49 protein-coding genes, 7 tRNA genes, 1 pseudogene and 1 riboswitch (2 of these 58 only partly in view) are annotated in these 55910 nt (G+C 67.3%); of the genes and pseudogenes, 19 read left to right on the top strand and 38 right to left on the bottom strand.

From position 1 onward, the window contains the following. Nucleotides 1–111: the 5' end (the start) of a GNAT family N-acetyltransferase gene (locus ACSYDW_RS01815; RefSeq protein ID WP_438336992.1), read on the bottom strand. 1212 nt of this gene lie to the left of the window's left edge; only the first 111 of its 1323 coding nucleotides appear in the window; the start codon lies at nt 109–111; the stop codon falls past the left edge of the window. Further along, nucleotides 111–2741: a DNA polymerase I gene (gene polA, locus ACSYDW_RS01820; RefSeq protein ID WP_438337318.1), complete on the bottom strand. Its 2631-nt coding sequence runs from the start codon at nt 2739–2741 to the stop codon at nt 111–113. The genes ACSYDW_RS01815 and polA overlap by 1 nt, the downstream gene beginning before the upstream one ends. A gap of 85 nt (nt 2742–2826) precedes the next feature. Between polA and ACSYDW_RS01825 the strand changes: the two genes are divergently transcribed. Together ACSYDW_RS01825 and ACSYDW_RS01830 are read left to right on the top strand one after the other, a co-directional pair. Then, entirely contained in the window at nt 2827–3345 is a 519-nt protein-coding gene (locus ACSYDW_RS01825) for a hotdog fold thioesterase (protein ID WP_438336993.1), read from the top strand. A 7-nt stretch (nt 3346–3352) separates the two neighbouring features. Next, complete coding sequence (locus tag ACSYDW_RS01830; RefSeq protein WP_438336994.1) at nt 3353–3895, top strand: P-loop NTPase family protein; 543 nt, start codon at nt 3353–3355, stop codon at nt 3893–3895. A 9-nt stretch (nt 3896–3904) separates the two neighbouring features. On the opposite strand, the gene ACSYDW_RS01835 is transcribed toward ACSYDW_RS01830, so the two are convergent. From ACSYDW_RS01835 to ACSYDW_RS01855, 5 genes and pseudogenes are all read right to left on the bottom strand, one after another. Further along, nucleotides 3905–4468 (bottom strand): dihydrofolate reductase family protein, encoded by a 564-nt coding sequence (locus tag ACSYDW_RS01835; protein ID WP_438336995.1) that lies wholly within the window; start codon nt 4466–4468, stop codon nt 3905–3907. A 35-nt stretch (nt 4469–4503) separates the two neighbouring features. Next, a complete protein-coding gene (locus ACSYDW_RS01840) occupies nt 4504–4746 on the bottom strand; it encodes a hypothetical protein (RefSeq protein WP_438336996.1) in 243 nt (80 codons plus the stop codon). Further along, nucleotides 4743–5952, bottom strand: a pseudogene (locus ACSYDW_RS01845) (inorganic phosphate transporter). Before ACSYDW_RS01845 ends, ACSYDW_RS01840 begins: the two are co-directional and overlap by 4 nt. A 220-nt stretch (nt 5953–6172) precedes the next feature. Further along, the gene (locus ACSYDW_RS01850; protein WP_438336997.1) at nt 6173–7618 is read right to left on the bottom strand and encodes a pyridoxal phosphate-dependent decarboxylase family protein; all 1446 of its coding nucleotides are present in this window, start codon (nt 7616–7618) and stop codon (nt 6173–6175) included. Continuing rightward, a complete protein-coding gene (locus ACSYDW_RS01855) occupies nt 7618–8997 on the bottom strand; it encodes an MFS transporter (protein WP_438336998.1) in 1380 nt (459 codons plus the stop codon). The genes ACSYDW_RS01850 and ACSYDW_RS01855 overlap by 1 nt, the downstream gene beginning before the upstream one ends. 138 nt (nt 8998–9135) lie before the next feature. Here ACSYDW_RS01855 and ACSYDW_RS01860 point away from each other — a divergent pair, with 138 nt between their 5' ends. Further along, complete coding sequence (locus ACSYDW_RS01860) at nt 9136–9756, top strand: L-threonylcarbamoyladenylate synthase (RefSeq protein ID WP_438336999.1); 621 nt, start codon at nt 9136–9138, stop codon at nt 9754–9756. 10 nt (nt 9757–9766) lie between these two features. Here ACSYDW_RS01860 and ACSYDW_RS01865 read toward each other — a convergent pair whose 3' ends face one another. Next, on the bottom strand, nt 9767–10714 hold the full coding sequence (locus ACSYDW_RS01865) for an aldose 1-epimerase family protein (RefSeq protein WP_438337000.1): 948 nt from the start codon (nt 10712–10714) through the stop codon (nt 9767–9769). Between the two features lie 161 nt (nt 10715–10875). Beyond that, nucleotides 10876–11496 carry an ANTAR domain-containing response regulator gene (locus ACSYDW_RS01870; protein WP_438337001.1) on the bottom strand — a complete coding sequence of 207 codons (621 nt, stop codon included), beginning with the start codon at nt 11494–11496 and terminating at the stop codon, nt 10876–10878. Between the two features lie 156 nt (nt 11497–11652). Here ACSYDW_RS01870 and ACSYDW_RS01875 point away from each other — a divergent pair. Further along, nucleotides 11653–11733: transfer RNA gene (locus tag ACSYDW_RS01875), tRNA-Leu, on the top strand. A gap of 117 nt (nt 11734–11850) precedes the next feature. Here the strand turns inward: ACSYDW_RS01875 and ACSYDW_RS01880 are convergent. The 12 genes from ACSYDW_RS01880 to hisI form a co-directional block, all read right to left on the bottom strand. Then, nucleotides 11851–14979 (bottom strand): Ig-like domain-containing protein, encoded by a 3129-nt coding sequence (locus ACSYDW_RS01880; RefSeq protein ID WP_438337002.1) that lies wholly within the window; start codon nt 14977–14979, stop codon nt 11851–11853. An 844-nt stretch (nt 14980–15823) separates the two neighbouring features. Continuing rightward, nucleotides 15824–17341 (bottom strand): pyruvate kinase, encoded by a 1518-nt coding sequence (pyk, locus tag ACSYDW_RS01885; RefSeq protein ID WP_438337003.1) that lies wholly within the window; start codon nt 17339–17341, stop codon nt 15824–15826. 66 nt (nt 17342–17407) lie between these two features. Then, nucleotides 17408–18865, bottom strand: a complete 1458-nt coding sequence (locus ACSYDW_RS01890; RefSeq protein WP_438337004.1) for a glutamate synthase subunit beta — start codon at nt 18863–18865, stop codon at nt 17408–17410. Then, nucleotides 18858–23462 (bottom strand): glutamate synthase large subunit, encoded by a 4605-nt coding sequence (gltB, locus tag ACSYDW_RS01895; RefSeq protein ID WP_438337005.1) that lies wholly within the window; start codon nt 23460–23462, stop codon nt 18858–18860. The genes ACSYDW_RS01890 and gltB overlap by 8 nt, the downstream gene beginning before the upstream one ends. A gap of 429 nt (nt 23463–23891) precedes the next feature. Further along, nucleotides 23892–24953: a prolipoprotein diacylglyceryl transferase gene (gene lgt / locus ACSYDW_RS01900; protein ID WP_438337006.1), complete on the bottom strand. Its 1062-nt coding sequence runs from the start codon at nt 24951–24953 to the stop codon at nt 23892–23894. Beyond that, the gene (trpA, locus tag ACSYDW_RS01905; RefSeq protein ID WP_438337007.1) at nt 24950–25744 is read right to left on the bottom strand and encodes a tryptophan synthase subunit alpha; all 795 of its coding nucleotides are present in this window, start codon (nt 25742–25744) and stop codon (nt 24950–24952) included. The genes lgt and trpA overlap by 4 nt, the downstream gene beginning before the upstream one ends. Next, a complete protein-coding gene (gene trpB, locus ACSYDW_RS01910) occupies nt 25741–27033 on the bottom strand; it encodes a tryptophan synthase subunit beta (RefSeq protein WP_438337008.1) in 1293 nt (430 codons plus the stop codon). Before trpB ends, trpA begins: the two co-directional genes overlap by 4 nt. Before the next feature lie 39 nt (nt 27034–27072). Beyond that, a complete protein-coding gene (trpC, locus tag ACSYDW_RS01915) occupies nt 27073–27906 on the bottom strand; it encodes an indole-3-glycerol phosphate synthase TrpC (protein WP_438337009.1) in 834 nt (277 codons plus the stop codon). 2 nt (nt 27907–27908) lie between these two features. Further along, nucleotides 27909–28160 carry an HGxxPAAW family protein gene (locus tag ACSYDW_RS01920; protein ID WP_438337010.1) on the bottom strand — a complete coding sequence of 84 codons (252 nt, stop codon included), beginning with the start codon at nt 28158–28160 and terminating at the stop codon, nt 27909–27911. Between the two features lie 117 nt (nt 28161–28277). Further along, nucleotides 28278–28916: a Trp biosynthesis-associated membrane protein gene (locus ACSYDW_RS01925; protein ID WP_438337011.1), complete on the bottom strand. Its 639-nt coding sequence runs from the start codon at nt 28914–28916 to the stop codon at nt 28278–28280. Further along, nucleotides 28913–30472: an anthranilate synthase component I gene (locus ACSYDW_RS01930; protein ID WP_438337012.1), complete on the bottom strand. Its 1560-nt coding sequence runs from the start codon at nt 30470–30472 to the stop codon at nt 28913–28915. The genes ACSYDW_RS01925 and ACSYDW_RS01930 overlap by 4 nt, the downstream gene beginning before the upstream one ends. Nucleotides 30473–30510: 38 nt before the next feature. After that, entirely contained in the window at nt 30511–30912 is a 402-nt protein-coding gene (gene hisI / locus ACSYDW_RS01935; protein ID WP_438337013.1) for a phosphoribosyl-AMP cyclohydrolase, read from the bottom strand. A 145-nt stretch (nt 30913–31057) separates the two neighbouring features. Between hisI and ACSYDW_RS01940 the strand changes: the two genes are divergently transcribed. After that, nucleotides 31058–31690: a TIGR03085 family metal-binding protein gene (locus ACSYDW_RS01940; protein WP_438337014.1), complete on the top strand. Its 633-nt coding sequence runs from the start codon at nt 31058–31060 to the stop codon at nt 31688–31690. Here the strand turns inward: ACSYDW_RS01940 and ACSYDW_RS01945 are convergent, their stop codons facing one another. Then, nucleotides 31691–33703 (bottom strand): amidase, encoded by a 2013-nt coding sequence (locus ACSYDW_RS01945; protein WP_438337015.1) that lies wholly within the window; start codon nt 33701–33703, stop codon nt 31691–31693. It lies immediately after the preceding gene. A gap of 206 nt (nt 33704–33909) precedes the next feature. Here ACSYDW_RS01945 and ACSYDW_RS01950 point away from each other — a divergent pair, with 206 nt between their 5' ends. Continuing rightward, nucleotides 33910–34476 (top strand): TetR/AcrR family transcriptional regulator, encoded by a 567-nt coding sequence (locus ACSYDW_RS01950; protein WP_438337016.1) that lies wholly within the window; start codon nt 33910–33912, stop codon nt 34474–34476. Here the strand turns inward: ACSYDW_RS01950 and ACSYDW_RS01955 are convergent. The 14 genes from ACSYDW_RS01955 to ACSYDW_RS02020 all read right to left on the bottom strand — a co-directional run bounded on the left by ACSYDW_RS01955 (nt 34473) and on the right by ACSYDW_RS02020 (nt 46694). Then, nucleotides 34473–35192 (bottom strand): GNAT family N-acetyltransferase, encoded by a 720-nt coding sequence (locus tag ACSYDW_RS01955; RefSeq protein WP_438337017.1) that lies wholly within the window; start codon nt 35190–35192, stop codon nt 34473–34475. The genes ACSYDW_RS01950 and ACSYDW_RS01955 overlap by 4 nt on opposite strands. A 22-nt stretch (nt 35193–35214) precedes the next feature. Further along, nucleotides 35215–35985: an imidazole glycerol phosphate synthase subunit HisF gene (gene hisF / locus ACSYDW_RS01960; RefSeq protein ID WP_438337018.1), complete on the bottom strand. Its 771-nt coding sequence runs from the start codon at nt 35983–35985 to the stop codon at nt 35215–35217. 65 nt (nt 35986–36050) lie between these two features. Further along, on the bottom strand, nt 36051–36899 hold the full coding sequence (hisG, locus tag ACSYDW_RS01965) for an ATP phosphoribosyltransferase (RefSeq protein WP_438337019.1): 849 nt from the start codon (nt 36897–36899) through the stop codon (nt 36051–36053). A 113-nt stretch (nt 36900–37012) separates the two neighbouring features. After that, nucleotides 37013–37276 carry a phosphoribosyl-ATP diphosphatase gene (locus ACSYDW_RS01970; RefSeq protein WP_209997433.1) on the bottom strand — a complete coding sequence of 88 codons (264 nt, stop codon included), beginning with the start codon at nt 37274–37276 and terminating at the stop codon, nt 37013–37015. Between the two features lie 201 nt (nt 37277–37477). Continuing rightward, a complete protein-coding gene (gene ribH / locus ACSYDW_RS01975) occupies nt 37478–37960 on the bottom strand; it encodes a 6,7-dimethyl-8-ribityllumazine synthase (protein ID WP_438337020.1) in 483 nt (160 codons plus the stop codon). After that, nucleotides 37957–39240 (bottom strand): 3,4-dihydroxy-2-butanone-4-phosphate synthase, encoded by a 1284-nt coding sequence (ribB, locus tag ACSYDW_RS01980; RefSeq protein WP_438337021.1) that lies wholly within the window; start codon nt 39238–39240, stop codon nt 37957–37959. The genes ribH and ribB overlap by 4 nt, the downstream gene beginning before the upstream one ends. Beyond that, nucleotides 39237–39866, bottom strand: coding sequence for a riboflavin synthase (locus tag ACSYDW_RS01985; RefSeq protein ID WP_438337022.1), 630 nt, complete (start codon nt 39864–39866; stop codon nt 39237–39239). Before ACSYDW_RS01985 ends, ribB begins: the two co-directional genes overlap by 4 nt. 9 nt (nt 39867–39875) lie before the next feature. Beyond that, complete coding sequence (gene ribD, locus ACSYDW_RS01990; RefSeq protein ID WP_438337023.1) at nt 39876–40940, bottom strand: bifunctional diaminohydroxyphosphoribosylaminopyrimidine deaminase/5-amino-6-(5-phosphoribosylamino)uracil reductase RibD; 1065 nt, start codon at nt 40938–40940, stop codon at nt 39876–39878. Beyond that, nucleotides 40940–41641 carry a nicotinamide riboside transporter PnuC gene (gene pnuC / locus ACSYDW_RS01995; protein WP_438337024.1) on the bottom strand — a complete coding sequence of 234 codons (702 nt, stop codon included), beginning with the start codon at nt 41639–41641 and terminating at the stop codon, nt 40940–40942. Before pnuC ends, ribD begins: the two co-directional genes overlap by 1 nt. Nucleotides 41642–41792: 151 nt before the next feature. Beyond that, nucleotides 41793–41940: riboswitch (FMN riboswitch) on the bottom strand. Between the two features lie 21 nt (nt 41941–41961). Continuing rightward, nucleotides 41962–42633, bottom strand: a complete 672-nt coding sequence (gene rpe / locus ACSYDW_RS02000; protein WP_438337025.1) for a ribulose-phosphate 3-epimerase — start codon at nt 42631–42633, stop codon at nt 41962–41964. Nucleotides 42634–42672: 39 nt separating this feature from the next. Then, nucleotides 42673–44226 (bottom strand): RsmB/NOP family class I SAM-dependent RNA methyltransferase, encoded by a 1554-nt coding sequence (locus tag ACSYDW_RS02005; protein ID WP_438337026.1) that lies wholly within the window; start codon nt 44224–44226, stop codon nt 42673–42675. Further along, nucleotides 44223–45161 carry a methionyl-tRNA formyltransferase gene (fmt, locus tag ACSYDW_RS02010; protein WP_438337027.1) on the bottom strand — a complete coding sequence of 313 codons (939 nt, stop codon included), beginning with the start codon at nt 45159–45161 and terminating at the stop codon, nt 44223–44225. The genes ACSYDW_RS02005 and fmt overlap by 4 nt, the downstream gene beginning before the upstream one ends. Beyond that, a complete protein-coding gene (def, locus tag ACSYDW_RS02015) occupies nt 45158–45733 on the bottom strand; it encodes a peptide deformylase (protein ID WP_438337028.1) in 576 nt (191 codons plus the stop codon). The genes fmt and def overlap by 4 nt, the downstream gene beginning before the upstream one ends. 97 nt (nt 45734–45830) lie before the next feature. After that, the gene (locus tag ACSYDW_RS02020; RefSeq protein WP_438337029.1) at nt 45831–46694 is read right to left on the bottom strand and encodes a cytochrome; all 864 of its coding nucleotides are present in this window, start codon (nt 46692–46694) and stop codon (nt 45831–45833) included. Nucleotides 46695–46902: 208 nt separating this feature from the next. Here ACSYDW_RS02020 and ACSYDW_RS02025 point away from each other — a divergent pair. The 8 genes from ACSYDW_RS02025 to ACSYDW_RS02060 all read left to right on the top strand — a co-directional run bounded on the left by ACSYDW_RS02025 (nt 46903) and on the right by ACSYDW_RS02060 (nt 49402). Next, nucleotides 46903–46975 (top strand) — tRNA-Gly (locus tag ACSYDW_RS02025). 65 nt (nt 46976–47040) lie between these two features. Beyond that, a tRNA-Cys gene (locus ACSYDW_RS02030) sits at nt 47041–47111 on the top strand. 22 nt (nt 47112–47133) lie between these two features. After that, nucleotides 47134–47205: transfer RNA gene (locus tag ACSYDW_RS02035), tRNA-Val, on the top strand. 34 nt (nt 47206–47239) lie between these two features. Beyond that, nucleotides 47240–47315: transfer RNA gene (locus tag ACSYDW_RS02040), tRNA-Gly, on the top strand. Between the two features lie 145 nt (nt 47316–47460). After that, nucleotides 47461–47532, top strand: a tRNA-Val gene (locus ACSYDW_RS02045). Between the two features lie 32 nt (nt 47533–47564). After that, a tRNA-Gly gene (locus ACSYDW_RS02050) sits at nt 47565–47640 on the top strand. Between the two features lie 232 nt (nt 47641–47872). Then, on the top strand, nt 47873–48100 hold the full coding sequence (locus ACSYDW_RS02055; protein ID WP_438337030.1) for an antitoxin: 228 nt from the start codon (nt 47873–47875) through the stop codon (nt 48098–48100). Between the two features lie 162 nt (nt 48101–48262). After that, complete coding sequence (locus tag ACSYDW_RS02060; protein ID WP_438337319.1) at nt 48263–49402, top strand: benzoate/H(+) symporter BenE family transporter; 1140 nt, start codon at nt 48263–48265, stop codon at nt 49400–49402. Between the two features lie 94 nt (nt 49403–49496). Here ACSYDW_RS02060 and zapE read toward each other — a convergent pair whose 3' ends face one another. Then, a complete protein-coding gene (gene zapE, locus ACSYDW_RS02065; protein WP_438337031.1) occupies nt 49497–50534 on the bottom strand; it encodes a cell division protein ZapE in 1038 nt (345 codons plus the stop codon). A gap of 256 nt (nt 50535–50790) precedes the next feature. Between zapE and ACSYDW_RS02070 the strand changes: the two genes are divergently transcribed. The 3 genes from ACSYDW_RS02070 to ybaK all read left to right on the top strand — a co-directional run bounded on the left by ACSYDW_RS02070 (nt 50791) and on the right by ybaK (nt 52731). Next, nucleotides 50791–51699 (top strand): sulfurtransferase, encoded by a 909-nt coding sequence (locus ACSYDW_RS02070; protein ID WP_438337032.1) that lies wholly within the window; start codon nt 50791–50793, stop codon nt 51697–51699. 4 nt (nt 51700–51703) lie between these two features. Next, the gene (locus ACSYDW_RS02075; RefSeq protein WP_438337033.1) at nt 51704–52153 is read left to right on the top strand and encodes a SufE family protein; all 450 of its coding nucleotides are present in this window, start codon (nt 51704–51706) and stop codon (nt 52151–52153) included. Nucleotides 52154–52221: 68 nt separating this feature from the next. After that, complete coding sequence (gene ybaK / locus ACSYDW_RS02080; RefSeq protein WP_438337034.1) at nt 52222–52731, top strand: Cys-tRNA(Pro) deacylase; 510 nt, start codon at nt 52222–52224, stop codon at nt 52729–52731. Here the strand turns inward: ybaK and ACSYDW_RS02085 are convergent. Next, on the bottom strand, nt 52728–53981 hold the full coding sequence (locus ACSYDW_RS02085) for an alpha/beta hydrolase family protein (RefSeq protein ID WP_438337035.1): 1254 nt from the start codon (nt 53979–53981) through the stop codon (nt 52728–52730). The genes ybaK and ACSYDW_RS02085 overlap by 4 nt on opposite strands. A gap of 103 nt (nt 53982–54084) precedes the next feature. Between ACSYDW_RS02085 and msrB the strand changes: the two genes are divergently transcribed. After that, nucleotides 54085–54543: a peptide-methionine (R)-S-oxide reductase MsrB gene (gene msrB / locus ACSYDW_RS02090; RefSeq protein WP_438337036.1), complete on the top strand. Its 459-nt coding sequence runs from the start codon at nt 54085–54087 to the stop codon at nt 54541–54543. Nucleotides 54544–54761: 218 nt separating this feature from the next. Beyond that, a protein-coding gene (locus ACSYDW_RS02095; RefSeq protein WP_438337037.1) for a DUF6421 family protein crosses the window boundary here: on the top strand, nt 54762–55910 show its 5' portion. It continues 225 nt past the right edge of the window; 1149 of the gene's 1374 nt are visible here — the first part of the coding sequence; it begins with the start codon at nt 54762–54764; its stop codon lies beyond the right edge, outside the window.

Genomic DNA, 55910 nt, shown 5'->3' on the forward strand with positions numbered 1-55910 from the left:
GTAGAAGCCCTCCCAGGCGCTGTTCAGCCAGGCCTCGTAGCCGCGGCCGGCGGTGCCGTCCTCGCGCCGGGCCAGGGACACGTTCTCGATGCGCAGGTGCCCGTCAAGCATCAGTGACCCGCGTCCTGCCAGGACTTGCCGATGCCGACGTGGACATCCAGCGGCACCTTCAGCTCGGCTGCGGCTCCCATCCGCTCGCGCACCAGCGCCTCGACGGCCTCCAGTTCCCCGGGGGCGACCTCGAGCACGAGTTCGTCATGGACCTGCAGCAGCATGCGGGACTTCAGTCCGGCCTCCTGGAGGCCCTCCTGCACCCCGAGCATGGCGCGCTTGATGATGTCCGCGGCGGAGCCCTGGATCGGAGCGTTCAGCGCGGCGCGCTCGGCGATGTCGCGCAGCTGGCGGTTGTCGCTGGCCAGCTCCGGCAGGTAGCGCCGGCGGCCGAAGATGGTCTCCGTGTAGCCGTCCTTGCGGGCCTGGTCCACCACGGCGCGCAGATAGTCGCGCACCGCGCCGAAGCGGGAGAAGTAGTCCTTCATGAGGGTGCGGGCCTCGTCGACGGAGATCTTCAGCTGCTTGGAGAGCCCGAACGAGCTCAGCCCGTACGCCAGGCCGTAGCTCATGGCCTTGACCTTGGAGCGCATCTCGGAAGTGACCTCCTCCGGTTCCACGTCGAAGACGTGGGAGCCGACGAAGCGGTGCAGGTCCTCGCCCTCCTGGTAGGCCTGGATCAGGCCCTCGTCGCCGGAGAGGTGCGCCATGATGCGCATTTCGATCTGCGAGTAGTCGGCGGTCAGCAGGGTTTCGTAGCCCTCGCCGACGACGAACACCTCGCGGATGCGCCGGCCCTCCTCGGAGCGGACCGGGATGTTCTGCAGGTTCGGGTTCAGCGAGGACAGGCGTCCGGTGGCGGCGACGGTCTGCGCGTAGGTGGTGTGGATGCGCCCGTCGGAGGCCACGGCCTTGCGCAGGCCCTCGACGGTCTGGCGCAGCTTGGTGGCGTCGCGGTAGGCCATCAGTGCGACGAGGAACGGGTGCCCGGTCTTGACCAGCAGGTCCTGGAGCGACTCGGCGTCGGTGGTGTAGCCGGTCTTGATCTTCTTGGTCTTGGGCAGGTCGAGTTCCTCGAACAGGACCACCTGCAGCTGCTTGGGGCTTGAGAGGTTGACCTCGTGGCCGATCGCCGCGAAGGCCTCCGCGGTGGCCAGGTCGATGGTCATCGTGAAGTCGGAGTACAGCTCGTCGAGCTTTGCGGTGTCGATGGCGATGCCCGCCATTTCCATCTGCGCCAGCACGTGCGAGAGCGGCATCTCGAGTTCCTTCAGCAGGGCATCTCCCCCGCGCTCGACGAGCATCCCCGCCAGGTGCAGGGACAGCTCCCGCACCACGTGGGCGGCGCGCACCGCGGGGGTGGCAAGGTCCGGGCCCTCGAGGTCCAGGGCCAGCTGGCCGTCGGCGGGCGCCTCGGCGGCCTCCAGCGACATCTTCAGGTGCACCTGGGCGATGTCCGGCAGGTCGTGGCTGCGGCGGTCCGGCTGGATGAGGTACGCGGTGATCATGGTGTCGTCGACGACGCCGGCAAGCTCCAGCCCGCGGTTGCGCAACAGCTTGTAGGTGCCCTTGTAGTCGTGCACGGCCTTGGTGTAGTCGGCGGAGGCGAGCACCTTGGCCAGGGCCTGCTCGGTCTCCGCGTCGGTTTCCTCGAGCGAGGCGTAGGCATTGGCGTCGGGCGCGGCGAAGGCCAGCCCCACGACGTCGAGGCCGCCGGCGGCGGGCACCGTGGCGGCGTGCAGTCCCAGCAGCTGGGCGCCGTGCTTGGCGAACCAGTCGCGGATCTCCGCGGCCGAGGTGAGCATGCTGTGCTCGGCGATCTCCACGTGCTCGCGGTCGTCCTCCGGCTCCTCGCCGAAGAGGTCGTAGAGGCGCTTGCGCAGGGTGTTGAACTGCAGGGCGTCGAAGAGCTCCTCGACGGCCTCGCGGTTGGGGCGCTCGAGTTCCATGGCTTCGAGTTCAACCGGCAACTCCAGGTCGCGCAGCAGGTGGTTCAGGCGGCGGTTGCGGGTGACGTTCTCGACGTGTTCGCGCAGCGAGTCGCCGACCTTGCCCTTGATCGAGTCGATGTTCTCAAGGATTCCCTCGAGCCCGCCGTAGAGGTTGATCCACTTGGCGGCGGTCTTCGGGCCGACGCCCGGGACACCGGGAAGGTTGTCGGCGGTTTCGCCCACGAGCGCGGCAAGGTCGGAGTACCGCTCGGGGCGAACGAAGTACTTGGCCTCGACGGCGTCGCCGTCCATCGGCGGGATGTCGGAGATCCCCTTCTTGGGGTAGAGCACCAGGGTCTTCTCGGTGATCAGCTGGAAGGCGTCGCGATCGCCGGAGACCACGAGCACGTCCAGGCCCGCGGCCTCGCCACGGGCGGCGAGGGTCGCGATGATGTCGTCGGCCTCGTAGCCATCCATGGTGATGGTGGGGATGTTCATGGCTTCCATGACCTTCTGGATCAGGTCGATCTGCCCGTGGAACTCCTCGGGCGTCTTGTTGCGCCCGCCCTTGTACTCGGTGTATTCCAGCGAGCGGAACGTTGGGGTGTCCAGGTCGAAGGCCACTGCGACGTGCGTGGGCTTCTGCTGCCGGATCATGGTCAGGAGCATCGACACGAATCCGTGCACGGCGTTGGTGTGCTGTCCGGTGTCGATCGCGAAGTTCTCCGCCGGCAGTGCGTAGAAGGCGCGGAAGGCCATCGAGTGCCCGTCGATCACAAGAAGGCGCTGGGGTTCGGTTGCCACAAGTTTGGTTGATTCGCTCACACCTGCCAGCCTAGTTGGCATGAGCGATAATTTCACACACCACAACGCCGTCCAGCCCGAGATGTCCGGCACCTTTGCCGAGGTCGCGGCGGATACCGGACACCCCTTCGCCGGGCAGCTGGCGGCCCACGGGGTTCCCGAGGCTATGTGGCCGATGCTTGCCTCCCACGGCGTCGGCACCCTGGTGGAGAAGCTGGGCATCGTTTTCACCAAGCTCTCCCCCGAACTCGCCAGCGGGACCATGCCCGTCGAGGGAAACCAGCAGGTGGCCGGGATCCTGCACGGTGGCGCGTCGGTGGCGCTTGCCGAGACGCTCGGCTCCTTCGCTGCGGCCATCCACGGCGGCGGCAGGAAGCGCCCGGTGGGCGTGGACATTTCGGCAACCCACCACCGGGCCGGGGTCACGGGACTTGTCACCGGCGTCTGCACCCCGATCCACCTGGGCCGCACGTTGACGACCCACGAGATCGTGATCCTTGACGAGCAGGGGCGGCGCATCTGCACCTCGCGCATCACCAACATGCTGCTCGAGGAGTAGCCGGGCGATGGGCGGCGTTCCGCAGCGGATTCTCTGCATGGGGGCCACCGGCAGCGGGAAGTCGACACTTGCCCGCGAGCTCGGCCGGATCACGGGCATCCCGGTCCACTACGTCGACGAGGAATTCGGCTGGCTTCCCGGTTGGGTGAACCGCGGCGTCGCCGAGCAAAAACGCCTTGCCTTGGAGACGGCCGCCGCCGAACGGTGGATCTTCGACTCGGCCTACGGAAGCTACAGGGCCGAGGTGTCCGCGTGCGCCGAGTTGGTTCTCTGCCTTGACTACCCCCGGTGGGTCTCACTGCGCCGGTTGCTGTTTCGCTCCGTCCGCCGCGTTGCGACCCGGGAACAGGTCTGCAACGGGAACCTCGAAATCTGGGGGCGCTTGCTGGGCAGGGATTCCATCGTGCGCTGGCACTTCACAAGCTTTTCCGCCAAGCGCCGGCACATGCGTGAGCTGGAGAAGCGGTTGGGCCCCGAACGGGTCCTGCGGTTCTCCAGGCCCCGCCACGCAGAAAGGTGGCTTGCTTCCGTGGAAGCAAGCCACCTTTAGGGGAAAGTCTCAGTACTCGTGGTCCGTGCCGGGGGCCTTGATGAACGCATACTGCGTTTCCTTGATTCCGCCGGCAAACTCGCGGCTGGATGCCAAACGCAGCTTCGCGGTGCCGCGCATCGCAATGAGCGGACGCCCGCCACCGAGGACGACGGGCATCGTGTAGAGCAGCAGTTCATCGAGCAGGCCCGCGTCGGCGAATTGCCCGGCAACGGATCCGCCACCGACAACCCATACATCCTTGCCGTTGGCACTGCGGGCAATGTCCCCGACCCACTCGTTGACCTCACCGCGAACGAAGGTGATGTCAGCGCCCGGGAAGGCGGCCAGCTCACGGTGCGTGAACACCCACACCGGCAATCCCGCGTAAGGCCATTCGCCGTCGATCTCCCGGAGCATCCACGAGTACGTGTCGGCCCCCAGGACAATGGCGCCGATGTTCTCGAGGAATGCCTCGTAGGCCTCGAGTTGGCCTTCGAAGCCGTCGAACTCCATGAGCCAGTCAAGGCGCTCGTTCTCGTCGGCAATGTAACCGTCGACGGAGGCCGCCACGTAGTACCTGAAGTGCGTCATGCACCCCATCCTATCCACGAACGGCCGCATCGAGGCTAGTGAATGCCGAGTATGTTCTCGCTCAAAGCCGGAACAATCAGGATGATGCCGAAGATCACCACGGCGCCGCACACGGCGAAGCATGCGTAGGCGGTGCCCTTGGCGAGGCCGGTCGAGCTCTTTTCGTCCTCGGCAACGGCCAGCATGCGCACACCCAGCGAGTAGGCACCGACAATGAACAGTGCCGAGACCCAGGTGACGACGGCTACGATCAGGAATGCGTCCCACTGGATATTCATGGCTTGTTCTCCTGGTTTGCCTTGGCGCGCGCCATCTTGCGGCGTTCCTTCTTCGAGGGGATGTTCACTGCTGCACCCGATACGTCGACATCGCTGATCGCGTTGCCGTGTCCGACGATTTCACGGCGTGACAGGAACCAGATCAGCAGCAGCGCGCCGAGGCCAAGGACGGCCACGGCGACCAGGCCGACGGTTCCGAAGTGCACCAGCGCCGCGGCGGCCGCGCCCATGATGGCTGCTGCCGGAAGCGTGAAGAGCCAGCCAACGGCGATTCGCCCTGCGGTGCCCCAGCGGACCTCGGCGCCCTTGCGCCCCAGGCCGGAACCGATGACGGAGCCGGAGGCGACCTGCGTGGTGGACAGTGCGAAGCCCAGGTGCGAGGAGGCCAGGATGGCTGCGGCGGTGGAAGTCTCGGCGGCGAAGCCCTGTGCGGGCTTGACGTCGGTGAGGCCCGAGCCCATGGTGCGGATGATGCGCCAGCCGCCCATGTAGGTGCCCAATGCGATGGCCAGTGCACAGGAGGCGATGACCCAGAAGTGCGGGCCGGTGCCTGCGGTCTGCAGGCCCGAGGCGACGAGCGTCAGCGTGATGACGCCCATGGTCTTCTGCGCATCGTTGGTGCCGTGGGCCAGTGCCACGAGCGAGGAGGAGAAGATCTGGCCGTAGCGGAAACCGCCGCGCTTCGGGGAGGCAACGCCGGACTGGCGCTTGGTCACCGCGTAGGCAAGCTTCGTACACAGGTACGCCGAAGTGCCGGCGATCACCGGTGCCACAAGTGCGGGCAGCAGGACCTTGGACATCAGGACTCCGTAGTCGATGGCACCGAAACCGGCACCGACGATTGCCGCGCCGATCAGGCCGCCGAAGAGTGCGTGGGAGGAGCTGGAAGGCAGTCCGAGCAGCCAGGTAAGCATGTTCCAGATGACGGCGCCCATCAGGCCCGCGAAGATCATCGCGGCCGTGATTTGCACGCCGTTGTCCCCGCCCTCCTTGATGATGCCGCCAGAAATGGTCTTGGCGACCTCGGTCGAAAGGAATGCGCCGACGAGGTTCAATACTGCGGCGAGTGCCACTGCGGTTTTGGGCTTGATGGCTCCGGTGGCGATGGGGGGTAGCCATCGCATTCGCGGTGTCGTGGAAGCCATTGGTGAAGTCAAAGAACAAGGCAAGTGCTATGACCAGGACGACGATAAGCGTCAGATCCATGTAGAAACCAATCTTGGGTTACGGGCGAGGGCCGAGGCGCAAACGGTCACCTTGAATCGCCGCATTGTTAACCCAATGTTTCGGTTCCGGTCACCTAAGTCGCCAATTCATCATATGGCCTGTAGAAAACTAGTCAATTCCCGCGAAAGGACCACATAACGCCGCATTGGCGCGTGATTAGGCGGCGCAAGGGCGGGCCCCGCGCCGCGCGTGACCTACTTCACGACACCGGCGGCTCGACGAGCCTGGCCATCAACTCGATGAGCAGGCGTTCGGAAACCGCTTGTGGAAGGGCCTCGACAAGCGCCATCACCGGCGCCATCTGCTCCGGCAAGCCGGACCGGGCGTCGGAAATCCCGATCCGGGCCAGCAAGGAGCGGGATACCTCGGAGTCCAGTTCCGGAAGGGCCTCGGCGCCCAGGGCAGCGAGCGCCGCATGCGCCTCGACACCGGCCACTCCCCTGACCTCATCCGCGGCTTCGCACATGGCCCCGCCCAACCCGGCAAGCACCGCCTCGGTGGCCGGCGTGACGGTCAGGTGCGTGGTGCGCGGCAGGTGGCTGCCGTCAGACTGCCTGAAACCGGGCTGGAGTTGTGCGTGCCACCCGCGCGCCCGCAGGCTGTCGGCCCAGTGGTGCGGATCGACGCGGCGCCCCGCCGGCACGTCGTCGTCCTGCGCCACGGCAAAGAGTGGTCCCGTCGGTTCCCCGAACACCCTCAACCCCTCGATGGCGGCGACCTGCCCACGCAGCGAGTCGGTGGATCGCGCACAGGATCCGGCGAGCGCCGAGAACCCCTCCACGCCCAGTGCGTTGACGATGGCCCAGGCTGCAGCGAGCGGCGCCGCCGATTTCGATCCGAGCATCGTTGAATTGACGACCGGGTAGCCCGGCCAGTTGGTCGTGGCGAAGTACTGGGAGCGCTGGCGGTCCCGCCCCCTGGTCAGCAGGACGGAGACCCCCTTGGGCGCGTAGCCGTACTTGTGCAGGTCTGCGGCGATGCTGGTGACCCCCGGAACGCGCAGGTCCCAGGGTTCCACCCCGCCCCAGAACGGAAGCACCCAGCCTCCGATGCAGGCATCGACATGGCAGTTGATGCCTCGCGCCCGGGCAGCTTCCGCAACCTCGGCCACGGGGTCCAGTGCGGCATACGGATAGGACGGCGCCGAAACCACGACCAGGGCGACGTCGGCACCCATGCGCTCGATCATTGCCGAGGCCTCGACGTGGCCGTTGGGGCCCACGGGGACCAGCTCGATGCCAAGGCCGAGGTACTGCGCCGCCTTGTGGAATGCCGCGTGGACGGTGGAAGGGGCAAGGATCCTCGGCATGCCCGGACCCCGGAAGTTGGACCGGGCGGTTTTCACGGCGAGCAGGCAGCTCTCGGTGCCTCCGCTCGTCACGGTGCCCACCACGTGCCCGTCCCCGCCAAGGACCCCGCGGGCAAAGTCGACGACTTCGCGTTCCATGACGGCGACCGAGGTGAAGGCCGTGGGATCCAGCCCGTTGACCGGCTGCAGGAGTTCCATGGCTGCGGCCGCCAGCCTGTCGAGTTCGGGAAGCCCCGAATCGTAGACGTAGGAGAGCACCCGGCCGCCGTGCGTCGGGGCGTCCGCGGCGCGGAGCCCCTTCAGGCGTTCAAGGATCGCGTCGGTGTCTTTGAGCATTACGTCCCTTCCGGGGTACTGGTTGCCGGACGCCGCGCGGCTTCCGTGATGTCCGATTCACGCAGCGGGTAGCTGCGGAAGACGAGGAGGCTCAGCCCGATGATTGCCGCAGGGACCAGGCTGAAGCCGAGGATGATGCCGTTCACGGCCAGGGGCGGTTGCGCCACGGCCACCCCTGCAGTGGATTCGACGTAGCCACTGGCCCACAGCACGACGGTGAGGAGCGTCGCCCCGAGGGCCATCCCGGCGCTTTCGCCTGCCGTCCACAGCCCGCCGAACACCCCGGCCCGTCGCTCCCCTCGGGTGTGCGTGTCATGGGTGACGACATCGGGGAGCATCGACATGGGCAGCGCCTGCATTCCCGCATATCCGGCCCCGGCGAGCGCCACGGGCAGGTAGATCCATGGTCCGGGGGCGATGAGCATTCCGGTGAGCGCCAGCGCTGCGACGCAGAAGAGCAGGCTGGCTTGCCCGAAGGCCCGCTCCTTGCCCAGGCGCTTGGCCACGCGGCGCCACACGGGGACACCAAGCAGCGCCGGCCCGATCAATGCCACGAAGATCAAGGTCACCGCCTGTTCGTCGTGAAGCACCCACGTCGCCACATATTGGGCGCCGGCGAGCATGCCACCGGTGGCCAGCCCCTGGAGGGCGAACGTCAGCAGCAGCGACCTGAAAGGTTGGCTGCCGCTGAGTGCGTCCCACCCCTTGCGGTAGTCGCGGGAGACCGATCCTGCCTCCACGCCGCGCACGGGCTGGATGGGTGCCACACGCGCAGCGAGGACCATGCATCCGCCGATCAGCGCCCCTGCCACAAGCGCCATGAGGAAGTACCCCCACCAGGGGTTCCCGCCTCCCAGCGAACGCAGCGCCGGACCACCGGCACCGAAGAGCAGGATGGCCACGGAGAGCACGAGGACCCTGACGGAGAGCAGCCGCGTGCGTTGGTCGTAGCTGGTGGTCAGCTCCGCGGGCAGCGCAATATAGGGAACCTGGAACAGGCTGAATGCCGTGGCGGCAGCGCTAAAGGCGACGAACACCCAGATCCCGGACGGCAGGGGGCCGAGCGCGGGGGGCACGGCGAAGGTCGCGAGGAAGAAGACGGGTAGCAGCATGCCGCCGACCAGCATGAAACGACGACGGGAACCCGTGGCCGCCAGGTCGTTGTCGCTTCGGGCACCGATGACCGGGTCGATGAGCACGTCCCAGGCCTTGGCAAGGGCAACCAGGAGTCCAGCGACGATGGCCGCGATGCCCAGGGTGTCGGTCATGTAGTAGATGAGCACCAGCCCCGGGAGCGTGGCGAAGCCCCCAGTCCCCATGGAACCCAGCGCGTAGGTCATCACGGTTTTTCGCGAAAGCTGCCGCTCCGAAGTGGTCATGCTCTGGAGTGTACGCAACCTTTTACCGCAGGTCACCGAGGTTTATGGAATTTCGCGAAGATGACTTCACCCCCCTGCCGCGGAGTTTTTCGCCCCTGCCCGGTGCGCGATTCGCGCCATCGGCCGTAAGCTCGTTCAATGGCACGATTTTTTGATGTTCACCCCGATAACCCGCAGGCCCGTTCCATTGCGCAGGCCGTTGACCTGCTCCGCGATGGAGGATTGCTGGCCTACCCCACGGACTCCTGCTACGCACTCGGTGCCCAGATCGGCAACAAGGAGGCGATGGACCGCATCCGTGCGATCCGGCAGCTGGACGACAAGCACCACTTCACGCTGGTCTGCAGGGATTTCGCCCAGCTGGGCCAGTACGTCGAGGTCAACAACATGGTCTTCCGCAACATCAAGGCTGTCACCCCCGGCAGCTACACCTTCATCCTTCCCGCGACGAAGGAGGTCCCGCGCCGCCTGATGAATGCCAAGAAGAAGACCATTGGCGTGCGCATCCCGGACAACGCTGTGGTCCAGGCCCTGCTCGAGGAACTGGGCGAGCCCATCCTCTCGAGCACGTTGCTGCTGCCGGGCGAGGACGAGCCGATGACCCAGGGCTGGGAGATCAAGGAAGCCCTGGACCACGTGGTGGACGGCGTCATCGACTCGGGTGAATGCGGTATCGAACCGACGACCGTCATCGACTACTCAAGCGGCGAGGCCGTCATCGCTCGCGTCGGACTGGGTGACCCCTCCCGATTCGAATAGAACATACGTTCTAGTTGGCGTTCCGTGCCCCGGCTTCCGGGGCACGGCGGTGCCTGATCCCCCAACCGATTTCCCAGCTCTCCCCCGGCTCCAGCCAGCGCAGCCCCATCCCGTTGTTGAAGGCATCCGCCGGTGCCGTCATGGGCTCCAGGGCCACGGCTCCGGTGTTGCCGGCGCCGGACGGGAAACTGCCGGTGGTGAAGACCTGGATGTACCCGAAGGCCGCATCCATGTCCATCTCGACCCGGCTGCCGTCCGGGGCCTCGAGGTAGTGGACCGAAGCGCCGTCGGCGTCGCGCCGCACGTCGGTCCACACGTCATCGAGCGCCATCGAACCCAGGATGCGCCCCGCCCGGAAATCCCTCGAGGTGCCCTCCACGGGGGTTGTCCTCCCCGTGGGGATCAGCAACCCGTCGAGCTCCACGTGTGAATCGGCGTTGACCACGAGCTTGAGGGCCCCGGCGGGCACCTCGCCAAGGCGGAGGAACGGGTGCGTGCCCAGCGCGACGGGGGCCGTGTCGTGGCCGGTGTTCTCGATCCGGTGCGTGACGCGCAGTCCGTCACGGTGCAGTTCGTAGCGCACCGAGGTGGACAGCTCGAAAGGGTAGCCTTCCTGCGCGGGGAGGTCCGCGGCGAGGGTCAGGCTGGCGGCAGTGCGTTCGACACAGCGATAGGCGGAGTCCGACAGCAGCCCGTGGAGGGCGTGGCCCCGCCCGGGTTCGGTCACCGGGAGCCGGTGCGTGGCACCCTCGTGGGACCATGTTGCCCCGGCCACGCGGTTGGGCCAGGGAACGAGGATCCAGCCGGCACTGAACGGCGCCGCAGTATCCGCGGGGTAGTCCTGCACCAGCTCTATTCCGTCCACGGCGAGGGCCCGAAGCGTTCCGCCGGTTTCCGTGACCACCGCACGCTGGCTACGGCCATCGATCACGGAGTTAAGTTCAAAATTCTCCCCCATCGGGGCAACCTGCTGCGGCACTGCGGGCCTTTCGTGGATTCGGCGGGTGACCGGCGGGAATTCCGCATCGGGTCGGGAAGCGGACCGTGGATGCACGTCCGGGGCCGCGAAAACCGGGAAATCGGTTTCCGCGGCCCCGGAAGAGGTGGATCTGCGTGTTGCTACTTGACCTGGTCGATCACGGTCTCGGCGACCTCGCGCATGGACAGGCGACGGTCCATGGAGGTCTTCTGGATCCAGCGGAAGGCCTCGGGTTCGGTCAGGCCCATCTTCTCGGTCAGCAGGCTCTTGGCGCGCTCGACGAGCTTGCGCGTGGCGAACTGCTCGGTGAGGTCGCCGACCTCCTTCTCCAGGGCCTTGATTTCCTCATGGCGGGAAATAGCGATCTCGATGGCCGGAACCAGATCGGCCGGGGTGAACGGCTTGACCACGTAGGCCATGGCACCCGCCTCACGGGCGCGCTCAACCAGTTCCTTCTGACTGAAGGCGGTCAGCAGGACCACGGGGGCAATGCGTTCCTTGACGATGGTCTCTGCTGCGGTGATGCCGTCCATGACGGGCATCTTCACGTCCATGAGAACCAGGTCGGGCTGGTGCTCGCGGGCCAGTTCGATGGCCTTTTCGCCGTTGTCTGCCTCTCCGACCACGTCGTAGCCCTCGCCGCGCAGGATCTCGACGATGTCGAGGCGGATCAGGGTTTCATCTTCGGCAACAACGACGCGGCGTGGTGCGCCATTGCTGGGTTCGGCCTCGATACGGGTGACTTCGGGCAGATCGCTCATGGTGCTCCTTCATTCCCGGTGTGACCGGGTGAATCTTCAATACTCGGTTTCGTGGTTAAGCCTATCTGCATGTACAGTGGTTAACCGCAAGGACGCGGGGATTTCTCAACATAGTAGTTATCCATTATGCTAATTCTTGCTCCAAATGATGTGCCCGCCCGAGTGGCGGAATGGTAGACGCGCTGCACTCAAAATGCAGTATCGAAAGGTGTGTGGGTTCGAGTCCCACCTCGGGCACAGATAGGTCCCGATTCCTTGATTCACAAGGAATCGGGACCATTTTCTTTTGTGGCAAATGCAATTCCTAAAGGCAGCGGCTTTCGGTGCGGAAATGCGTGCCGGTTTCCGGAGCTGCTACTTGTACCGGGTGACCGTTCGCGTCTTGGAGTTCCAGACGAGGCGACCACCGCGGAAAATGGATTCCCTGCCGACGGAAACGGCATGCTCATCGGTGGTCGGGTAGCCAAGTGAACCCCTCTCCCAGCCCAAGGCAGCCCACTTCTTGCGGATGGTGCCCTGGACCGAGTGGGCTTTCGTCGTCGAGGACCAGTAAATTGAGGCCCCTCCCGAACCAGCGAAGTGGTTGTAGCGACCCTTCCCATCCCGGGTCTTCGATTCATCGGTGGTCGGATAGCCAAGCGGACCCTTCTCCCACCCCGAAGCGGCCCACTTTTTCCGGATGGCACCCTTGACCACGTGGGCCTTCGTCGTCGGCGACCAATAGATCGAAGAGGCTCCCGCGCCGAGGAAATGGGCGTATGCGCCCACTCCGTCGGGTGCTTTCTTTTCATCGGTGGTCGGGAATCCGAGGCTGCCGGCCGCCCCGCCCCATGCCTTGTATCGCGTGGCGATCGCACCTGTTACATAGTGGGCGCCGGTTGCCGCCGACCAGCAGATGATCCCACGGACGTAGTCCTGGCATTTTCCCGCCCCCGCCTTGTACTCCAGGGACACCGAGCGGCCAAGCACCTTCACGGGTGTCTTGTGCGCCTTCACAGCAATCGGGTCGTCTGTGCCCTTGCCGGTGAGCATCACCTTCTGCGCGCCCTGGCCGTCGTTTGCCGTGATCAGGTAGAAGGTGTCCGCGTTTCCGGCCTGCCCGAAGGCAGTCGGGGTGAACGTCACGCTCTGGAACGCGGAGCCTCCTGGCGGGATCGGCTGGCCCTCGGAGATCGGCGTGCTCGTTGAGAACACTCCCTGCGGGGCTTTCGCCTTGGTAAGGGTCATCGCGATGTTGCCGGTGTTCTCTATCTTGAAATCCCTGGTTACCGATATCCCCACCGGGACGTCGCCGAAATCGAGCGACGCCGGCATTGCCAGGTGCGCCGAACCGGAGATGGAGGTAGCGGTCACGGGCACGCTCACGGAACCGCGGTCGCTGGCAACGACCAGCCAGTCATTCATCGATTTCACGGTGGCGGGACTGAATGTCAGTGATACCGGAATCGAGGCGAGGGGTTGGATCTTCTGCCCCACGACCGGCTCGGTACCCTCGTCCACGGTGAGTTCGGCGTTCGTCGGCAGTGTCACATTGGTGATCGTCACGGCCGTTGTACCGGTATTGATGATGCTTACGGTCTGCCGGCTTTGGCTGTTCGTCGGAATGTCGATGAACCGCAAAGTGTCCGGTGTCGCGCCCAGTCCGTCCTTGGTGCCAATGCCGCGGACGCCGAGCAGGACGCGTTCACCGTCGGACGTCGTCACCGTCAGGGTACCGTCGGCCTGTCCGGCCACCGTGGGAGAGAACGTCACAGGTACAGCAAGGCTTGCCCCCTTGGCCAACGACGTGGGCAGCTTGATCGAGGGACCCAGCGTGAACGGAGCACCCGCGGTGATGGAGCTGATCGTTATCTGCCGGGAGGCGGTGACCGTCACGACGCCGCTCTTGGTGGCGCCAACCTCAGCCTGTCCCAAATCGGTATTGGCCGCCCCCACGGCCGCGGTTGTCGGGGCTCCGAAGCCGATCACATGTCCGTCCCGGGTCCCGACGTAGACGCGGCCGTTGTTGGTTGCCACGGAGGAGAATTTTGCGCCTGTCCCCAGCGGGGCACTGAACACCTGTTTGAGGTTCCCGGCACTGTCCGGAAGTGCGCGGTAGGCCCGCAGTTCGGCCTTGGCACCTGTCGGCCCCGAAACGTAGACCACCCAGACCAGGGCGGATGACCCATCCTTGCCCGTGGACGTCACCGTCGGCGCACCGGACGTGTACCCGAACGTGCCGGTGGATGTTCCGACGGAGGCAAGCTTGACGCCGCCGGCGCTGTTCGGGGCTATCTTCAGCGCACGCAGGAAGCCCCTGTTCTCGACGGTATAGAGGTAGCCGCCATTGCCGGTTCCCAGGAATGCCGGTCGCCCCCATACACCGTTGTATGGGCCCGCCGCGTCAAGAATGGCGTCGGTTCCTCCGGGGCCCTGACCCATGCCGCCCATGTTGTCCCGGTCCAGGAGGTAAACGTGCCCGTCTTTTCCGACCTGGACCAGCAAATGCGGGTGCAGCGTGGAGCCGTAGCCGTCCGGAATGGCGACCGGGGCTCCGGAACCAAGGTCGGCATCGTCTTGGTCCAACTTGGCGTTGGATGCGGGGCTAAAGAAGTCGGTGGCCTTGAGGTTGCCGTCGGTCCCGACCTTGAGCCGGATCACGGACTCCGCCAACGTGGCGGGCGGTGTTTTGCCCGGGCTGCGTTTCGGGGAAATTCCGTTCCCTGTCGTGACGATGATCTGGCCCGGTCCGTCGGATACCAATCCACCGCCGGACTGCCAGATCCCGCCCTCGGCGTTGCTGTTGCCCGATTGGGTGGCCCACATCGTTGTTTGCTTGCCCGCAGTCGAGACTCCGATGACGTAACCGACGAAGGGGACGTAGTCGCAGTGGCTGGCGAACCCCGCGTAGACGACTCCGCCCAAAAGCAGCAGTCCGGGCCGCTGCATCGCCGTCATGGCGTTAAAGGGACGGCTGCGGTCGTTTGTCGGAGCCCCTTGGATCATCACGGGGAAACCCGGCCGCTCCGCACCCGTGGCCACATCCAGGGAATGCATGTACCAGTGCGGAAGCTGCGGACTCGCGCCGTCGTTCGTTTTTGCCAACATAAAGACCGACTTGGTCCCGGGGTCGTAGACGGGAGTGGAGGTGATTCCGATATTAGGCGTGAGATCCCCGCAGCTCACTGTTGAGGCCGGCCAGGCCGGCCCAAGCTTGCGCGACCATTTCACCCCGCCCTTGGCACTGTCCAACCCGTAGACGGCGTTGTTTTCGGTCGCTGCAACAACGGTGGACCCGACAACCAGCGGCTGGGCGTACACCTGGCCGTCCACAGGCGTGGAGAACAATTTGCCGAAGTTCGAGGACGCGACGGCCGATGGTGAGAGCCCGGGTTCGTTGCTGTCCCATCCTGTCCGCATCGTGTTGTGGGCGATCGTCCCCACATCCGCAACGGCGGTGACTCCGGCGGACAGTCCGGTAATGACCAGCACTGCCGAAAGCAAAACCGCTCCAACGCGGCGTGGATAAGGTTTTGATTGAGCGCGCATGATCGTCCCCCAAGTTCTCAGCCTTACTGACCAGCTTCGTGCGTGGAGCCTATGCGGCGAGTAGGGACTAAACAAGAGACTTCACGGAAAGATCTGGGCCGGGCAGGCGTGATTTCTGCATCCGAGGCCAGCCCTTCAAGCCCGGTCGGCCATTCCGGGGATCGGGACGGCGCAGCAACGCCGCCCGGGACCCCATGGGGGCGACCGGGGTCACCTACGCCACCCACCACGGTGCCGGGTTATCCGTCCCGGTGCATCAATCGACAGGCCACACTTTCATATTTCGGTTGACCTGTGGGTACTCGATGGTTGCGCGCCCGAGTGGGGACAATCGACCTACGGACCCCAGCGCTGGACCGGTTGGGCAGCAAGTCCCCGAGAACGCACCTTGTCCCGGACATGCCCTGACGACGGTGACATGGCTGGATGCTACAGAACCGCTCCACCAATCCCCGGACGCAAACCAAGCGCTCGGCGTGGACCCGGGATGTGATGTTGTTTTCCATGCACGGATTCAAATTCCGCACCGACACGACCGACCGCGTCAGGGCGCAGATTCCGGTCGCGGGCTCTCTCCAACGGCAGCCACCGAACCCTCAGGGCCGGGGGCCTTCCGCAGACACTCCCATGTCAGGCGTCCGGCGTCCCACGCTTTTGAAGTCTTCCGGTACATGGTTGATGCCACCGACGACGGCGAGAGTCTTCTGCCACGGCGGCCACAACGGAAAAGCCGGGTCCGGATGGCACTCCCCCGAGGGGACGTTCCATCCGGACCCGGCTTCGGCCGCGTTCAGGCTACCTAGATGGCAGGGGCGCTTTGGCCCGACACGTTTTCGGTGTCCCAGGGGCCGACCTCTTCGCGGGCCGGCATCGGCTTGCCGTCAACCAGCTGGCCCGCGTCCGCGAGGTCGCCGACCTTGTGGATGCGCAGCGAGTTGGTCGAACCGGCCTGGCCCGGAGGGGAACCGGCGGCGATGCAAACGATGTCGTTGATCTCCGCAAGGCCTTCCTGCAGCAGCGCACGGTCGACCTGGGCGGTCATCTTGTCGGTGTGGTCGGCGTACTCGACCACGCGCGGCTGGATGCCCCACATCAGCGTCATGATGTTGTAGGTCTGCGGCAGCGGCGTGAACGCCAGCACCGGCTTCTTCGGGCGCAGGCGCGAGAGGCGTCGGGCCGAGTCGCCGGACTGGGTGAAGGCCACGATGAACTTGGCATCGAGCTGGTCGGCGATTTCCACCGCGGCGCGGGTGATGGCGCCGCCGCGCGTCTTGGGCTTGGAGCCCAGACGCGGGATGCGGTCAAGTCCGTGCTGTTCGGTGGAGGAGATGATCCGGGCCATGGTCTCGACCGTCTCGATCGGGTACTCGCCCACCGAGGTTTCGCCCGAGAGCATGACGGCGTCGGCACCGTCGAGCACGGCGTTGGCGCAGTCCGAGGCCTCGGCGCGGGTCGGGGTCGGCGATTCGATCATCGACTCCAGCACCTGGGTCGCGACGATGACCGGCTTGGCCCAGCGACGCGCGAGTTCGATGGCGCGCTTCTGGACCAGCGGAACCTCTTCGAGCGGAAGCTCGACGCCGAGGTCGCCGCGGGCCACCATGATGGCGTCGAACGCGTTGATGATTTCCTCCAACGCGTCGACGGCCTGCGGCTTCTCGATCTTGGCGATGACCGGAAGGCGGCGGCCTTCCTCGTCCATGATCTCGTGCACCCGTGAGATGTCTGCCGCGTTGCGCACGAAGGAAAGTGCAACCATGTCCACGCCGGCACGGATGGCCCAGCGCAGGTCCTCCTCGTCCTTCTCGCTCAAGGCGGGGACGTTGACGGCAACGCCGGGAAGGTTGATGCCCTTGTTGTTGGACACCTCGCCGCCCACGACCACCTCGGTGACGACCTTTTCGTCGTCGACCGCGGTGGCGCGCAGGGACACCTTGCCGTCGTTGATCAGCAGGATGTCGCCCACGTTGACGTCCTGCGGAAGGCCCTTGAACGTGGTGGAGCAGAAGGTTTCATCACCCAGCACATCGGCGATGACGATGGTGAAAGTGGCGCCCACCTTCAGGATGTGCTTGGCGTCGTCGATGAAACGACCCAGCCGGATCTTGGGTCCCTGAAGGTCGGCGAAGATGCCAACCGGCCGGCCCAGTTCCAATGCCGCTGCGCGGACGTTTCCGAGGTTCTCGGCGTGCATCGAGTGGTCGCCGTGGCTCATGTTCAAGCGGGCTACGTCGACACCCGCCTTGAGCACTGCCAGCGTCTTGTCGTAGGTACCGATCGCAGGGCCCCAGGTGGCCACAATTTTTGCGCGTCTCATACGGTCAGCCTAACTGCCTTTCCATTTCTCAGGTCGGAAAATCACCGCATTAGTGGTGCATCCGTCTCACATCATGCTGATGGCCTGGTCCGTCGGTGCAACGGGGGCCGGAAGGCGGGTTTCGCCCATCAGGTATTTGTCCACCGCCGCGGCACAGGATCGTCCCTCGGCGATGGCCCACACAATCAGGGATTGTCCGCGTCCGGCGTCGCCGGCCACGAACACCCCTGGGGTGTTGGTCATGTAGTAACCATCGCGGGCGACGCTGCCCCGGTCATCAAACTCGGTGTTGGCCTGTTCCGTGAGGCCGGCTTCCTCGGGTCCGGTGAACCCGAGGGCCAGGAAGACGAGATCCGCGGGGAGGACCCGCTCGGTGCCTGGTTTCGGAAGGCGCTGACCGCCAATAAATTCGGTCTCTGCTACCGTAACACCCATCACGCTTCCGCGCTCGCCCGTGAAGTTGACCGTTGCCGCCAGGTAGGTCCGTTCCCCGCCCTCTTCGTGGGCTGATTGGACCTCGAAAAGCCGCGGGACCATCGGCCACGGCTGGTTGGCCGGGCGCTCCATCGGGGGCTGGGCCCCGATGGCCAGGGTCGTGACGCTTGCCGCACCCTGCCGCAGCGCGGTGCCCAGGCAGTCGGCCCCGGTGTCGCCGCCGCCGAGGATCACCACGTGCTTCCCTGCGGCGTCGATGCGCAGTTCATCGCGTTCCCCGGCCACCACCTGGTTGGATTCCACGAGGTATTCCATGGCGAAATGCACGCCGTCGAGCTCGCGCCCGGGGATCGGCATGTCGCGCGGAACCGTGGCTCCTGTGGCGAGGATCACCGCGTCATACCGGCGATGCAGGGCATCCCAGGTGATGTCCGTACCCACGGCAACCCCGGTGCGGAAGCGGGTTCCCTCGGCCTCCATCTGAGCCAGCCGGCGATCCAGCACGTCCTTTTCCATCTTGAAGTCCGGGATGCCGTAGCGCAGCAGGCCGCCGACCTTTTCGTCCCGCTCGTACACCGCCACGGTGTGCCCGGCGCGGGTCAGCTGCTGGGCCGCGGCCAGGCCCGCTGGGCCCGAACCCACGACGGCGATGCGCTTGTCCGTGTGCCGCATGGCGAGCACCGGTTCCAGGTCCCCGGCCGCCAACAGGGTGTCGGCGATCTCGACCTCGATTTGCTTGATTGTTACGGCAGGCTGGTTGATTCCCAGCACGCAGGAGGACTCGCACGGGGCCGGGCAAAGCCGCCCGGTGAACTCCGGGAAGTTGTTCGTCGCGTGCAGGCGGTCCGCCGCCTCGGCCATGCGGCCCTGGTGGACCAGCGCATTCCACTCCGGAATCAGGTTGCCCAGCGGGCAGCCGCTGTGGCAGAACGCAATGCCACAATCCATGCAGCGGCCGGCCTGCGACTTCAGGGTTCCGTCGGCCTGGCGCTCGGTGACTTCGCGGAAGTCCATCAGGCGGATCGGGACGGGGCGCTTGGGCTGGGTTACGCGTTCACGGACTTCCAAGAATCCACGTGGATTAGCCACGGGTCACCTCCAGAATCCGGTTCCAGGTGGTTGCTGAATCCGGGTCGAAACCTTCATGGGCGGCAGCGTTGCGTGCCTGGGATACCGCGGCGAAGTCCCGCGGCAGGACCTTGGTGAAGCGTGCGGCGGCCACCGGCCAGTCGGCCAGCAGGCTCGCCGCGAGCTCCGAACCGGTGTGCAGCCGGTGCTGTGAGAGCAGGTCCTTGATCAGCTCGCAGTCGGCCTCGCCCGGACCCTCAAGGATCAGGTCGTCGTTGGCTACGGCCAGCGGGTTCAGCTTGCGGGTGTCGAGGTCCAGCACGTAGGCCACGCCCCCGGACATGCCGGCCGCGAAGTTGCGCCCTGTGGATCCGAGGACCAGGGCCGTGCCGCCGGTCATGTACTCGCAGCCGTGGTCGCCGATCCCCTCGACCACCGCGGTGGCCCCGGAGTTGCGCACGGCGAAGCGTTCCCCGACCATGCCGCTGATGAACAGCTCGCCGCTGGTTGCGCCGTAGCCGATCACGTTGCCGGCGATGACCTGGGTTGCCGGGTCGAAGCCGCTGCCGGCGTCGGGCCGCAGGATGATGCGCCCGCCGGAGAGGCCCTTGCCGACGTAGTCGTTGGAGTCGCCGACCAGGCGCAGCACGATGCCGGCCGGGAGGAAGGCCCCGAGCGACTGCCCCGCGTGCCCGCGCAGCGTGACGTCGATCGTCCCCGGCGCCAGTTCCTCCACGCCGAAGGTGCGGGTGACGTGGTGCCCCAGCATGGTGCCCACGGCCCGGTCGGTGTTGCGCACCTCCAGGTCGATCGACACGTTTTCCCGGTGGGCCAGGGCCGGGGCGGCCGCGGTGATCAGCAGGTTGTCGAAGTGCTCGTTCAGGTGGTGGTCCTGGACCGTGGTCCGCCGGCGCGGGGCGCCGGGCTTTGAGCCCACTGTCTCGAAGATCCGGCCCAGCTGCAGTCCCTCGGTCTTCCAGTGGCCGACCGCGGCGCGGGTGTCGAGCCGCTCGGCCTGGCCGATGGCTTCCTCCAGGCTGCGGTAGCCGAGCTGCGCAAGCAGTTCGCGCACCTCCTGGGCCAGGAACTCGAAGAAGTTCACCACGTGGTCGGCCTGGCCCGTGAAGCGCTTGCGCAACTCCGGGTTCTGCGTCGCCACTCCCACCGGGCAGGTGTCAAGGTGGCAGACGCGCATCATGATGCAGCCCGTGACGACCAGCGGCGCGGTGGCGAAGCCGAACTCCTCGGCGCCCAGCAGCGCGGCGATCACGACGTCGCGGCCGGTCTTGAGCTGGCCGTCGACCTGCACCGTGACGCGTTCGCGCAGTCCGTTGAGCATGAGCGTCTGCTGGGTCTCGGCCAGGCCGAGTTCCCAGGGCACTCCCGCATGTTTGAGCGAGTTCAGCGGCGAGGCGCCGGTGCCGCCGTCGTGGCCGGAGACAAGCACCACGTCGGCCTTGGCCTTGGTGACACCCGCTGCGACGGTGCCGATGCCCACCTCGGAAACCAGCTTCACGTGGATGCGGGCGGCGGGGTTGGAGCACTTGGCATCGTGGATCAGCTGGGCCAGGTCCTCGATCGAGTAGATGTCGTGGTGCGGCGGGGGCGAAATGAGCCCGACGCCCGGGGTGGAGTGCCGGGTGCGCGCGATCCACGGGTAGACCTTCTGCGCGGCGAGCTGGCCGCCCTCCCCCGGCTTGGCACCCTGCGCCATCTTGATCTGCAGGTCGTCCGCGTTGGAGAGGTACAGGCTGGTGACGCCGAAACGGCCGGAAGCGATCTGCTTGACGGCGGAGCGGCGCGCCGGATCGAGCAGGCGTTCGACATCCTCGCCACCCTCGCCGGTGTTGGACTTGCCGCCCAGCCGGTTCATGGCTATCGCGAGGGTCTCGTGCGCCTCTGCGGAGATCGAGCCGTAGCTCATGGCGCCGGTGGCGAACCGCTTGACGATTTCGCTGACCGGCTCGACCTCGTCGATGTCGATGGCCGTGGCGGGGTCGGTCTTGAAGTCCAGCAGGCCGCGCAGCGTCATCAGGCCCTTGGCCTGGTCGTCGACGCCGCGGGTGTAGGCCTTGAAGATGTCGTAGCGGCGTTCGCGGGTCGCGTGCTGCAGGCGGAACACCGTTTCGGGGTTGAACAGGTGCGGCGGGCCCTCGCGGCGCCACTGGTACTCTCCGCCGGTTTCCAGGGTGCGGTGCGGTTCCGGTGCCAGGTCCGCCGGGTAGGCGTAGGCGTGGCGCATCGCGGTTTCGGTGGCGAGCACGTCCAGCCCGACGCCGTCGAGCTGCGACTGGGTGCCGGTGAAGAACTGGTCGACCACGCGCTGGGACAGGCCCAGGGCCTCGAAGGTCTGCGCGCCGCAGTAGGAGGCGACGGTGGAGATGCCCATCTTGGACATGATCTTCAGCACGCCCTTGCCCAGCGCCTTGATCAGGTTGGCCTGTGCCTTGGCGGGTGTGACGGAGCCGAGCTCGCCGTTGCGGGCCATTTCCTCGACGCTTTCCAGCGCCAGGTAGGGGTTGATGGCGGAGGCGCCGTAGCCGATGAGGACCGCCACGTGGTGGACCTCGCGCACGTCGCCGGCCTCGATGACCAGCGAGGTCTTGGTGCGGTTGGCGCTCTTGAGCAGGTGGTGGTGCACCGCGGAGGTGAGCAGCAGCGACGGGATCGGCGCCCACTGGGCATTGGAGTCGCGGTCCGAGAGCACGATGAACTTGATGCCCCGGTTGATCGCCGCCGAGACCTTCTCGCAGATCTCCTGGATGCGCGCGCGCAGTTCGGATTCCCCGCCCTCGGGGCGGTAGAGGCCGCGGACCTTGAGGGAGACCTTCAGGCCCTCCTCGTCTCGGATGTTCGCGATCTTGGCCAGGTCGTCGTTGGTGATCACCGGGTAGGCCAGGGACACCTGCTGGGCGCTGACCTGGCCCAGGGCCAGCAGGTTGCCGGTCGGGCCCAGGCTGGTGCCCATGGAGGTGACGAGTTCCTCGCGGATGGAATCCAGCGGCGGGTTCGTCACCTGGGCGAAGGACTGCGTGAAGTAGTCGAAGAGCAGGCGCGAGCGTGCCGAGAGCACGGCGACGGGGGTGTCGGTGCCCATGGCACCGAGCGGCTCGGCACCGGTGGAGGCCATCGGGGCCAGCAGGATGCGCAGCTCTTCCGTGGTGTAGCCAAAGGTGCGCTGGCGCAGCTGCACCGAGGCGGAGTTGTGGCTGACGTGCTCGAGGTCGGGCAGGTCGGAGAGGCGGATCTTGTTCTCCGCGACCCACTTCGTCCACGGCTTGGCCGCGGCGATCTGCGCCTTGATCTCGTCGTCCTCGATGATGCGGCCTTCGACGGTGTCAACGAGGAACATCTTGCCCGGGGCCACACGGCCCTTGGCGACGATCCGTTCCGGGGCCAGGTCGATGACGCCGACCTCGCTGGCCAGCACCACCAGGCCGTCGTCGGTCACCCAGAAGCGTGCCGGGCGCAGGCCGTTGCGGTCCAGGACCGCGCCCACCTGCTTGCCGTCGGTGAAGGACACCGCGGCGGGTCCGTCCCACGGTTCCATGAGCATCGAGTGGTACTCGTAGAAGGCGCGGCGGTCCGCGTCCATGGTGGCGTGGTTTTCCCAGGCCTCGGGGATCATCATCATGATCGCCTGGGTAATGGGGCGCCCGGAAAGCATCAGCAGTTCCGCGACCTCGTCGAAGGAGGCCGAGTCGGAGGCGCCGGGGCTGCAGATCGGGAAGAGTTCCTCGGGGACCTCGCCCAGCAGTGCCGAGGCCAACTGGGATTGGCGGGCACGCATCCAGTTCCGGTTGCCCTTGACCGTGTTGATTTCACCGTTGTGGGCGATGGTGCGGAAAGGCTGGGCCAGCGGCCAGGACGGGAAGGTGTTGGTGGAGAAACGCGAGTGCACGATGCCGAAGGTGCTCGCGAAGCGCTCGTCGGTCAGGTCCGGGTAGAACGCGGAAAGCTGCGCGGTGGAGAGCATGCCCTTGTAGACCATGCTGGCGCTGGAGAGCGAGGGGAAGTAGACGCCGAACTTGTTCTGGGCGCGCTTGCGTACGCGGAAGACGCGGGCATCGAGCTCGGCGACGTCCTCGCCGGGGATGCCGAGGAAGATCTGGGCGAAGTGCGGCATGCAGCCGCGGGCAGTGGGTCCGATGTGTTCGGCGTTGACGGGGAGTTCACGCCAGCCAAGCACGGTGAGGCCTTCGTCGAAGGCCAGTTCCTCGAGGGCTGCGATTGCCTGGGTCCGCTCTGCCGGTTCCTGGGGCAGGAATGCCGTGCCGGCGGCGTAGTGGCCGGGGGCCGGAAGGGTGAATCCCGTGACGGCGCGGAAGAAGGCGTCGGGGATCTGGGTGAGGATGCCGGCACCGTCTCCGGTGCCGTCGTCGGCGCCCACGGCGCCGCGGTGTTCGAGCCGGCGCAGGGCTTCGAGTGCCTGGTTCACGATCGAGTGGGAGGGCACCTTGGTGAGGGTGGCGATGACCGCCAGGCCGCACGCGTCCTTTTCGTTTTCGGGGTTGTAGAGGCCTTGTGCTTCGGGGGCGTCTGCGAACCGTGTGAAGGGCGAAGATGCTTCCCCGCCACAACCCGGTGAAGCGTTCAGCTGGACTCCGGTCATGCTCATGAGCATACCTTTCTCGGTGTTTTTCTTGGATACAAGGACGCCATTGTCCGAGAGGTTTCTGGGTCGCCAATGACCGGTGGCTGAGATGGTGTTTCCCACCGGCAAGAGTGCGGGTTTTCCCCCGGCCTGCGGGCCGGGCCACGTCTTTGTGGTTGGTGCAAGGCGGCGGGATGTCCGCCGGGGCCTTGCTGCGTCGCGGGGTCCGTGTTCGATTTCGTGCATCGAAGCCTACGCCCGGCGAGTGAAAAAAGCGTAGCACCGCCATGTTTCGGTTTTAGGCGCGGTTATGTTTCCAACAGTTTTCCGGCGTCTATCTAACTTGACCCTGACTAGTACATTTACGGATGGGCCAATTGTTAACCGGAAATAACAAGGCCCCTCGTCATGTACCGCGGAGCGCGGTTAACGAGGGGCCTTGAAATGGTTTATTCAGTTGTCGTTTTTGGCCGATCCTTCTTCGGAATCCGTTTTTGTTTCAGGATCCGCAGATTGTTTCATCTGCACCGAACCGTTTTTCCCTTCGGGATCAGTGGCGGATTCCTGAGTCAAACCGGCCGCCGGGGTCTCGGCGGGGTCCTTCGCCTCGGAAGCCGGTTCGCGACCCTCGAGGTAGACCCCGGGATCCGGCTGGGGGCGCAGCTTCACCAGCACGTAGATGAGCCCGACGGTGCCCAGGATGACCATCCCGATGGCCAGCCACATGTGCACACGCAACCCGATGCCGAGGATGACGATGGTGTCCGCGGCGTCGATGCGCATGGTTTCCATGATGATCCGTCCCGTGCCGTACCAGATCAGGTAGGACCAGAACATCGACCCGCGGCGCAGCTTGAACTTGCGGTCGAGGGCCAGCAGCAGCAGGACGCCCGCCACGTTCCACAGGGACTCGTAAAGGAAGGTCGGCTGGAACAGTGTTCCGGGCGGGAGCCCCGGGGGGAAGTTGTAGCTGTCCGCATCGATCTCCAGGCCCCAGGGAAGCGTTGTCGGTGCGCCGAAGAGCTCCTGGTTGAACCAGTTGCCCCAGCGGCCGAAGGCCTGGGCGAGCAGCACGCCGGGCGCCACTGCGTCCAGGAAGGCCGGGAGCCTGACGCCTGCCCGGCGGCAGGCGATCCATGCGCCGAGCGAGCCGAGGCTGATTGCGCCCATGATGCCGAGTCCGCCGGCCCAGATCTGCGGGATCTCGCTCCAGTGCTCGCTTTGGCCGTTGAGCCCGAAGTAGTAGTCCGGGTCCGTGATCAGCACGTGGTAGAGCCTGCCGCCGACGATGCCGAACGGGATGGCCCAGATGCAGATGTCCCAGATCACGTCCTCCGGGCCGCCCTTGGCGATCCAGCGCTTGTTGGTCATCCACATGGCCACGACGATGCCGACCAGGATGCACAGGGCGTAGGCGTGGATGGTCAGCGGGCCGAGGGAGAACTTGGAGAACTCCGGCGGCGGGCTGGGGATCGAGGCGAGGACGGCGGTGCCGACGCCCATCAGCGCGCTCATACGGCCACTGGCCTGCCGCTGAGTTCAGCGGTCAGCTTGGCGACGGCTTCCACTCCCCCGTCGCGCAACGCCGCGACAAGCGCGGTGCCGACGATGACGCCGTCGGAGTAGGCGCCGATCTCCTCGACGTGCTTGCGCTGCGAGACGCCCAGGCCGACGCAGGCGTTCTCGGCGCCTGCCGCGTGGGCCGCGGCGACCACCGAGGCGGCGGCATCGGAAACCTCGGCACGGGCACCGGTGACACCCATGACCGACACGCAGTAGACGAAGCCGCGGCTGGCCGCGACGGTGGCCTTCATGCGGGCCTCGGTGGAGGAGGGCGCCACCAGGAAGACACGGTCGAGGCCGTACTTCTCGGAGGCTTCCATCCATTCGGCGGCCTCGTCCGGGATCAGGTCCGGGGTGATCAGGCCCGCGCCGCCGGCCTCGGCCAGGCGGCGGGAGAATTCGTCCACGCCCATGCGCAGCACGGGGTTCCAGTAGGTCATGACCATCACCGTGGCCGAGCTGCGCTCGGTGATGCCCTTGACGATGTCGAAGACCTGGGCGACCTTGAAGCCCTGGGCCAGCGACTGGACGGTGGCGGCCTGGATGACCGAGCCGTCCATCACCGGGTCCGAGTACGGGATGCCGACCTCGATGATGTCGGCGCCGTTCTCCGCCATGGCCACGGCCGCGTCGATGGTGCCCTGCACGTCGGGGAAGCCCGCGGGCAGGTAGCAGATCAGGGCCGGGCGGCCCTCGGCGCGGGCCGCCGCGATGGCTGCCGCACTCTTGGAAACGTGGCTCACTTGGCGTCCTTGTCTTCGGTGTCGATGAGGTTGAACCATTCGGCGGCGGTTCCAACGTCCTTGTCGCCACGGCCCGAAAGGTTGGCGATGATGATGGTCTCCTCCGGCACGGCGCCGGCGGCGATCTTGCGCTCGGCGATCTTCAGCACGCCGGCCAGGGCGTGCGAGGACTCGATGGCCGGGATGATGCCCTCGGTGCGGCAGAGCAGCGAGAAGGCTTCCATGGCCTCGGTGTCGGTGATCGGCTCGTAGTGCACGCGCCCGATGTCCGCCAGGTAGGCGTGCTCCGGGCCGACGCCCGGGTAGTCCAGGCCCGCGGAGATCGAGTGCGACTCGATGGTCTGGCCGTCGTCGTCCTGCATCAGGTAGCTCTTGGCGCCGTGCAGCACGCCGGGCTTGCCCAGCGTGATGGTGGCCGCGTGGCGCGGGGTGTCCACGCCGTCGCCGCCGGCCTCGAAGCCGTAGAGCTCGACGTCGGCATCGTCAAGGAAGCCGTGGAAGATGCCGATGGCGTTGGAGCCGCCGCCGATGCAGGCCGCAACGGCGTCGGGCAGGCGGCCGGCCTGGGCGATGATCTGCTCACGGGCCTCCTCGCCGATGACCTCGTGGAAGTAGCGCACCATGGCCGGGAACGGGTGCCCGCCGGCGGCCGTGCCCAGCAGGTAGTGGGTGTTTTCCACGTTGGCGACCCAGTCGCGCAGCGCCTCGTTGATGGCGTCCTTCAGCGTCTGCGAGCCGGCGGTCACCGGGATGACGGTGGCGCCGAGCAGCTGCATGCGCGCCACATTCAGTGCCTGCCGGCGGGTATCCTCGGCGCCCATGTAGACCACGCATTCCAGGCCCATGAGTGCCGCGGCGGTGGCGGAGGCGACGCCGTGCTGGCCGGCCCCGGTCTCCGCGATGATGCGGGTCTTGCCCATGCGCTTGGCCAGCAGCGCCTGGCCCAGCACGTTGTTGATCTTGTGGCTGCCGGTGTGGTTCAGGTCCTCGCGCTTGAGGAAGACGCGCACGCCGCCGGCGGCCTCGGAGAAGCGCTTGGCCTCGGTGAGCATGGAGGGGCGGCCGGAGTAGTTCTTGTTCAGGTCCTTGACCTGCGCCACGAATTCCGGGTCGTTCTTGGCTGCCTCGAAGGTCTCGGCCAGTTCGTCCATGGCCGCGATCAGGGACTCGGGCATCCAGCGTCCGCCGTAGTCCCCGAAGTAGGGGCCGGGGGCGTGCCGCAGGGAATCCCCCGGCGCCGCAGCTGGCTTGCGCGAACCGTCTGCCGGTCCACCTGTCGTCGGGTTCATCTGGGGGCGTCCTTATCTGCCGGGGGAAACGTGGAGGATTTAGGCGCCGGGGCGTGCCGGCTTCGCGGCGGTTCCGGCGCTCATGAACTGCTTGATGGCCGCGCTCGGGTCGTTGTCCTTGACCAGCGCCTCGCCGACCAGGATGGCGTCGGCGCCGTGGCCGGCGTAGTCCCGCACCTCGGCGACCGAGCTGACGCCGGATTCGGCGATGATGACTGCCTCGGGCGGAATCAGCCCCGCGAGCTTCGCGAAGTTCGCTGGATCCACCTCCAGGGTCTTGAGGTTGCGCACGTTCACGCCGATGATCTTCGCCCCGAGCGCGACGGCGCGGGCGATTTCCTCCTCGGTGTGCGTTTCGACAAGCGCGTTCATGCCCAGCGCGTGGGTGAGGTCGAGGAACTCGCGCAGCTGGGCGTCGTCAAGGGCGGCGACGATCAGCAGGATGAGGTCGGCGCCGTGGGCGCGGGCCTCGTAGATCTGGTACGCGTCGACGGTGAAGTCCTTGCGCAGCAGCGGGATGTCGACGGCGGCGCGCACGGCGTCGAAGTCCGCCAGGGAGCCGCCGAAGCGGCGTTCCTCGGTGAGCACGGAGATGACCGAGGCGCCGCCCGCGACGTAGGCCGCGGCAAGCTCGGCGGGCTCGGGGATCTCGGCCAGCGCGCCCTTGGACGGGGACTTGCGCTTGACCTCGGAGACCACGCGCAGCACGGAGTCGCGCCCGGTGCCGTCGGCGGTGCCGCCGAGGGCCGCGAAGGCGTCGAGCGCCGGGGCCGCCGCGGCGGCCTCGGCCTCGATCCGTTCCTGGCTGCACATGGAACGGCGGGCGTCCAGATCGATCCGAACGCCCGCAATGATATCCGTCAGTACGCTCACGGCTAGTGCGAGGAACCCGACCGGGCGCCGCCCACGCCGAAACCGGCCTTCTTCATGACCCAGCCGGCGATCAGGCCGACGACAACGATGCCGAGGCCCGCGTAGACCATGGTGGAGTTGTGTCCGGCGAAGGAGACGCCGGCGACGATGACGCCGATCATCGAGATGCCCACAAGGGTCCATGCTGCGATGGAGTTGCCGTGTCCGATTTCCTCGGAGTGCATCGGGTCGATCTGGGTGTTGCTGTTAGCCATGGTGGGATACTCCTCGTCACCTCGTGCCGGTCGGGAGAATTCCCGACGATTAACTTCTGTCTATTCTGCCATTCTTTAACGCGGTGGCGTGCCATGTTGCGGGCCCGCGGGCGTTGCTCAGGTGGGATCGTCCCCGCGGGAGAGCGAGTCCCAGCCGTCGATCTCGTCGATCGGGCCCGAGCCCTCCCCCGAATCCCCCCGCGCGGCGGCGGCCGCGTTGTCGCGGGCGTACTTCCGGCTGCCGGCCCAGGTGTGCCCTGCTGCGGCCAGGACCAGCGCGTTGAGCACCAGCACCACGCCGGCCGTGATTGCCACCCAGGGCCAGAGCGAGAGGTTGTAGTCCCCGCCCGCCGTGTTCAGCCCGGTGGCCTCCCCCACCTTGGTGGCGGCGGCGGTGACGGGGTCGCCGAGCACCGAGAGTGCGGCGGCCACGATGCCGCCGCCGGCCAGCAGCAGGATGCCGGCGATGATGTAGCGGGCTACCCTGCCGGCGATCAGCGCGGCCAGCGAGCCGGCCAGAGCCACCACGGCCAGGGCCGCGACGGCCGCCGAGGCGTCGGAGCCGGCGACCTCGATCAGCGGGATCTTCACGGACCCGACCTCGGGCTGGACGGTGATCCAGATCCGCGTGCTGGTGGCCAGCGCCAGCACGCCGCCGAGCAGGCCCAGGGCCATCACGATGCGCTTGGTGCCCCAGCGCGGGGTCCGCGACGGGGCCTTGGCGGCCGGCGCCGTGCTGCCGTTGGTGCTTGTCATGATCCGTCGGCTTCCCGCTCAGCGGGCGCCATGGTGCCGGCGGCCCAGACGGCGCGCAACGGGGCGGCCGACTTGTTGATGGTTTCCAGGGCCTCGGCGTCGAGGTCCGAGTCGTTGACGATGCCGCCGCCGGCCTGCACGTAGGCGCGGCCGCCCTTGAGCAGGGCCGAGCGGATGGCGATGGCCATGTCCATGTCCCCGGTGAAGTCCAGGTAGCCGACGACGCCGCCGTAGATGCCGCGGCGGTAGGGCTCCAGCTCGTCCAGCAGGCGCAGCGCGCGCGGCTTCGGCGCGCCGGAGAGCGTGCCGGCCGGGAACGTCGCGGCCAGCACGTCGTAGCCGTCGGTGCCCGGGGTGAGCTTGCCGACGACGTTCGAGACCAGGTGCATGATGTGGCTGAAGCGCTCGACCTCCATGAACTGGGTGACCTCCACCGAGCCCGGCACGCAGACCTTGGAGAGGTCGTTGCGCGAGAGGTCCACGAGCATCAGGTGCTCCGCGCGTTCCTTCTCGTCGGCCAGCAGGTTCTTCTCGTGCTGCTGGTCGTCCTCGTAGGTGGCCCCGCGCGGGCGCGAGCCGGCGATCGGGTGCGTGACGACGTGGGAATCGTTGACCGTCACGAGCGCCTCCGGGGAGGATCCGACGATCGAGTAGGCCTTGCCGTGCGAGTCCTCGAGGCTGAAGAGGTACATGTACGGGCTGGGGTTGGTGGCGCGCAGGATCCGGTAGACATCCAGCGGGTCCGCCTCGGACTCGAGTTCGAAGCGGCGCGAGATGACCACCTGGAACACCTCGCCGTCGACAATGGCTTCCTTGCCGCGCAGCACCGCCTGGCGGTAGGAGTCCTCGTCCCAGGAGTGCGTGACCGCGTCCATCAGCTCGTCGGCCGGGACGTCGGTGCCCGAGAGCACGGAGACCGGGGTCTCCGCGGCCTCGCCGAGGGACGCGAGCATGGAGCGCACGCGGGCCACCGCGTGGTCGTAGGCGCCGTCGACGCCGTCGTGCGTGCCGTTGAAGTTGATGGCGTTGGCGATCAGGGTCAGTGTGCCGTCGGTGTTATCGTGCACGGCCATGTCGCCGACAAGGTTCATGGCCAGCTCGGGCAGGTGAAGGTCGTCGGCCGGCGGGTGGGGCAGCCTCTCCCAGTGGCGCACCGCCTCCCAGCCGATGAAGCCGACCATGCCGCTGGTCAGCGGCGGCAGGCCGTGCAGCGGTTCGGTGCGCAGCGCGCGCACGGTGTCGCGCAGCACCTCGACCGGATTGCCCTCGGTGGGCATGCCGGCGGGCGGGGTGCCCAGCCAGTGGGCCTTGCCCTCGCGGGTGGTCAGCGTTGCCGGCGAGTTGGTGCCGATGAACGAGTAGCGGCTCCAGACCCCGCCGGCCGCGGCGGATTCCATCAGGAAGGTTCCGGGGCGCCCGCCGGCGAGCCGGCGGTAGATGGAGATGGGGGTCAGCGAGTCGGCCAGCACCCGCATTGTCACGGGAACGACGCGTCGGTCGGCCGCGAGGGCGCGGAACTGCTCGCGGGTGGGTGAGAGCACACCGAGGGCTTGCATGAGTGGCTTGTGGTCCTTGCGTGGAAGGGTGGGGCGGGTCAGGAAACGCGGCGGCCGACGACGGCCGGGATCTCGCGCCCGTCGAAGCAGGTGTGGGTGCCGGTGTGGCAGGCCGCACCGATCTGGTCGACCACCACCAGGAGTGCATCGCCGTCGCAGTCCAGGGCGACCGAGCGCACGAGCTGGGAGTGCCCGGAGGTATCGCCCTTGCGCCAGTATTCCTTGCGCGAACGCGACCAGAAGGTCACCCTTCCGGTGGTGAGGGTGCGGCGGAGGGCTTCCTCGTCCATCCAGCCGAGCATCAGCACCTCGTGGGTGCCCTGCTGCTGGATGATTGCCGCGACAAGTCCGGACTCGTCCTTCTTGAGGGCGGCGGAGATCTCGGCGGACAGTTTGCCGTCGACGGAGACGGGCGTTGCGAAGGCTGGGTTCTGCGACATCACTCCCAGTCTAGTGCCACCGAAGCGCAATTGGCCGAACGCCGGACGCCCGCGTCCGCGCGGGCACCGGGTCCGCCCTAAACCCGCCGATCGCATGGCGCTTCATACGGCCCCAAGCGGCCCCGGACGTGTTAGTTTCGTAGTGATGCAATTCGTACCAGCCTCCCGTGAAGTACTGGCCGAAGTCCTGCTGGCAGCAGGGCCGACGGCCCCCACCCTGTGTGCCGGGTGGCAGACCCGCCACCTCGCGGCGCACCTGGTGCTGCGCGAGCACTCGATGCTTTCCGCCGGGCTGCTCCTCAAGCCGCTGACCCCCGTCATGGAACGCGAGCTGCAGGCGAAGGCCGACGAGGCCCTGTCCCCGGACGCCTACACCGAGCTGGTCCACCAATTCGTCGCCGGAGTGCCGAAGTACTCGCCGTTCTCGCTGACGGCATTCGACCGTTCTGCGAACCTGAGCGAGTTCTTCATCCACACCGAGGACGTCCGCCGCGCCACCGACCGCTGGGCTCCGCGCGTGCTCGACGAGAAGTACGCCGAATTACTCTGGAAGGACCTGGTCCGCCGCGCGTCCCTGTACTACCGGGGCAGCGAGGTCGGCATCATCCTGGTGCGTCCCGACGGGCGGCGCCACGTGGCGCGCAAGGCCAAGACGTCGGTGGCCATCCTGGGCCGCCCCGAGGAACTGCTGCTGCATGCCTCGGGACGGCGCGAGGAGGCGCTCGTGACGTTCGAGGGCGCCGACGAGGCCATCGACCTGTTCAACGCCCGCCGCTAGCTACACCTCGGCGAAGGCGCCAGCCGCGGCGCCCGACGGCGCCACCACGTGGATCACCACGAGTGCGTCGCTGGCCACGGGGTTCGAACCCACTGGCCCCGGCTCCACAGCCGCACCCAGCACGTGTGCCGCGCTCCAAGCGTTCCCGTCGCGAACCACAACCGCCGCCTCCCCGTTGACGGTGAGCTTGAGCCGGGAATCGGCCGGCGCCGCAACGGTTCCCGCGATGCGCAGCAGGCGGGCACCCTCATGCTGGGCCTCGGGGTCGAATTCCGCCGCCACCGTGATCCGGGGCGCATCCTGCGTGCCGGTCCTCGGGGCGCGCACCTCGGGGCAGCCCCGATCGCCGGGCAGCGGCGGCGCAAGCCGCGGGGAGACGCGCAGCGTGCCGGCGGCCTCGAAAGCGTAGCCGCAGGCCAGCAGGTCGTTGTCCGCATAGGCGGGGCCGGCGATGGTCAGTCCCACCGGCATGCCGATGTCCTCCATGATGCCCATGGCCACGGTGATGCTCGGGATGCCGAAGTGGCGCAGCGCGTAGTTCCCGTTGGAGAAGAACACCCCGTTGTCCCAGGCGCGGTCCGCGGATTCCTTGCTGATGTCGGCGTCCTGCGCCGCGACGTCGGCGTTGGCCGGGAACACCATGGCATCCAGGCCGCGCTCGGCCAGCCAGTCCTCGAAAAGCTCCTTGCGCAGGGTTTCCAGCGAACGCAGGCCCTCGGCGAAGCCCGGAAGGGTGTGCACCGGGGGAAGGCCGGCCGCGGCCATGGCCACCACGTCGCGGTAGCGGTTCTCGTAGTCCTCCACCTCGTCGTAGCGGTCGGGCTGGGATCCGGCGGGGGCCGGGAAGATCAGGGTGTGGTCGACGTCCGCCAGGCGGTTGAGCGCCGGGTCGTTGTTGGCGCGCAGGAAGGTGTCCCAGCCGTGGGTGAGGATCTGGTTGAACTCCGTCTCCATCCACCCCTCGGGCAGGACGCCGAGCTCCGCGAGCTGCTCCCCACCCGGGGTGTTGCCCTCGTACTTCTCGATCAGCGGCAGGTCGACCTCGACGACCGTGGCGCCCAGGGCCTCGAGCCGGGCACGCGCAGCCTCCCAGAGATCCAGGATGGAGGGACGGACCTCGATCGGGAAGTCCGGGTCCTTGCCGAGGTACATGCGCGGCACTCCGAGCTGCTTGCCCCGCAGGGCTTCCGGGTCGGCCAGGTCCGCGTAGTTTGCAGGGCGCACCTCGGCGACGGAAGGCAGCGCGACGGTGTCCTGGGCCCGCCAGAAGTCGCCGGTGGTGTTCGCGTCCTCGGCGACGATGACGTCCAGCAGCCGGAACATGTCGTCCATGCTGCGGGTGTGCGGGACCACGACGTCGCGCATGGGGAAGAGCGGCCAGTTGCCGCGGATGGAGATGACCCCGCGCGAGGGGGTGTAGGCGCACAGGCCGTTGTTCGAGGCCGGGCTGCGGCCCGAGGAGACGGTCTCCTCCCCCATGCCGAACACACCCATGCTGGCGGCCGTGGCAACGGCCGAGCCGTTGGAGGAGCCCGAGGCGTAGGCGGCGGCCAGGTAATTGGTGTTGTACGGGCTTTCCGCACGGCCGTAGACCCCGCGCTGCATGCCGCCGTCGGCCATCGGCGGCATGTTGGTCTTGCCCAGCAGCACACCCCCGGCCTCGCGGATCCGCGCCACGGTGAATGCGTCGTGCTGGGCGACGAGGTCCTTGAAGGCCGGCGACCCGGAGGCCACGGTCAGTCCGGCGACCATGTAGCTGTCCTTGACGGTGTACGGGACGCCTTCCAAGGAGCCGGCCCGGCCTTCGCGGCGGCGTTCGTCGGAGGCAGCGGCCTCGGCAAAGGCCTCGGGATTCAGCACCGGGATGGCGTTGAGCCTCACCGAGGACCTGTCGAAGCGGCCCACGCGGGCCAGGTGGGCGGCAACCAGCTCGACGGCGGTGACGGCACCGGCCTCGAGCGCTTGCACGACGTCGTCGATGGAAGCTTCATGGATGCTGAACGGCTGGTCCATTGGCGGTTTCCCCTCACGGATATCGTCCCCTCGCCGAGGGATCCCGGGCAGGTGGCACACGGGAAGCGTCGATGACGGGGAGCTGGTAGAAATTGACTGGATGTTCAGTTAAGGATAGCGTGTGATCCACGGTACACGGAAGTGCACACTGTCGCCAAACGGGGAATCGATGGTGCTTCCGGCAAGTGAAAGGCACGGTTCCGGGCATGGCCAACGACACCCGACAGCGGATCCTCGAGGCATGCAGCACCTGCATCGCCCGCGACGGGGTGCGCGGCATGCGCGTGCAGGATGTCTGCAAGCAGGCCGGCATCTCCACGGGACTCGTCTACTACCACTTCACCGACCGCGACGGCCTGCTTGCCGCAACGCTTGAATACGTCAACGCGGACTCTGTCGCGCAGCGCGGTGAACCTGCGGCCGGGACCAGCTCCCCCTACGAACAGCTACGCGAGCTGGTCCTGGGCGAGGTCCGGGATGAAGGGTCGGTTCGCGCCAAGTCGATCGTCTGGAACGAGATCCGGGCGATAGCCGTCTTCGAACCTCCGTTGGCCGGGCACCTGGCGGCCTCGACCACCGCCTGGCAGTCGCACGTCGCCGAGCTGGTTGCCGGGCACACCGGAGCGGACATCGATGCGTGCCAGGAAACGGCCCTGCTGCTGACATCCCTTGTCGAAGGCATCTCCAGCCGCTGGCTATCCCGCCAGATGGACACCGCCGCGGCGCGCGCGGCCCTGGAGCGCGGGCTGTCAACGCTCCTTCCGGCGGCCTAGGGAACCAGCAACCGGTAGTGGTAGCGCGAGACCGTTTCGAAGCCCATCGATTCATAAAGCCTGCAGGCAATGTCGTTCGACTCGAGAACCTGCAGCCAGGCCCCGTCGAGATTCCTGCGTGAGGCTTCGGCGAGCAACCCGCTGACAACGGCACGGCCATGCCCGCGGGAGCGTGCATCCGCCCGGGTGGCAACGGCGTAGATCCCGCCCAGGTTCCCGACCAGCGCAAGGCGGGCAACGGCCTCGACCCGGCCGCCGTGGACCAGGGAAGCGTAGACCGACGGGGTTTCGGCCAGGATCCGGCGGCTCAGTTCCCGCGCTGCGGGCTCACGCGGACCTTCGACGTCCCACAGGGTTTCGAGCCAGGCCTCGCTCGGTGCATCGGAAAATTCGATGCGGGGATCCATGTCCCCGTGGCAGCCCTGCGAGTCGCCGGCAAGGGCACGGTACTGGACGAGCGTCGGCGACTCCTGCCGGTATCCGCGATCGGCAAGTCGCCGGTCCAGGTCCACGGGCAGCGAATCTGGGCTGACCTGGAAAACCACCGGCAAGCCATGGTCCGCGTAGCGGCCCTCGGCAGCGGCGAGGGCCGCAGCGAAGTCGGAGGGCTCCCCCAGCGGCAACACCGAGTTGGCGCGCTTGGTGACTCCCCCGGAGAAACGGCAGACCCAGCCGTCAACGACTTCTTCAGCCAGGGCCGGCCAGCCCCTGGACATGGTTTCATCCAGGGACGCGGGCCTAGCGGACCGGGAATCCCGCTTCACGGATGGCGTCCTTGACCCGCTTGATCATGTCGTCCGGGCCGAAGTGGAAGATGGAGGCGGCCAGCACCGCATCGGCACCCGCCGCAATGGCCGGCGGGAAGTGCTCCGGCCCCCCGGCACCGCCGGAGGCGATCAGCGGGACCGTCACTTCCGCGCGGACGGCGCGGATCATTTCCAGGTCGAAGCCGTCCTTGGTGCCGTCGGCGTCGATGGAGTTCAGCAGGATCTCGCCCACTCCGCGTTCGGCAGCCTCCTTGGCCCACGCCACGGCGCAGCGTCCGGTGCCGGTGCGCCCGCCGTGCGTGGTGACCTCGAACCCCGAGGCAACCGCGGGGTTGTCGGTGCGACGGGCATCGAGCGAGAGCACCAGCACCTGGGATCCGAAGCGCTGGGTGATCTCGTTGATGACCTCGGGGCGGTCGACGGCCGCGGTGTTGATCGAGGCCTTGTCGGCTCCGGCACGCAGCAGGCGGTCGACGTCCTCGACGGCACGCACGCCGCCGCCGACGGTGAGCGGGATGAAGATCTCCTCGGCCGTCTTGGCGACGACGTCGTAGGTGGTTTCGCGGTTGCCGGAGGACGCCGTCACGTCAAGGAACGTGATTTCGTCGGCACCGGCGGCGTTGTAGCGCTTGGCCAGCTCGACGGGGTCGCCGGCGTCGCGCAGCCCCTCGAAGTTCACTCCCTTGACGACTCTGCCGTTATCCACGTCGAGGCAGGGGATCACGCGGATCGCAACGCTCATGAAGGGTCAACTCCTAGGAAGGTGAGGAAAGTGGTGTTCTTCGAGGGGTGGCGCACACGCCGGAACTAGATCCGGCAGGCGTGGATCTGGCTGACAAGGATCGCGCGGGCGCCCAGGTCGTAGAGCTCGTCCATGATGTTGTTGGTCTGGTTCTTCTTGACCATGGCACGCACGGCGACCCAGTCCGAGTCCTGCAACGGGGAAACCGTCGGGGATTCGAGCCCCGGGGTCAGCCGGCAGGCCTCGTCCGCCTGGTCGCGGCGCACGTCGTAGTCCAGCATGACGTAGCGGCGGGCCACCAGCACGCCGGTCAGGCGGCGCTTGAGGACTTCCAGCCCGGCGGGCGCACGGCCGGTGCGGCCGATCAGGACGGCCTCGGACTTCAGGATGGGGTCGCCGAAGATCTCCATGCCCGCCGCCTTGAGGGTGTTCCCGGTTTCCACGACGTCGGCAATCGCGTCAGCGACGCCCAGTCGCACCGAGGATTCCACGGCGCCGTCGAGGCGGACCACCGAGGCGTCGATGCCGCTCTCGGCCAGGTAGCTGCGCAGCAAGGTGTCGTAGCTCGTGGCAATGCGCTTGCCCGAAAGCTCGTCCTGCGAGGCGAAGGTGCCCTTGGGTCCGGCGAAGCGGAAGGTGGAGGCACCGATGCCCAGGGGCAGGACCTCGTCGACGTGGTCGTTGACGTCGGCGTCGAGGTACAGGTCGCGACCGGTGATTCCGACGTCAAGGATTCCGCCGCCGACGTAGACGGCAATGTCGCGGGGACGGAGGTAGAAGAACTCGACCTCGTTCTCCGGGTCGACCATGACAAGTTCGCGGTTGTCGCGGCGCTGGACGTAGCCGGCCTCCAGCAACATTGTCGAAGCGATTTCTGAAAGGGCTCCCTTATTGGGAAGTGCTACACGCAACATGAGGTGTTTCTCGATTCTGACTTTGGGTTTTTACGGCATCAGGACAACAAATTTGGGCTTGTTGGCCACCGCGGCTCGGGGGGTCTTACGCAGATCTGCCCCGAAAGCGGCGGCTAGAGATGCTTGTAAACGTCCTGCAAGGTCAGACCCTTGGCCAGCATCATCACCTGGAGGTGGTAGAGCAGCTGGGAGATTTCTTCGGCGGCGGCCTCGTTGCTTTCGTATTCGGCAGCCATCCACACTTCGGCGGCTTCCTCAACGACCTTCTTCCCGATGCCATGGACGCCCGAGTCCAGTTCGGCGATGGTACGCGAACCTTCGGGGCGGGCCTTGGCTTTCTCGGAAAGCTCGGCGAAGAGGGTGTCAAAAGTTTTCACCTCACCAGCGTAGCCCGGTGGGCCCGACCCGCTCACAACCACTGCCCCAATGTGACGAAGGACTCGCGCCGTGGTGCGAACATGACGCGGGGATGACTTTCGGGTCGCATGGCACGGCCATCGGGAACAAGGAAAGGCCCGCCGCCTTTCTTCCCGAACACCGGTCAGGGGAGAAAAGCGGCGGGCCTTTCGGAGCGGCCGCTAGCGGCGCAGCAGCGCCACGGCGGTCTGCAGGCCAGCGCTCATGGCCTCGTAGCCCTTGTCCTCGACCGAGCCCTCGAGACCCGCACGGGCAATCGCCTGTTCTTCGGTGTCACAGGTCAGCACGCCGAACCCGACGGGGACACCGGTGCGCACCGATACGTCGGTGAGTCCCAGCGTGGCGCCCTGGCACACGTAGTCGAAATGCGGGGTCCCGCCGCGGATGACGACACCCAGCGCAATCACCGTGTCGTAGTCCGAAGCAAGCCGGGCAGCCGCCACGGGAAGCTCGAACGTGCCGGGGACACGCACGAGGTCCGGCACCTGGATGCCCGCATCGGAGGCCGCACGCTGGGCACCGTCGATGAGCCCGTCCATGATCTGGGTGTGCCAGCTGGCTGCGACGATGACCGCGCGGATGCCCGCCTTGCCTGCCGCGACAAGCTCGTCGGCTCCGATGGCTGGTGCTCCGTGTCCGCTCATGATTCGACTCCTGGGTTGGTGATGGGTGTGGTGGGAAGCTGCAGCGAATGGTTCAGCAGCTCCTGCTTGGTACGTAGGTATTCGAGGTTCTCCGGCCGGGCCGCCACGCGCGTGGGAACCCGCTCGATCACCTCGATGCCCGTCTCCGCCAACCACTGCTCCTTGAGCGGGTTGTTGGTGACGAGGCGGATGCGGCGGATTTCCAGCGCATCGAGGATGGCCGCGGCTGCATCGTAGTTGCGTGCGTCGACAGGAAGCCCCAGCTGCTCGTTGGCCGCAACCGTGTTCGCTCCCCCGTCCTGCAGGGCGTAGGCGCGGATCTTGTTGGCCAGCCCGATCCCGCGGCCCTCGTGGCCGCGCAGGTAGATGAGCACCCCGCCGAACTCGTTGATGGCCTGCAGCCCGGCTTCGAGTTGCTCGCCGCAGTCGCAGCGGTAGGAGCCGAAGACATCGCCCGTGAGGCATTCGGAGTGCACGCGCACCAGCGGCTCGGCGGGCATGGTGCCGTCCGGTCCCGGGGCGCTGAGGGTCAGGTGCTCGACGCCGGTGGCGCGCTCGAGCCAGGCCCGCACCGCGAACTCCCCGTGCGGCGTGGGAACCTTGACCTCTGGGCCCGACTGCACGGCCGCGGCCCTGGTGCCGATCACGGGCTCGGCATCGGCGCTGGCGCGCCACGCGGCCAGGTCTTCGATGCTCACCAGCGGGATGTTCCACAGGTCCGCGAACTCGCGCAGCGCGGGAAGGCGCATCATGGATCCGTCGTCGTGGACCAGTTCGGCGATGACGCCTACCGGTTCCAGTCCGGCGGCCACGCACAGGTCGACGCTGGCCTCGGTGTGGCCTCGGCGTACCAGGACGCCGCCGTCCACCGCGCGCAACGGGAAGCTGTGGCCCGGACGGGTGATGAGGTCGGGCCCGGAGGCCGGGTCGGCCAGGATGCGGGAGGTCAGGGCGCGGTCGGCGGCGCTGATGCCGGTGCTGACGCCGTGGGCGGCGTCGCAGGAAACCGTGTACGCGGTGCCCTTGGCGTCCTGGTTGTCCTCCACCATGGGCGGCAGGCCCAGGGCGTCGGCCCGCTCCCCGGTCATCGGCGTGCAGACGACCCCTGAGGAATGCCGGATGGTCCAGCCCATGAGCTCGGGTGTTGCGAACTCCGCGGCGAAGATGATGTCGCCCTCGTTCTCCCGGTCGGCGTCGTCGACGACCACCACTGCCTTGCCGGCGGCCATGGCGCTGATGGCCGAGGAGATGGAATCCAGGCGGATGGCGTCCTCGCTCATCGGGATCCCCCTTCCACGACGAAGGAGGCCAGGCGCTCGGCGTACTTGGCCATGACGTCCACCTCCAGGTTGACGTTGTCCCCCGGGTGGCGCCGGCCCAGGGTGGTTTCGCGCAGCGTGGTGGGGATGATGCCTACCTCGAACCACTGGTCCGCCTCGCTGGCGTCGGCGACCTCGGTGACGGTCAGCGAGATGCCGTCGATGGCGATCGAGCCCTTCTTGGCCACGTACCGGGCCAGCTGGTAGGGCACGGAGAAGCGGAACCTGTCCCAGGCGCCCAGGGACTCGTGCTCCAGGAGAGTTCCCACTCCGTCGACGTGCCCCTGCACCACGTGCCCGTCGAGCCGGCCGCCGGCCTGCACGCAGCGCTCGAGGTTGATGGTCTCGCCGGGCTGCAACCCGCCGATGGTGGTGTGCCGCAGGGTTTCGCCCATGACATCGAGCGAGAGCGAGTCGCCGGCGATGCTTGTGGCGGTGAGGCAGACGCCGTTGATGGCGATCGATCCGCCCAGGCCCAGGTTCTCGGTCTGGTTCGGTGCGCTGATCCGCAGCACCACGGAGTCGGTTGCCGGGTCGGCGTCCACCGCTTCGACGCGGCCCATGCCGCTGATGATTCCTGTAAACATGTGTTGTCCTTACGCTGCGGCGCTGCCGGAGGGCAGCCTGGCCGGAACGGGTTCTAGGTGGGTGAGGGTGTCGGCACCGAGGATCCGGAGCGGTTCGCCGTCGATGGGATCCAGGCGGAAGGCTCGGGCGTCGCCCAGCGTTCGGACCCCGAGGTCACCGATGCCGTGGCGTCCGGCGCCCAGGAAGAGGGGCGCCTGGTAGAGGTGGATCTCGTCGACGAGGTCCGCGGCGAGGAACGCCGTGGCGATCGACGAACCGCCCTCGATGAGCACGTGGGAGGTCCCGTCACGGTGCAGCCGGGCGAGCACCTGCCGCGGGTCGTGCGTACGGATCTGTTCCCAGTTTCCGTCGGCGGCGATCGCAGCCCCCTCCGGGATCCCGCGCTTGCCCATCACGATGCGGCGGGGCTGGCGCTCAAAGGGGTTGCCCTCCTCGTCGCGGGCGTTGAGCCGCGGGTCGTCGGCCTCGACGGTCCCGGTGCCCACCACGATGGCGTCGACGCGTTCGCGGATGCGGTGCGCGTGCCGGAGGGATTCCGGGGAGGTGATCCACTGGCTTGTCCCGTCGGCCGCGGCGATCCGGCCGTCGAGCGTCTGGGCCAGGTGCAGGGTGGTGAAGGGCCGGGCCTCGGCGCGGGCCTGGAACCAGCGGTGGTTCAGCTCGAGCGCCTCGGCTTCAAACAGGCCCTGTTCGACGTTGACCCCGGCGGCGCGCAGCCGCTCGGCCCCGCCCGCCGCCGCCGAACCTTCGTCCTTAGCCGCATGGACGACGTTGCCGATGCCGGCATCGATGATCGCCTGCGCGCAGGGGCCGGTGCGTCCGGTGTGGTTGCAGGGTTCGAGGGTCACCAGCATGGTGGCCTCGCGGGCGGCCTTCGCCGGGAGGGGTCCGAGCCGGGCGAGGGCGTCGGCCTCGGCGTGGGCCGTTCCCGCACCGCGGTGGTAGCCGGTGGCCAGGATGTTCCCGGAGGCGTCCACGACGACCGCGCCGACCAGCGGGTTGGCCCCGCGCACCCCGCGCTTGGCCAGCTCCAGGGCGACCCGCATGCCGGCGGTCCGGCGGTCGGCGGGCATCAGTTGCCCGCCTTCACCGTGGGATCGGGCATGGAGGTTTCAATGGTCGGCTTCGAGCCGTTCTGGGCACGCCACCAAATGAAGAACCCGACGAGGGTGAAGCACCCGTAGAAGAGGTACATGAACGCGCTGGCGTAGTATCCGGCGCTGAACAGCAGCGGGACGCCGACCACATCGACAAGCACCCAGATGAGCCAGAACTCGACAAGGCCCTTGGCCATGCCGTAGGTGGCCAGCAGCGACCCGACGAAGGTCCAGGCATCGGCCCACACCGGCTCGTAGGAGCCCAGGGCCCCGAAGACCGGCGTGAGGGCTACGGTGCCGATGACCAGCACCAGGGCCAGGGAGATGCGCTCCTTGCCGCTGGCCCAGCGCGGGGTGACGGCGCTGCCGCCGGCGTCGCGGCTGGACTTCCAGCGGTACCAGCCGTAGATCGACACGGCAATGAACATGACCTGTCGTCCGGCCTGTCCCAGCAGGTTTGCCGTCGAGTCGTTGCCGAAGAGGCTACCGAGGAACACTGTCAGCAGCAGGGCGTTGCCGATGATGCCGACCGGCCAGGCCCAGACCTTGCGGCGGATGCCGCCCAGGGCCGAGGCCAGGCCAAAGATGTTGCCGACGACCTCGCGCACCAGCAGTGCGCTGCCACCGATCGTGATGTAAGAGTTGAAAGCTTCAATGAGCCACCGCAGAAAATCCATCGTCCTCCTGTCAAGCCGCGGCGGCTCCGGGGGTTTCGATACGACGGTTCACTGCCATCCTGCACAAGGGTTCCCGAACGCGGCATGCCGGGAGCCTGGGGCTCCCGCCGTCGATTCTTGGCACCGCCCGTGAGGGTTTAGGTGTTGCGTGTACGTGCTTCTCCCATCCAGACTTTAACTGTCGGTACCGGAATTTCACCAGTTCAGCCACGCCTTTCGACATCCCTGGCGGGACGTCCCTGGCGCGGGTCGCGGACTATAACCGCCGGTTCGGACTTACACCGACCCCGGAGCACGTTGTGTAGTTGTAGCTCTTAGTATTACACGGATACCGGGGTTTGTGCGGCGAGGTTGCGCAATGTGTCAACCGCCACGGCCGGGTCCTCGGTGCCGTAGACGGAGGAGCCGGCGACGAACACGTCGGCCCCGGCCTCGGCGGCACGCAGGATGGTCTCGCGCGTCACCCCGCCGTCGACCTGCAGTGCGATGGGCAACCCGGTCCCGTCGATGGCCTTGCGGGTGCGGCGGATCTTGGGCAGCACCACGTCGAGGAAGGCCTGTCCCCCGAACCCGGGTTCCACGGTCATCAGCAGCACCATGTCCAGCTCAGGAAGCATGTCCAGGTACGGCTCGATGGGCGTTGCGGGGCGCAGTGCCATGGAGGCACGCGCACCCGCGGCGCGCAGGTCGCGGGCCAGCTTCACCGGCGCCGCCGAGGCCTCGGCGTGGAAGGTCACCGAGGCCGCGCCGGCCTCCGCGTAGCCCGGGCCCCACCGATCGACGTCGGTGATCATCAGGTGCACATCCAGGGGCAGGTCGCTGACTTCGTTGAGCCGCTGGACCACGGGAAGCCCGATGGTCAGGTTCGGCACGAAGTGGTTGTCCATCACGTCCACATGCACCGCATCCGCGGTGTGGATCCGGTGCAGTTCACGCTCGAGGTTCGTGAAATCCGCCGAGAGGATGGACGGGTTGATCTGGCAAGTGCGCATGGAAGCTCCTGGTGAAGGGTGGCCCGGGCGTGCGGCCGGCTAGGCGGTACGGGTCAACAATGCCATGAACATGGCATCGGTGCGGTGGATGTGCGGCCACAGCTGCACGGTGCTGCCGTCGCCGACCGGGCGGGAGGCCGAGGCCATGCCCGGAAGCGCCGCGGCCTCGAGCGCCGCGCCCGTGTCAAGCAGCTTCACGTTCGCGTGGCGCGCGAGCGCGTCGTCGACCACCGCGACGGTTTCGGCGGGGTGCGGCGAGCAGGTCACGTAGGCGACGACTCCGCCGACCCGCACGGCACTGAGTGCGGCGTCGAGCAGCTCCCCCTGCAGGATCGTCAATTCGGCGACGTCCTTCGGGCTCTTGCGCCAGCGGGATTCCGGGCGGCGGCGCAGCGCGCCGAGGCCCGAGCACGGCGCGTCGACCATGATGCGGTCGTAGCCGCCGGCGTAGTCGGCATCGCCGTAGGAGCGGCCGTCGCGCACGGTGATCATCCAGGTCTCCGGGTCCACGGCCACCAGGGCCTTGGACACCAGTTCCGCGCGGTGTTCGGCAGGCTCGTTCGCGGTCAGCCGGGCCCCGTGCTCGGCGGCCAGGGCCGCAAGCAGTGCGGCCTTGCCGCCGGGACCGGCGCACAAGTCCAGCCAGTAGGCGTCCTCCCCGGCGTCGGGCAGCGGCACCTGGGCCAATGCGCGGGCCACCAGCTGGGAGCCGGCGTCCTGCACGCGGGTGCTGCCTTCGCGCACCGAGGACAGCCGGGCGATGTCCCCGCCCTGGTAGTAGGCGGAGTCCGCGACGAGCGTGCCCGTCTCGGCGCCGTTGGCCAGCGCCTCGTCCAGGGAGCCGATGCCCGGAAGGGCCACAAGGTTCACGACCGGGGCCAGGTTGTCGGCGGCGAGCAGCTCGTTGATCTCGGCGGCATCGCGCCCGTGGGCGACGAGGGCCTGGCGCAGGGCGCGGACGATCCATTCGGGGTGCGAGTAGACAAGTGCCGCGGCGGCACTTTCGTCGGTGATTCCCTCCACGAGTTCCGCGTTCCAGGTCTCCAGGTCCTTCAGCGAGACCTTGCGCAGCACGGCGTTGATGAGGCCCGAGGCGCCGGCGCCGATGACCATGCGGGCCAGCGAGACGGTTTCGTCGAGGGCCGCGTGGTTGGGGACCCGCATGGCCAGCAGCTGGTGGGCACCCAGGCGCAGCGCGTCGAGAACCGCCGGGTCCAGCTGATCCAGCGGTCGGTCGACGCAGCGGGAGAGGATGGCGTCGTAGAGCCCCTGTCCGCGCAGGGCGCCGTAGGTCAGTTCGGTGGCGAAGCCCGCGTCGCGGCGATCCAACCGGTGCTCTCGGATGCGGGCCGGCAACACCAGGTTCGCGTACGCGTCGTGCTCGGCCACGGCACGCAGCACCTCGAAGGCCGTCAGGCGCGCCGGATCGGCGCGGCGCCCGCGGGCAGAGGGTGCCGAGGCACTGAACTTGCGCTGTCCCCCGCCCCCTCGGTTGCGGGTGCGGCCGGCGTCGTCGCGGCGCACCTGGCCACCATCGCGGTTGCCGTCGTTGCGTCGCGGACGCTCGGAACGTCCCTGTCCGAATTCGCTCATGCGAATTTCACCCCATCCACGGTTCCGGACGCGAGGATCCCCCGCGCCCAATCTGCTGCGTTCATCATTTTCTTGCCCGGTGGCTGCACCAGGCCCAGTTCCACCGCGTGCGACCCGGTTCCCACCAGGACCCGCGGCTGCTTGCCGGCTTCGATCCGGACCTCTCCCGGGGCCAGGTCGGTGACCCCTGCCTGCGGCACCAGGGTCCCGAGCTTGAAGCGCTGGCCCTCCAGCTCCGTCCAGGCCCCCGGGTCCGGGGTGGTTCCGTTGATGCGCCGGCGGATCACCAGCGCCGGAAGCGTCCAGTCGACCTTTCCGTCGACAAGGGTGAGCTTGTGCGCGTAGGAGGTTTCCTCCGCCTGCTCGACACCCACGAGCTTCCCGGCCTCGAGTCCGGACAGGGTCTGCGAGAGCAGCACCGCGCCGGAAACCGCCAGCCGGCCCAACAGCTCGCCCGAGGTGTCGGCAGGGTCAATGGTCTCGGTGAGGGTGCCGAAGATCGGACCGGTGTCCAGTCCCTTTTCGAGCTGGAAGGTGACGGCACCGGTGATGTCGTCACCGGCCATGATCGAGTGCTGGACCGGGGCCGCGCCGCGCCATGCGGGCAGCAGCGAAAAGTGCAGGTTGATCCAGCCGAGGCGCGGGATCGACAGCGCCTTCTCGGGGACGAGTCCCCCGAAGGCAACGATGGCCGCGATGTCCAGGTCGAGTGCTTCCAGCCGCTCCTGGGTCGGTTCGTCGATGCGGTTGGCGTGGATGACCTCGATGCCGAGCTCGGCCGCGCGCGCTGCCACGGGCGAGGGGGTCAGCACGCGCTTGCGTCCCACCGGGGCGTCCTCGCGGGTGAGTACCGCCACCACGTCGAACCCGTCGGCGACCAGCCGGTTCAGGGATTCGACGGCCACCTGCGGGGTTCCGGCAAAGAGGACCCTCATGCCTGTCCCCCGAAGCTGGCGCCGGCGCCGAAGCTCGAGCCCAGCGCCCCCGCGCGCTGGTTGACGGTGGTTGCTGCAACGCTGTTGTAGTTGCTGTTGCGCAGCTTGCGGAAGGCTTCCTTCTTCAGGTCGCCGGTGAGCCTGTCGATGTACAGGATGCCGTCGAGGTGGTCGTTCTCGTGCTGCAGGCAGCGTGCCAGGAATCCCTCGCCCTCGACGACGACGGGGTTGTTGTCGACGTCGACGCCCGTGGCACGCGTCCAGCGGCGGCGGGTCACCGGGTAGCCAAGTCCGGGGATGGACAGGCAGCCCTCGGAGATGTCCTCCTGGTCGTCGTCGCTGAGCTCGAGGACCGGGTTGATGATGTGGCCGCGTTGGCCGGCGATCTGGTAGGTGAAGACCCTCAGCGACACACCGACCTGGGGTGCGGCGAGGCCCGCGCCTTCGACGTTTTCCATGGTTTCATCCATGTCTGCGACGAGCTTGCGCAATACGGGTCCGAAGTCGGTGACCTCGTCCGCCCGCGTGCGCAGGATCGGGTCGCCGACAATGCGAATACCTAAGACGGTCATGGGATTCCGTCTCCCTTCCGCCGGCTGGGGCCCGGCAATGTGCTGTGGATGCAGTGGGCGCACCGCTCCCAGTTTGCGGCCGCGCCTTCGACCAAGTCTACCGAGGTGACCCGGGCGCCTGCGCTGCGGGCGGGCCCACGACCTGCAGTGCCGATCCTGCATCTCGCACCCGCTGGCTGGCGCCCCAGACCTGCCGAAGCGACCAGAACTTCGACCAATAGGCGGGTAGGACCTCGGGGTTTGCCATGACGGTCTGCACTTCCGTGGCCCCGATCGCCACCCCCAGGAGCATGGGGTCCTGTGAGTATTTCCACGGTTCCCAGGTCCCCGCGGCCGCGTCAAGGACCGCTTCCTCGGCCTTCGCGCCGGCCGCCAGTTGCATGATCACCTTGGGATCCAGCGGTTTCACCCGGCCTTCGCGGTCGGTTCCCCGGGTCTTGTAGTCGATCAGGCACAGACGGCCGCCAATGGTTGCCACGAGGTCCAGGGTCCCGGCGTAGCCGACGGTGCTGTTCCATACGGTCACCTCCGCAGCCAACGGCTGGACCTGGTACTGCTCCCACCATTCGTCGAAGCGCCCGGCGAAGGCTTCCTCGCCGTTTTCCGCCAATGCCTCTCGTGCTTGCGCCGCCTGGTGCGGGAGACCCATCGCCCTCAGGGCGATCTGTTCGCAATATTGGTGGACCCGGTCCCCCCGCGCAGCTGCCGCGTCCCGGTACTGCGCGGCAGCCCCGGAGGCCTGCCGCGCCAGTGCCTTGAGCTTTGCGCTGTTCCCCACGGCGCCGCCGAGGCGTTCGTCCTGGATCACCGCGGTGGCGGCCATGTGCCCGATCCATCCGTCCATGTCCGTCTTTTCCTGTCCTATGACGGTGGTGATGGAGGGCACCTCCGGAAGATCCCCGATCTTCCGGGCGTACATGCGTCCGAAATCGGTCTGTTGTGCCAGCGCTGGAGAAGTCATGAAAAGATTTTTTCATGCATTTGCGACGATTTGCCGATTTCGGGGCAGCTTCCGGGAGTTGCAAACCCCGAGATCACGCGGAATATTTGCCGATCGGGCCGCAAGGAACCTCCGATTTGGAACTTTAGGTAAACGTCGTATAGAGTTTTTACTCGTTGGAACGCAGCCAAACGGAACGGAAACGAACCGGGCGGACAGCGATTCACACGTGGACATAGCTCAGCTGGTAGAGCGCGACCTTGCCAAGGTCGAGGTCGCGAGTTCGAACCTCGTTGTCCACTCGCATAAGAATCACCGGATCGGCTTGCCGATCCAACCGTCGGGCAGTTCGCTGTTCAATGGTTATGGTGGGGTGGCCGAGAGGCGAGGCACCGGCCTGCAAAGCCGTTTACGCGGGTTCGAATCCCGTCCCCACCTCGTAGGAAATTGCAAGAAGTATGGGCGATTGGCGCAGCGGTAGCGCGCTTCCCTGACACGGAAGAGGTCACTGGTTCGAACCCAGTATCGCCCACGAAAGATCAACACCCTGTGTGTGGATCATTCACGTGGACATAGCTCAGCTGGTAGAGCGCGACCTTGCCAAGGTCGAGGTCGCGAGTTCGAACCTCGTTGTCCACTCCAAGAAACATGGACCTCCATTCACTAGAAGAGGGGTCCTTATTCTTTGGCTTTCCCCAGGAAGCCATGCAGCGCGGGATTCATCCGGGTGTTTCGTTCCGACTTGATTGATCGGAAAATCACTGTAGAGTTCTGGTGCAGCAACTATGGGCGATTGGCGCAGCGGTAGCGCGCTTCCCTGACACGGAAGAGGTCACTGGTTCGAACCCAGTATCGCCCACGAAGATCTATACTGTGTGTATTGATGTTCATGTGGACATAGCTCAGCTGGTAGAGCGCAACCTTGCCAAGGTTGAGGTCGCGAGTTCGAACCTCGTTGTCCACTCCAGTTGAAGGCCGTTCGATTCCCCGGAATCGAACGGCCTTTCTCGTTAAGCCCTGGCGCGCCCTCCGGCATCGAGGACCGCGGCCGATGTGCCAGATATGGCGTTTCACCTCATACGCCACACCGTGCAGGATGCCTTCTGCGGCGAGTGGCCTGTTGATTTGTTCCAGTATGCACATAGGATGGGTTTCAGCCGGGGGCATGCCAGACCCCCGAAATTGAGAGGAGGTGCCTGTTGTCTGCATTTGACGAGCTGAAGGGCAAGGCCGCGGAATTGAAGGACAAGGCCACCGGACTGATCGGCGAGCACTCTGAGAAGATCAGCGGTGCAATCGACCAGGCTGGCGATTTTATCGATGAAAAGACCGGCGGAAAGTTCGCCGAACACATCGACAAGGCCCAGGGCGGCGCCAAGGGTCTCCTCGACAAGGTCGATGGCGACGACGAGGCACCGAAGGCCTGACCTCCTCCATTCCACGTAGGTCCTGTGCCCCAGGCACGACAAACGGGTGCCGGTACTGCCGAGAGGCAGCACCGGCATTTGTCGTTTTTTGAAGAAAGTTGCATCTTGAGTCATTCCGCCCAGCAAGCACCTCCACGGCGTTCGAGCACCCTTCAGCCGGTCATGGCGGGGCTCGTCACGGCCCTCGTTGGATACACCTCGTCGTTCGCCGTCGTCCTGACGGGCCTCAAGGCGGTGGGCGCCACGGATGCCCAGGCCGCGTCCGGCTTGTTTGCGCTCACCGTCACGTTCGCGCTGTGCGCGATCGGCCTGGCCTGGTTCACCAAGCGGCCCATCACCACGGCCTGGTCGACCCCTGGCGCCGCCCTCCTGGCCGGGGCCGCCGGACTCAACCTGGGGTGGAACGAGGCGGTGGGTGCGTTCATCATGACCGGCGTGCTGATTGCCGCGACCGGCGCCATACCGTGGCTGGGACGGTTGTTGGCCTCCATCCCTGTCCCCCTGGCCCAGGCCATGCTGGCCGGGGTGCTCCTGAAGCTCTGTCTCGCCCCGTTCGTGGCGCTTTCCGAGATCCCGCTGTACGTCGCCCCGGTGATCCTGGTATGGCTCGCTTTCCTGCGGTTCAGCCCGCGGTGGGCGATCCCGGCCGCGATGGCCACGGCGCTGGCCATCGCCGGTTTCACGATGGGACAGGCCACCGGATCCGGTGCCATGGGCGAGTTGGTGCCCTCCTTGGTGTTTACGGCCCCGGCCTTCAGCCTCGAGGCGTTCACGGGCATCACCCTGCCCCTGTTCGTTGTGACAATGGCCTCGCAGAACGTCCCCGGCGTGGCGGTCCTGGCGAGCTTCGACTACGAAACCCCGTGGCGCGCCTCGATGCTCAGCACCGGCATCGGAACCTCGATCGCGGGGATGTTCGGTGGCCACGCCATCAACCTCGCGGCGATTTCCGCGGCGCTTGCTGCAGGAGAGGAAGCCGGCGAGGACCGTTCGCGGCGCTGGATCGCCGCGGTTTCCTCCGGCGGCTTCTACATTCTGCTGGGGCTCGCCTCGGCAGCGATCACGGCGCTGGCGGCCGCCAGTCCGGCCGGGCTTCTCGAAGCCGCGGCGGGGCTCGCACTGCTCGGGACCCTGGGCATGGCGGCGTCCTCCGCGTTGGCCGAACCCTCCAGCCGGATGAGTTCCCTGGTCGCCTTCCTCGTGGCCGCGTCGGGCCTGAGCTTCGCAGGGATCGGAGGCGCCTTCTGGGCCCTGCTCGCCGGCCTGGCGCTGCGCCTGCTCATCGAGCGAAAACGCGCCTGAGCCTCATTCACGCCGTGGCACGAAAAGGCCGCGTTCCCCCTGCCTCGCGGGCAGGGGGAACGCGGCCTTCGTGCGGTTCCGGCGCGGGTCGCGCCTAGAGGGCGGGTTCCCCCGACTGGCCTTCACGGGCCAGAGCCGTCAGACGGGAGACGGCGCGGAAGTACTTCTTCTGGTAGCCGCCGGCCATCATTTCCGGGGTGAAGAGCTCGCTGAACGGCTTGCCCGAGGCAATGATCGGCACATCCTTGTCGTAGAGGCGGTCGGCCAGCACCACGAAACGCAGGGCAACCGACTGTTCGGTGATCGTTTCGACGTTGTGCAGCACCAGCGCGTCGGTGTCGCCGATCAGGGCGCGGTAGCGGCTGGGGTGGACCTTGGAGAGGTGCTCGGCCAACTCGGAGAACTCGTCGATCGCGAGGTTCTTGTCGGCGTAGCGTTCCTTGGCGAACGTCTCGATGGCCGCATCCTCCAGCGGATCGGGCGCGTCCGGCAGGCCGCGGTGGCGGAAGTCAACGCCATCGACGCGGTGCACGTCGAACTGCTCGGCCAGGACCTTGATCTCGCGCTGGAAGTCCACCGCGGCGAAGCGGCCCTCGCCCAGGGCGCCGGGAAGCGTGTTGGAGGTCGCGGCGATCTTCACGCCGGCGTCGGAAAGCTCGCGCATGAGGCGCGACATCAGCACGGTGTCCCCCGGGTCGTCCAGTTCGAACTCGTCGATGCAGACCAGCGAATACTGGCTGAGCACCTCGACCGTCTGGCGGAAGGACAGCGCACCCACCAGGTTGGTGTATTCGACGAACGTGCCGAAGGCCTTGCGGCCCGGGGCCAGGTGCCACAGCGAAGCCAGCAGGTGGGTCTTGCCGACACCGAACCCGCCGTCGAGGTAGATGCCCGGCTTGTGGGACTTCTTCTTGCCGAAGAGCTTGCCCATGAAGCCGCCCTTGGCGGCCCCGATGTGGCTGGCGAAGTGCTTGAGCTTGGTGACCGCCTCGGCCTGGGACGGCGCCGACGGATCCGGGCGGTAGGTATCGAAGGACACCTCTCCGAAGCGGTAGGACGGGTGGAAGCCGGCAAGCAGCTCTTCAATCGAGACCGTCGGGGTCCGTTGGGAAAGATGCGCAATCGTGGCCATACGGCGGAACGGTCCTTAGCGTCGGGGTGGAGTGATGGGTGGGCGCGCGGAGCACGCCCCCGCCATTTTACTCGCTCCCGAAGAACCCGCATCACATGAGACCCATCACACACCGGCCCCGGCGATCGCCGCCTCCCCGGACGCCCGCAGCGAAATATGGCGCAAGATGGCCCGCTCCCCCACCACGGCCCGCCGCGGATCGCTAGGCTGGTGGTGCAGTACTTTTCCCCGATTCCTGTTGCGAGGTCAATTCACCATGAGCCTGCCCATCGACGCCGACCCCCGGTTCGCCAGCTACGCCCACCCGGAGCGGCTGGTCTCCACGGACTGGCTGGAGGCACACCTCTCCACCCCGGGCCTGGTCGTCATCGAATCCAACGAGGACTTCCTGCTCTACGACACCGGGCACATTCCCACCGCCCGGAAGATCGACTGGCACACCGACCTGAACGACGAGGACACCCGCGACTACGTCGACGGCAAGGCCTTCGCCGCACTGATGTCCGCCAAGGGCATCGGCCGCGACAGCACCGTTGTCATCTACGGCGACAAGTCGAACTGGTGGGCCGCCTACGCGCTGTGGGTCTTCACGCTCTTCGGCCACGAGGACGTCCGCCTGCTCGACGGCGGCCGCGACAAGTGGATCGCCGAAGGCCGGGAAACCACCCGCGAGAAGCCCGTGGCAGTCCCCGCCGACTACCCGGTGGTGGAGCGCGACGACAGCACGGTCCGAGCCTTCCTGCCCCAGGTGCTCGAGCACTTCGGCAACCCGCTGATCGACGTCCGCTCCGCCGAGGAATACACCGGCGAACGCACCCACATGCCGGCCTACCCCGAAGAGGGCGCGCTGCGCGGCGGACACATCCCCTCTGCAGCATCCGTTCCGTGGGCACTGGCCGCGGCCGAGGACGGGACCTTCCGTTCGCGCGCGGAGCTCGAGGAGGTCTACCTGGGCAAGGCCGGCCTGGCCCCGGGCGACAAGGTCATCACCTACTGCCGCATCGGCGAGCGTTCGAGCCACACCTGGTTCGCCCTGCAGTTCCTGCTCGGCTTCGAGGACGTGCGCAACTACGACGGTTCCTGGACCGAGTGGGGCAATGCGGTGCGCGTGCCCATCGTCAAGGGCGCCGAGCCCGGTGCCGTGCCCGCCGGAATCGGGGCGTAGTCCCATGAGCGACCTTCCCAAGGAACTTGCCGAAATCGTCGACGATTTCCAGGCCGTCACCGAACGCGAGCGACTGGAACTCCTGCTGGAGTTCTCCGAGGAACTCCCCGCGCTTCCGCAGCGCCTGGCCGACCACCCGGACCTGCTTGAACAGGTCGTCGAGTGCCAGTCCCCACTGTTCCTGACCCTCGAGATCGAGCCGGCCGGGGAGCGGAACGTTTCCCTGTTCTTCTCGGCCCCGCCCGAGGCCCCGACCACGCGCGGCTTCGCCTCGATCCTGCACCAAGGTCTCGACGGGCTCCCCGCTGCCGCGGTGCTCTCGGTTCCCGACGACATGCCCCACGAGCTGGGACTCACCCGCGCGCTGACGCCGTTGCGCCTGCGCGGCATGACGGCCATGCTGGCGCGCATCAAGCGCCAGGTCAACGAGCGCCTCGCGGCGAGCGGCCAGTAGCGCGTGCGGGGAGGCGGCACCCGCCTCCCCGCACCGCACCCCACCACCCTTCCACCAAGGAGCACGCGATGACGAAGAAGAAGGCCCACGCGACGGCAGGAACCCCGGCCACCACCCTGCTGGATGCCGAAAAGGTCAACTACACGCTGCATCCCTACACCCACGACCCGGGCGCCGCCTCCTACGGGTTGGAGGCCGCCGCCGCACTGGGCGTGGCACCGGAGCGCGTGTTCAAGACGCTGCTGGTGGCCACCGGCGAACCCGGGGCGGCTGCCCTGGTGGTGGGCATCGTCCCGGTGGACAGGTCGCTGGACCTGAAGGCCATCGCCGCGGCCCTGGGCATCAAGAAGGTGGAAATGGCGGACCCCGCGGCGGCCGAACGCCGGACCGGCTACGTGGTAGGCGGCATTTCGCCGCTGGGCCAGCGACAGCGTTCGCGCACCATCCTCGACTCAAGCGCCATGGCCCACGAGACCATCTACGTCTCGGGCGGGCACCGCGGCCTGGACATCGAGCTGGCGCCGGCGGACCTGCAGCGCCTGACCGACGCCCGCCTGGCCCCCATCGCCCACGCCTAGCCGGCGGCCCCGGCGTTCTCCCCGGGCCGGGACGCGTTGAGCACGCCCTCCACGAATTCCCCGACCTCGCGGTCCCAGCGCCCCGGGTCGACGTTCCATTCGCGGGTGTGCCCGGCACGCGTGAAGCGTTTCAGCTCCACGGTGTCCGGGTTGAGCCCGGCCAGCTGTTCCGAGGGGCCGATCGGCACAAAGTCGTCGGCCTCGCTGTGCAGGATGAGCGTCGGGATGCGCAGCTGATCGTGGCGTTCGACCCAGTTCAGTTCCTTGAGGTCCAGCGGCGCCGCCAGCCCCGTCATCCACCGCCCGGCCTTGTTGCCCAACAGCCACTGGCCGAATTTCCCCACGGCCTCAGGGATCCGGTTGAGCCTAGCCTGGTGGGAGAGCACATCGATCCAGTTGATCACCGGCCCGTCCAGCACCATCGCCGAAATGCTGCGGGCGTTCGCGGACCTGTCGGCGACCTGGAGGCTGACGGCCCCGCCCATGGACCAGCCGAAGAGCATGACCTCCCGGGCCCCGTGCGCGAGTGCGTAGTCGATCGCCGCATCGACGTCCGGCCATTCCGTGGCACCCAGCCCGTAGCGCCCGTCCACGGCCGCCGGCGCCACCCCGTCGTTGCGGTAGGACACCAGCAGCGCGCTGAGCCCCAGGGCGCGCAGCGTGGGCAGCGCCCGGATCCCCTCCTTGCGGTTGGCGCCGCGGCCGTGCACGCAGATGGCCCAGGTGTCGGCGCGGTCGGTGCCCTCGACGAACCACGCCGGGGCGCCCCCGACCTGCGTCGGGATCTCGACCTCGGAGTAGTGGGCCCCGATGTCGGAAGGGGCGTTGAAGACGACGCCGGAAAGCCTGCCGCGCGCCGCGGCGGACAGGTCCCCGGAATACACCTGCTCCACCGGGCGGGTGACGGTCCGGTCCCCCGTGCGGTAGCCGCGGGGTTCGCCGAGCCGTGCGTGGCCGCGGTCGGCCGCGAAGAAGAGCGAGTAGCGGCCCGGGGCCGTGGAGTCCTGGTTCGCGGGAAGGATGACATCCTGCCCCTCGTCCGTCGGGACCACGGCCAGGATCGCGAGGCTTTCCTCGGGCACGGCGTTGGGGGTCACCACCCGGCGGGCGAAGTACCCGGCCAGGGCAGAGACGCTTCCGGCGAACAGCGAACCGGCGGCTGCTCCCGCGCCGGCTGCCACAAGTGCGATGCTCAGGCCCTTGCCCGTGGACGTGGCGCGCGGGGAACGCGCGGCGTGTTGTGCCTTCATGCCTCCATCATCGCAAATTCCGGCGGCGCAGCCACACGCCCGGGCGGCGTTTTCCCCGACCGGTTCCGGGAATGACGTGGGGCCGCGCGGCGTTGAAACCAGCATGGACGATCGCCAGCAAGCAGGAGAAACCCCGGCACCGGGGGAAGACACGGTGCAGAAGACAGCCGCACACAAGACCGAGGAGCAGTGGCGCAGCGAACTGAGCTCCGACGAGTTCCGGGTGCTTCGGAAGGCAGGCACCGAGCGCCCCTTCACCGGGGAGTACTGGGACACCACGACCCAGGGCGTCTACGCCTGCCGCGCCTGCGGCCAGGAGCTGTTCACCAGCAAGGAGAAGTTCGACGCCGGCTGCGGCTGGCCCTCCTTCTTCGCGCCGCTGGCCGAGGACCGCGTGCGCTACATCCGCGACGCCACCCTCGGCATGGTCCGCGTCGAGGTGCGTTGCTCCGCGTGCGACTCGCACCTGGGCCACGTGTTCGAGGGAGAGGGGTTCAATACGCCCACGGACCAGCGGTACTGCATGAACTCGGTCTCGCTGCGGCTGAAAACCACCACGTAGCGCACGGTTTTGCCGGGCGTGAATGTCTATTTCGCCACATTCGCGCCCGAGCATTCCCCCGAGTCGCACCTTGGAGGGCCACAACGCGCCGGAGCATAAGAGCTACTAATGCTGAGGCATATTTTCAACCAGCAACCGACGTATCTCAGTAGGCTGGACCCAGAAGGCCGCGGGCAGCTCCGCGGCACGCCCATCCGCACCGAAAGGGGTGTCAGATCATGACCCACGCGACGCTTCCCAAGCCGCTCTCCAACGCCGAGCTCGTTTCCTCCGCAGCCTGGACCACCCTCAAGTTGGCGGCCACCGAATTCCAGGCCTTCCAGGTCCAGGACGGTTCGGTCCCCGAGGCCTCCGACCACGCCCGCGCAGCCGAGCTGGTCGCGTCGATCGTCGAATCGGTCAACACCCTGGCACCGCAGTTCCCGCACGACGCCACCTACCTCGAGGCTGCGGTCAAGGACCTGCAGGCCTGGAGCGCGGCGGGCTTCGGCGTGCCGGACTTCCTTGACTCCCTGCTCGAGTTCCAGCCGCAGACCCAGCGCGTCGACGGCCTGCGCCACCTGGTGCTCTTCCCGATGTACACGCAGAACGGCTCCACCAACCGCCTGCTCGAGGTCGTGCTCGTCGAGGTCATCTGGCCCGAGTTCATCGGCGCCCTCGAAGCCGGGGAATACAGCAACAAGCTCTTCGTCCCGCTGCGCTTCATCGACTTCACCCCCGGCTACGACACCAACTCCGCGGTGCTCTTCCCGGAATCCGTCGCGATCCGCGAAACCCCGTCCTTCACCTGGGGCGCCATCTTCCAGGACCGCGAGGCCGCCCGCTTCCGCCGCGTGCTCAAGGCCGCCGCGGAGATCACCAACCTCGAACTGCCCGAGGACGCCGCCGCCATGCTCGGCGACCAGGCACTGACCGAGGAAACCTTCGTGATGTGGGACCTGATCCACGACCGCACCCACATGCGCGGGGACCTGCCCTTCGACCCGTTCATGATCAAGCAGCGCATGCCGTTCTTCCTGTACTCACTCGAGGAACTGCGTTGCGACCTGACCGCGTTCCGCGAATGCGTGAAGATCCAGAACGACGAGTCGCAGGACGAGGCGACCCGCCACCACGCCAAGCTGGTCCAGTACGCGGTGATCTTCGACCGCATCTTCCGCTTCGCGATCACCGGCACCCGCCACCGCAACTACGACGCCGTCGGCGGACAGCTGCTCTTCGCCTGGATGCACCAGAACCACGTGCTGCACTGGACCGACACCAAGCTGGCCATCGACTGGGACGAGGTCCCCGCAGTGGTCTCCGCACTCGGCGACGCCATCGACGAGCTGTACTGGAAGTCGATCGACCGCCCGAAGATCTCGCAC

This window comes from Paeniglutamicibacter selenitireducens, from assembly GCF_051550675.1.
Taxonomy (GTDB): Bacteria; Actinomycetota; Actinomycetes; order Actinomycetales; family Micrococcaceae; genus Paeniglutamicibacter.

Bases quoted from the DNA above. Each gene is read 5' to 3' on its own strand.
- ACSYDW_RS01870 (WP_438337001.1), bottom strand. From the start codon at position 11,496: ATGAGCGATCTGCCCGAAGTCACCCGTATCGAGGCCGAACCCAGCAAT.
- hisF (WP_438337018.1), bottom strand. From the start codon at position 35,985: ATGAGCGTTGCGATCCGCGTGATCCCCTGCCTCGACGTGGATAACGGC.
- ACSYDW_RS02060 (WP_438337319.1), top strand. From the start codon at position 48,263: ATGGCGGGGCTCGTCACGGCCCTCGTTGGATACACCTCGTCGTTCGCC.
- ACSYDW_RS02085 (WP_438337035.1), bottom strand. From the start codon at position 53,981: ATGAAGGCACAACACGCCGCGCGTTCCCCGCGCGCCACGTCCACGGGC.
- ACSYDW_RS02075 (WP_438337033.1), top strand. From the start codon at position 51,704: ATGAGCGACCTTCCCAAGGAACTTGCCGAAATCGTCGACGATTTCCAG.
- ACSYDW_RS01825 (WP_438336993.1), top strand. From the start codon at position 2,827: ATGAGCGATAATTTCACACACCACAACGCCGTCCAGCCCGAGATGTCC.
- pyk (WP_438337003.1), bottom strand. From the start codon at position 17,341: ATGAGACGCGCAAAAATTGTGGCCACCTGGGGCCCTGCGATCGGTACC.
- ribH (WP_438337020.1), bottom strand. From the start codon at position 37,960: ATGAGCGGACACGGAGCACCAGCCATCGGAGCCGACGAGCTTGTCGCG.
- def (WP_438337028.1), bottom strand. From the start codon at position 45,733: ATGACCGTCTTAGGTATTCGCATTGTCGGCGACCCGATCCTGCGCACG.
- ACSYDW_RS01955 (WP_438337017.1), bottom strand. From the start codon at position 35,192: ATGTCCAGGGGCTGGCCGGCCCTGGCTGAAGAAGTCGTTGACGGCTGG.
- ACSYDW_RS01855 (WP_438336998.1), bottom strand. From the start codon at position 8,997: ATGACCACTTCGGAGCGGCAGCTTTCGCGAAAAACCGTGATGACCTAC.
- ACSYDW_RS01835 (WP_438336995.1), bottom strand. From the start codon at position 4,468: ATGACGCACTTCAGGTACTACGTGGCGGCCTCCGTCGACGGTTACATT.
- ACSYDW_RS01985 (WP_438337022.1), bottom strand. From the start codon at position 39,866: ATGTTTACAGGAATCATCAGCGGCATGGGCCGCGTCGAAGCGGTGGAC.
- hisI (WP_438337013.1), bottom strand. From the start codon at position 30,912: ATGTCGCAGAACCCAGCCTTCGCAACGCCCGTCTCCGTCGACGGCAAA.
- trpB (WP_438337008.1), bottom strand. From the start codon at position 27,033: ATGAACCCGACGACAGGTGGACCGGCAGACGGTTCGCGCAAGCCAGCT.
- zapE (WP_438337031.1), bottom strand. From the start codon at position 50,534: ATGGCCACGATTGCGCATCTTTCCCAACGGACCCCGACGGTCTCGATT.
- fmt (WP_438337027.1), bottom strand. From the start codon at position 45,161: ATGAGGGTCCTCTTTGCCGGAACCCCGCAGGTGGCCGTCGAATCCCTG.
- ACSYDW_RS02005 (WP_438337026.1), bottom strand. From the start codon at position 44,226: ATGAGCGAATTCGGACAGGGACGTTCCGAGCGTCCGCGACGCAACGAC.
- ACSYDW_RS02070 (WP_438337032.1), top strand. From the start codon at position 50,791: ATGAGCCTGCCCATCGACGCCGACCCCCGGTTCGCCAGCTACGCCCAC.
- ribD (WP_438337023.1), bottom strand. From the start codon at position 40,940: ATGCCCGCCGACCGCCGGACCGCCGGCATGCGGGTCGCCCTGGAGCTG.
- pnuC (WP_438337024.1), bottom strand. From the start codon at position 41,641: ATGGATTTTCTGCGGTGGCTCATTGAAGCTTTCAACTCTTACATCACG.
- lgt (WP_438337006.1), bottom strand. From the start codon at position 24,953: ATGAGCGCGCTGATGGGCGTCGGCACCGCCGTCCTCGCCTCGATCCCC.
- ybaK (WP_438337034.1), top strand. From the start codon at position 52,222: ATGACGAAGAAGAAGGCCCACGCGACGGCAGGAACCCCGGCCACCACC.
- ACSYDW_RS01920 (WP_438337010.1), bottom strand. From the start codon at position 28,160: ATGGCTAACAGCAACACCCAGATCGACCCGATGCACTCCGAGGAAATC.
- ACSYDW_RS01940 (WP_438337014.1), top strand. From the start codon at position 31,058: ATGCAATTCGTACCAGCCTCCCGTGAAGTACTGGCCGAAGTCCTGCTG.
- ACSYDW_RS01840 (WP_438336996.1), bottom strand. From the start codon at position 4,746: ATGAATATCCAGTGGGACGCATTCCTGATCGTAGCCGTCGTCACCTGG.
- ACSYDW_RS01865 (WP_438337000.1), bottom strand. From the start codon at position 10,714: ATGGGGGAGAATTTTGAACTTAACTCCGTGATCGATGGCCGTAGCCAG.
- hisG (WP_438337019.1), bottom strand. From the start codon at position 36,899: ATGTTGCGTGTAGCACTTCCCAATAAGGGAGCCCTTTCAGAAATCGCT.
- ACSYDW_RS01850 (WP_438336997.1), bottom strand. From the start codon at position 7,618: ATGCTCAAAGACACCGACGCGATCCTTGAACGCCTGAAGGGGCTCCGC.
- ACSYDW_RS01930 (WP_438337012.1), bottom strand. From the start codon at position 30,472: ATGCAAGCCCTCGGTGTGCTCTCACCCACCCGCGAGCAGTTCCGCGCC.
- ACSYDW_RS02020 (WP_438337029.1), bottom strand. From the start codon at position 46,694: ATGACTTCTCCAGCGCTGGCACAACAGACCGATTTCGGACGCATGTAC.
- msrB (WP_438337036.1), top strand. From the start codon at position 54,085: ATGGACGATCGCCAGCAAGCAGGAGAAACCCCGGCACCGGGGGAAGAC.
- polA (WP_438337318.1), bottom strand. From the start codon at position 2,741: ATGGCCTTCCGCGCCTTCTACGCACTGCCGGCGGAGAACTTCGCGATC.
- ACSYDW_RS01945 (WP_438337015.1), bottom strand. From the start codon at position 33,703: ATGGACCAGCCGTTCAGCATCCATGAAGCTTCCATCGACGACGTCGTG.
- ACSYDW_RS01830 (WP_438336994.1), top strand. From the start codon at position 3,353: ATGGGCGGCGTTCCGCAGCGGATTCTCTGCATGGGGGCCACCGGCAGC.
- ACSYDW_RS01860 (WP_438336999.1), top strand. From the start codon at position 9,136: ATGGCACGATTTTTTGATGTTCACCCCGATAACCCGCAGGCCCGTTCC.
- rpe (WP_438337025.1), bottom strand. From the start codon at position 42,633: ATGCGCACTTGCCAGATCAACCCGTCCATCCTCTCGGCGGATTTCACG.
- ribB (WP_438337021.1), bottom strand. From the start codon at position 39,240: ATGAGCGAGGACGCCATCCGCCTGGATTCCATCTCCTCGGCCATCAGC.
- gltB (WP_438337005.1), bottom strand. From the start codon at position 23,462: ATGAGCATGACCGGAGTCCAGCTGAACGCTTCACCGGGTTGTGGCGGG.
- ACSYDW_RS01950 (WP_438337016.1), top strand. From the start codon at position 33,910: ATGGCCAACGACACCCGACAGCGGATCCTCGAGGCATGCAGCACCTGC.
- ACSYDW_RS01925 (WP_438337011.1), bottom strand. From the start codon at position 28,916: ATGACAAGCACCAACGGCAGCACGGCGCCGGCCGCCAAGGCCCCGTCG.